The 54,738-nt window shown below is 74.1% G+C and carries 59 protein-coding genes and 3 pseudogenes (1 of these 62 cut by a window edge); 34 read left to right on the forward strand and 28 right to left on the reverse strand.

Annotated features, from left to right (window positions below; all coding sequences use genetic code 11):
- Positions 1-168: 168 nt before the first annotated feature.
- From ACH495_RS04180 to ACH495_RS04190, 3 genes are all read right to left on the reverse strand, one after another.
- Entirely contained in the window at positions 169-1,203 is a 1,035-nt protein-coding gene (locus tag ACH495_RS04180; RefSeq protein WP_396856275.1) for a 2-oxoacid:ferredoxin oxidoreductase subunit beta, read from the reverse strand.
- Positions 1,196-3,043, reverse strand: a complete 1,848-nt coding sequence (locus ACH495_RS04185; protein WP_396856276.1) for a 2-oxoacid:acceptor oxidoreductase subunit alpha — start codon at positions 3,041-3,043, stop codon at positions 1,196-1,198. Before ACH495_RS04185 ends, ACH495_RS04180 begins: the two co-directional genes overlap by 8 nt.
- Before the next feature lie 197 nt (positions 3,044-3,240).
- On the reverse strand, positions 3,241-4,677 hold the full coding sequence (locus ACH495_RS04190; RefSeq protein ID WP_396856277.1) for a hypothetical protein: 1,437 nt from the start codon (positions 4,675-4,677) through the stop codon (positions 3,241-3,243).
- A gap of 127 nt (positions 4,678-4,804) precedes the next feature.
- On the opposite strand from ACH495_RS04190, the gene ndhC reads away from it, so the two are divergent.
- Entirely contained in the window at positions 4,805-5,182 is a 378-nt protein-coding gene (gene ndhC, locus ACH495_RS04195) for an NADH-quinone oxidoreductase subunit A (RefSeq protein WP_396856278.1), read from the forward strand.
- 2 nt (positions 5,183-5,184) lie between these two features.
- On the opposite strand, the gene folP is transcribed toward ndhC, so the two are convergent.
- Positions 5,185-6,054 carry a dihydropteroate synthase gene (gene folP / locus ACH495_RS04200; RefSeq protein ID WP_396856279.1) on the reverse strand — a complete coding sequence of 290 codons (870 nt, stop codon included), beginning with the start codon at positions 6,052-6,054 and terminating at the stop codon, positions 5,185-5,187.
- Positions 6,055-6,519: 465 nt separating this feature from the next.
- On the opposite strand from folP, the gene ACH495_RS04205 reads away from it, so the two are divergent.
- Genes ACH495_RS04205 through ACH495_RS04220 form a run of 4 tightly spaced genes read left to right on the forward strand, consistent with a single transcriptional unit; the run spans position 6,520 to position 9,021 of the window.
- Positions 6,520-7,248 (forward strand): DivIVA domain-containing protein, encoded by a 729-nt coding sequence (locus tag ACH495_RS04205; RefSeq protein WP_396856280.1) that lies wholly within the window; start codon positions 6,520-6,522, stop codon positions 7,246-7,248.
- Positions 7,245-7,742, forward strand: a complete 498-nt coding sequence (locus ACH495_RS04210; RefSeq protein WP_396856281.1) for an SRPBCC family protein — start codon at positions 7,245-7,247, stop codon at positions 7,740-7,742. The genes ACH495_RS04205 and ACH495_RS04210 overlap by 4 nt, the downstream gene beginning before the upstream one ends.
- A 45-nt stretch (positions 7,743-7,787) precedes the next feature.
- Entirely contained in the window at positions 7,788-8,372 is a 585-nt protein-coding gene (locus ACH495_RS04215; protein WP_396856282.1) for a DNA-3-methyladenine glycosylase I, read from the forward strand.
- Positions 8,373-8,397: 25 nt separating this feature from the next.
- Positions 8,398-9,021, forward strand: coding sequence for a hypothetical protein (locus tag ACH495_RS04220; protein WP_396856283.1), 624 nt, complete (start codon positions 8,398-8,400; stop codon positions 9,019-9,021).
- A gap of 3 nt (positions 9,022-9,024) precedes the next feature.
- On the opposite strand, the gene ACH495_RS04225 is transcribed toward ACH495_RS04220, so the two are convergent.
- Positions 9,025-9,816: an enoyl-CoA hydratase/isomerase family protein gene (locus ACH495_RS04225; RefSeq protein WP_396856284.1), complete on the reverse strand. Its 792-nt coding sequence runs from the start codon at positions 9,814-9,816 to the stop codon at positions 9,025-9,027.
- Positions 9,817-9,820: 4 nt separating this feature from the next.
- On the reverse strand, positions 9,821-10,639 hold the full coding sequence (locus tag ACH495_RS04230; RefSeq protein WP_396856285.1) for a PaaX family transcriptional regulator C-terminal domain-containing protein: 819 nt from the start codon (positions 10,637-10,639) through the stop codon (positions 9,821-9,823).
- A 189-nt stretch (positions 10,640-10,828) separates the two neighbouring features.
- Here ACH495_RS04230 and ACH495_RS04235 point away from each other — a divergent pair, with 189 nt between their 5' ends.
- Both ACH495_RS04235 and ACH495_RS04240 read left to right on the forward strand, forming a co-directional pair.
- A complete protein-coding gene (locus tag ACH495_RS04235) occupies positions 10,829-10,996 on the forward strand; it encodes a DUF3117 domain-containing protein (RefSeq protein WP_013283866.1) in 168 nt (55 codons plus the stop codon).
- A 145-nt stretch (positions 10,997-11,141) separates the two neighbouring features.
- Entirely contained in the window at positions 11,142-12,602 is a 1,461-nt protein-coding gene (locus tag ACH495_RS04240; RefSeq protein ID WP_396856286.1) for a leucyl aminopeptidase family protein, read from the forward strand.
- A gap of 10 nt (positions 12,603-12,612) precedes the next feature.
- On the opposite strand, the gene ACH495_RS04245 is transcribed toward ACH495_RS04240, so the two are convergent.
- Positions 12,613-13,185: an O-methyltransferase gene (locus ACH495_RS04245; protein ID WP_396856519.1), complete on the reverse strand. Its 573-nt coding sequence runs from the start codon at positions 13,183-13,185 to the stop codon at positions 12,613-12,615.
- A gap of 292 nt (positions 13,186-13,477) precedes the next feature.
- Here ACH495_RS04245 and ACH495_RS04250 point away from each other — a divergent pair, with 292 nt between their 5' ends.
- Positions 13,478-14,785 (forward strand): S1C family serine protease, encoded by a 1,308-nt coding sequence (locus tag ACH495_RS04250; RefSeq protein ID WP_396856287.1) that lies wholly within the window; start codon positions 13,478-13,480, stop codon positions 14,783-14,785.
- Between the two features lie 72 nt (positions 14,786-14,857).
- Positions 14,858-15,289, forward strand: a complete 432-nt coding sequence (locus tag ACH495_RS04255; protein ID WP_396856288.1) for a preprotein translocase subunit TatB — start codon at positions 14,858-14,860, stop codon at positions 15,287-15,289.
- 115 nt (positions 15,290-15,404) lie between these two features.
- Here ACH495_RS04255 and ACH495_RS04260 read toward each other — a convergent pair whose 3' ends face one another.
- Genes ACH495_RS04260 through ACH495_RS04270 form a run of 3 tightly spaced genes read right to left on the reverse strand, consistent with a single transcriptional unit; the run spans position 15,405 to position 18,463 of the window.
- Complete coding sequence (locus ACH495_RS04260) at positions 15,405-16,550, reverse strand: P-loop NTPase (protein ID WP_396856289.1); 1,146 nt, start codon at positions 16,548-16,550, stop codon at positions 15,405-15,407.
- 10 nt (positions 16,551-16,560) lie between these two features.
- Complete coding sequence (locus tag ACH495_RS04265) at positions 16,561-17,190, reverse strand: DUF1003 domain-containing protein (protein WP_396856290.1); 630 nt, start codon at positions 17,188-17,190, stop codon at positions 16,561-16,563.
- Positions 17,183-18,463 carry a magnesium transporter MgtE N-terminal domain-containing protein gene (locus tag ACH495_RS04270; protein WP_396856291.1) on the reverse strand — a complete coding sequence of 427 codons (1,281 nt, stop codon included), beginning with the start codon at positions 18,461-18,463 and terminating at the stop codon, positions 17,183-17,185. The genes ACH495_RS04265 and ACH495_RS04270 overlap by 8 nt, the downstream gene beginning before the upstream one ends.
- Positions 18,464-18,496: 33 nt before the next feature.
- Here ACH495_RS04270 and ACH495_RS04275 point away from each other — a divergent pair, with 33 nt between their 5' ends.
- Both ACH495_RS04275 and ACH495_RS04280 read left to right on the forward strand, forming a co-directional pair.
- Positions 18,497-19,366, forward strand: a complete 870-nt coding sequence (locus tag ACH495_RS04275) for a PhzF family phenazine biosynthesis protein (protein WP_396856292.1) — start codon at positions 18,497-18,499, stop codon at positions 19,364-19,366.
- Positions 19,367-19,658: 292 nt separating this feature from the next.
- Entirely contained in the window at positions 19,659-20,174 is a 516-nt protein-coding gene (locus ACH495_RS04280; protein WP_396856293.1) for a hypothetical protein, read from the forward strand.
- Between the two features lie 13 nt (positions 20,175-20,187).
- Here ACH495_RS04280 and ACH495_RS04285 read toward each other — a convergent pair.
- Positions 20,188-21,069 (reverse strand): annotated as a pseudogene (locus tag ACH495_RS04285) (DMT family transporter); the annotation flags it as partial.
- A 10-nt stretch (positions 21,070-21,079) separates the two neighbouring features.
- Here ACH495_RS04285 and ACH495_RS04290 point away from each other — a divergent pair.
- Positions 21,080-21,775: an HAD family hydrolase gene (locus ACH495_RS04290; protein WP_396856294.1), complete on the forward strand. Its 696-nt coding sequence runs from the start codon at positions 21,080-21,082 to the stop codon at positions 21,773-21,775.
- Positions 21,776-21,840: 65 nt separating this feature from the next.
- Positions 21,841-24,009, forward strand: coding sequence for an APC family permease (locus ACH495_RS04295; protein WP_396856295.1), 2,169 nt, complete (start codon positions 21,841-21,843; stop codon positions 24,007-24,009).
- A gap of 5 nt (positions 24,010-24,014) precedes the next feature.
- On the opposite strand, the gene ACH495_RS04300 is transcribed toward ACH495_RS04295, so the two are convergent.
- Together ACH495_RS04300 and ACH495_RS04305 are read right to left on the reverse strand one after the other, a co-directional pair.
- Complete coding sequence (locus tag ACH495_RS04300; protein WP_396856296.1) at positions 24,015-24,302, reverse strand: hypothetical protein; 288 nt, start codon at positions 24,300-24,302, stop codon at positions 24,015-24,017.
- Between the two features lie 40 nt (positions 24,303-24,342).
- Complete coding sequence (locus ACH495_RS04305) at positions 24,343-25,167, reverse strand: SDR family NAD(P)-dependent oxidoreductase (protein ID WP_396856297.1); 825 nt, start codon at positions 25,165-25,167, stop codon at positions 24,343-24,345.
- Positions 25,168-25,292: 125 nt separating this feature from the next.
- Between ACH495_RS04305 and ACH495_RS04310 the strand changes: the two genes are divergently transcribed.
- Positions 25,293-26,249: an HpcH/HpaI aldolase/citrate lyase family protein gene (locus ACH495_RS04310; protein ID WP_396856298.1), complete on the forward strand. Its 957-nt coding sequence runs from the start codon at positions 25,293-25,295 to the stop codon at positions 26,247-26,249.
- Between the two features lie 40 nt (positions 26,250-26,289).
- Here ACH495_RS04310 and ACH495_RS04315 read toward each other — a convergent pair whose 3' ends face one another.
- Positions 26,290-26,784, reverse strand: a complete 495-nt coding sequence (locus ACH495_RS04315) for a DUF4190 domain-containing protein (RefSeq protein ID WP_396856299.1) — start codon at positions 26,782-26,784, stop codon at positions 26,290-26,292.
- Positions 26,785-26,899: 115 nt separating this feature from the next.
- On the opposite strand from ACH495_RS04315, the gene ACH495_RS04320 reads away from it, so the two are divergent.
- On the forward strand, positions 26,900-27,790 hold the full coding sequence (locus ACH495_RS04320) for an SDR family NAD(P)-dependent oxidoreductase (RefSeq protein WP_396856300.1): 891 nt from the start codon (positions 26,900-26,902) through the stop codon (positions 27,788-27,790).
- 3 nt (positions 27,791-27,793) lie between these two features.
- On the opposite strand, the gene ACH495_RS04325 is transcribed toward ACH495_RS04320, so the two are convergent.
- Entirely contained in the window at positions 27,794-28,189 is a 396-nt protein-coding gene (locus ACH495_RS04325) for a DUF4190 domain-containing protein (protein ID WP_396856301.1), read from the reverse strand.
- Between the two features lie 174 nt (positions 28,190-28,363).
- Here ACH495_RS04325 and ACH495_RS04330 point away from each other — a divergent pair, with 174 nt between their 5' ends.
- Complete coding sequence (locus ACH495_RS04330; RefSeq protein ID WP_396856302.1) at positions 28,364-29,560, forward strand: acyl-CoA dehydrogenase family protein; 1,197 nt, start codon at positions 28,364-28,366, stop codon at positions 29,558-29,560.
- A 182-nt stretch (positions 29,561-29,742) separates the two neighbouring features.
- On the opposite strand, the gene ACH495_RS04335 is transcribed toward ACH495_RS04330, so the two are convergent.
- Both ACH495_RS04335 and ACH495_RS04340 read right to left on the reverse strand, forming a co-directional pair.
- Positions 29,743-30,150 (reverse strand): CoA-binding protein, encoded by a 408-nt coding sequence (locus ACH495_RS04335; protein WP_396856303.1) that lies wholly within the window; start codon positions 30,148-30,150, stop codon positions 29,743-29,745.
- A 26-nt stretch (positions 30,151-30,176) separates the two neighbouring features.
- Positions 30,177-32,336, reverse strand: a complete 2,160-nt coding sequence (locus ACH495_RS04340; protein ID WP_396856304.1) for an intein-containing Rv2578c family radical SAM protein — start codon at positions 32,334-32,336, stop codon at positions 30,177-30,179.
- On the opposite strand from ACH495_RS04340, the gene ACH495_RS04345 reads away from it, so the two are divergent.
- On the forward strand, positions 32,335-32,754 hold the full coding sequence (locus ACH495_RS04345; RefSeq protein WP_396856305.1) for a thiol-disulfide oxidoreductase DCC family protein: 420 nt from the start codon (positions 32,335-32,337) through the stop codon (positions 32,752-32,754). The two genes, ACH495_RS04340 and ACH495_RS04345, sit on opposite strands and share 2 nt — an antisense overlap.
- Before the next feature lie 47 nt (positions 32,755-32,801).
- On the opposite strand, the gene ACH495_RS04350 is transcribed toward ACH495_RS04345, so the two are convergent.
- The 3 genes from ACH495_RS04350 to trxA all read right to left on the reverse strand — a co-directional run bounded on the left by ACH495_RS04350 (position 32,802) and on the right by trxA (position 34,682).
- The gene (locus ACH495_RS04350; RefSeq protein WP_396856306.1) at positions 32,802-33,734 is read right to left on the reverse strand and encodes an MFS transporter permease; all 933 of its coding nucleotides are present in this window, start codon (positions 33,732-33,734) and stop codon (positions 32,802-32,804) included.
- Positions 33,731-34,171, reverse strand: coding sequence for a hypothetical protein (locus tag ACH495_RS04355; RefSeq protein WP_396856307.1), 441 nt, complete (start codon positions 34,169-34,171; stop codon positions 33,731-33,733). Before ACH495_RS04355 ends, ACH495_RS04350 begins: the two co-directional genes overlap by 4 nt.
- A gap of 148 nt (positions 34,172-34,319) precedes the next feature.
- Entirely contained in the window at positions 34,320-34,682 is a 363-nt protein-coding gene (gene trxA, locus ACH495_RS04360) for a thioredoxin (RefSeq protein ID WP_396856308.1), read from the reverse strand.
- A 545-nt stretch (positions 34,683-35,227) separates the two neighbouring features.
- Between trxA and ACH495_RS04365 the strand changes: the two genes are divergently transcribed.
- From ACH495_RS04365 to ACH495_RS04415, 11 genes are all read left to right on the forward strand, one after another.
- A complete protein-coding gene (locus tag ACH495_RS04365) occupies positions 35,228-35,743 on the forward strand; it encodes a MaoC family dehydratase (RefSeq protein ID WP_396856309.1) in 516 nt (171 codons plus the stop codon).
- A gap of 93 nt (positions 35,744-35,836) precedes the next feature.
- Entirely contained in the window at positions 35,837-36,328 is a 492-nt protein-coding gene (locus ACH495_RS04370) for a hypothetical protein (RefSeq protein ID WP_396856310.1), read from the forward strand.
- A 35-nt stretch (positions 36,329-36,363) separates the two neighbouring features.
- On the forward strand, positions 36,364-36,987 hold the full coding sequence (locus ACH495_RS04375; RefSeq protein ID WP_396856311.1) for a TrmH family RNA methyltransferase: 624 nt from the start codon (positions 36,364-36,366) through the stop codon (positions 36,985-36,987).
- Positions 36,988-37,088: 101 nt separating this feature from the next.
- Complete coding sequence (locus ACH495_RS04380) at positions 37,089-37,775, forward strand: DUF6758 family protein (protein WP_396856520.1); 687 nt, start codon at positions 37,089-37,091, stop codon at positions 37,773-37,775.
- A gap of 118 nt (positions 37,776-37,893) precedes the next feature.
- Positions 37,894-38,052: a hypothetical protein gene (locus tag ACH495_RS04385; protein ID WP_013283898.1), complete on the forward strand. Its 159-nt coding sequence runs from the start codon at positions 37,894-37,896 to the stop codon at positions 38,050-38,052.
- 6 nt (positions 38,053-38,058) lie between these two features.
- The gene (locus ACH495_RS04390) at positions 38,059-38,931 is read left to right on the forward strand and encodes a PH domain-containing protein (RefSeq protein WP_396856312.1); all 873 of its coding nucleotides are present in this window, start codon (positions 38,059-38,061) and stop codon (positions 38,929-38,931) included.
- A gap of 103 nt (positions 38,932-39,034) precedes the next feature.
- Positions 39,035-39,775: a SigE family RNA polymerase sigma factor gene (locus tag ACH495_RS04395; protein ID WP_396856313.1), complete on the forward strand. Its 741-nt coding sequence runs from the start codon at positions 39,035-39,037 to the stop codon at positions 39,773-39,775.
- The gene (locus ACH495_RS04400) at positions 39,772-41,052 is read left to right on the forward strand and encodes a hypothetical protein (protein WP_396856314.1); all 1,281 of its coding nucleotides are present in this window, start codon (positions 39,772-39,774) and stop codon (positions 41,050-41,052) included. The genes ACH495_RS04395 and ACH495_RS04400 overlap by 4 nt, the downstream gene beginning before the upstream one ends.
- A gap of 10 nt (positions 41,053-41,062) precedes the next feature.
- Positions 41,063-41,929 (forward strand): PHP domain-containing protein, encoded by an 867-nt coding sequence (locus tag ACH495_RS04405; RefSeq protein WP_396856315.1) that lies wholly within the window; start codon positions 41,063-41,065, stop codon positions 41,927-41,929.
- Between the two features lie 31 nt (positions 41,930-41,960).
- Positions 41,961-42,575: a MarC family protein gene (locus tag ACH495_RS04410; protein WP_396856316.1), complete on the forward strand. Its 615-nt coding sequence runs from the start codon at positions 41,961-41,963 to the stop codon at positions 42,573-42,575.
- 152 nt (positions 42,576-42,727) lie between these two features.
- Positions 42,728-43,564 carry a RecB family exonuclease gene (locus ACH495_RS04415; RefSeq protein WP_396856521.1) on the forward strand — a complete coding sequence of 279 codons (837 nt, stop codon included), beginning with the start codon at positions 42,728-42,730 and terminating at the stop codon, positions 43,562-43,564.
- Between the two features lie 9 nt (positions 43,565-43,573).
- On the opposite strand, the gene ACH495_RS04420 is transcribed toward ACH495_RS04415, so the two are convergent.
- Positions 43,574-44,425: an oxygenase MpaB family protein gene (locus ACH495_RS04420; RefSeq protein WP_396856317.1), complete on the reverse strand. Its 852-nt coding sequence runs from the start codon at positions 44,423-44,425 to the stop codon at positions 43,574-43,576.
- 44 nt (positions 44,426-44,469) lie between these two features.
- On the reverse strand, positions 44,470-44,898 hold the full coding sequence (locus ACH495_RS04425) for a Fur family transcriptional regulator (RefSeq protein WP_396856318.1): 429 nt from the start codon (positions 44,896-44,898) through the stop codon (positions 44,470-44,472).
- A gap of 166 nt (positions 44,899-45,064) precedes the next feature.
- Here ACH495_RS04425 and ACH495_RS04430 point away from each other — a divergent pair, with 166 nt between their 5' ends.
- Positions 45,065-45,547, forward strand: a complete 483-nt coding sequence (locus ACH495_RS04430; protein WP_396856319.1) for a DUF2231 domain-containing protein — start codon at positions 45,065-45,067, stop codon at positions 45,545-45,547.
- 56 nt (positions 45,548-45,603) lie between these two features.
- Here ACH495_RS04430 and ACH495_RS04435 read toward each other — a convergent pair.
- The 3 genes and pseudogenes from ACH495_RS04435 to ACH495_RS04445 form a co-directional block, all read right to left on the reverse strand.
- Positions 45,604-45,699: pseudogene (locus ACH495_RS04435) on the reverse strand (IS5/IS1182 family transposase); the annotation flags it as partial.
- A gap of 28 nt (positions 45,700-45,727) precedes the next feature.
- On the reverse strand, positions 45,728-46,249 hold the full coding sequence (locus ACH495_RS04440; protein WP_396856320.1) for a GNAT family N-acetyltransferase: 522 nt from the start codon (positions 46,247-46,249) through the stop codon (positions 45,728-45,730).
- A gap of 521 nt (positions 46,250-46,770) precedes the next feature.
- Entirely contained in the window at positions 46,771-47,370 is a 600-nt protein-coding gene (locus ACH495_RS04445; protein WP_396856321.1) for a hypothetical protein, read from the reverse strand.
- A gap of 547 nt (positions 47,371-47,917) precedes the next feature.
- Between ACH495_RS04445 and ACH495_RS04450 the strand changes: the two genes are divergently transcribed.
- A complete protein-coding gene (locus tag ACH495_RS04450; protein WP_396856522.1) occupies positions 47,918-48,097 on the forward strand; it encodes a hypothetical protein in 180 nt (59 codons plus the stop codon).
- Between the two features lie 170 nt (positions 48,098-48,267).
- On the opposite strand, the gene ACH495_RS04455 is transcribed toward ACH495_RS04450, so the two are convergent.
- On the reverse strand, positions 48,268-48,750 hold the full coding sequence (locus ACH495_RS04455; protein WP_396856322.1) for a flagellar biosynthesis protein FlgA: 483 nt from the start codon (positions 48,748-48,750) through the stop codon (positions 48,268-48,270).
- A 549-nt stretch (positions 48,751-49,299) separates the two neighbouring features.
- Between ACH495_RS04455 and ACH495_RS04460 the strand changes: the two genes are divergently transcribed.
- On the forward strand, positions 49,300-49,533 hold the full coding sequence (locus ACH495_RS04460; RefSeq protein ID WP_396856536.1) for a hypothetical protein: 234 nt from the start codon (positions 49,300-49,302) through the stop codon (positions 49,531-49,533).
- A gap of 62 nt (positions 49,534-49,595) precedes the next feature.
- On the opposite strand, the pseudogene ACH495_RS04465 reads toward ACH495_RS04460, so the two are convergent.
- A pseudogene (locus tag ACH495_RS04465) lies at positions 49,596-49,796 on the reverse strand (FmdB family zinc ribbon protein); the annotation flags it as partial.
- Positions 49,753-50,400, reverse strand: coding sequence for a 5-formyltetrahydrofolate cyclo-ligase (locus ACH495_RS04470; RefSeq protein ID WP_396856323.1), 648 nt, complete (start codon positions 50,398-50,400; stop codon positions 49,753-49,755). The pseudogene ACH495_RS04465 and the gene ACH495_RS04470, both read right to left, overlap by 44 nt.
- An 82-nt stretch (positions 50,401-50,482) precedes the next feature.
- Between ACH495_RS04470 and ACH495_RS04475 the strand changes: the two genes are divergently transcribed.
- The 3 genes in view from ACH495_RS04475 to glp are tightly spaced (at most 9 nt apart) and all read left to right on the forward strand, a layout consistent with a single transcriptional unit that may run on beyond the window.
- Entirely contained in the window at positions 50,483-52,669 is a 2,187-nt protein-coding gene (locus ACH495_RS04475; protein ID WP_396856324.1) for a diguanylate cyclase, read from the forward strand.
- A 9-nt stretch (positions 52,670-52,678) separates the two neighbouring features.
- Positions 52,679-53,668 (forward strand): UTP--glucose-1-phosphate uridylyltransferase, encoded by a 990-nt coding sequence (locus ACH495_RS04480; protein WP_396856325.1) that lies wholly within the window; start codon positions 52,679-52,681, stop codon positions 53,666-53,668.
- A protein-coding gene (gene glp / locus ACH495_RS04485) for a gephyrin-like molybdotransferase Glp (protein ID WP_396856326.1) crosses the window boundary here: on the forward strand, positions 53,665-54,738 show its 5' portion. The gene runs 240 nt beyond the window's last position; only the first 1,074 of its 1,314 coding nucleotides appear in the window; the start codon lies at positions 53,665-53,667; its stop codon lies off the right edge, out of view. The genes ACH495_RS04480 and glp overlap by 4 nt, the downstream gene beginning before the upstream one ends.

The raw sequence follows: 54,738 nt of genomic DNA on the forward strand, positions 1-54,738 counted from the left end.
GGGGGGCGTGCGCCCCGGTGCCCGGGGCCCGCGCGGGGGGGGGGCGGGGGGGGGCCCGGGGGGGGGGGGGGGGGGGGGGGGGGGCCGCGGGCCCCCCCCCCCCCGGGGGGGGGGCCCCCCCCCGGGGGCCCCCCCCCCCCCGCTCGAATGCGCGGATCAGGTGCGGAGCTACATGATCGTCCAGGTGTCGCCGCTGCCGAGCAACGCCGAGAGCTGCTGCTCCGGGGTCTGGTCGACGCTCGCCCGCGCGGTGGCGACCTGCTCCTGCACCACGCTGTCGTAGGAGGGCCGGTCCACCGACCGGAACACCCCGAGCGGCGTGTTGCGCAGGTCCGGCCCGGGCAGCCGGGACAGCGCGAACGCGTACGCCGGGTCGGCGACCGTGACGTCGTGCACCACGATCTGCTCCGCCGGCGTGGCAGCGGTCTCCCGCACCTCCAGCCCGAAGCCGCCCGGCGGGTGGACGACGCAGAACTGCCCCTCGGAGCCGAACGTGATCGGCTGCCCGTGCTCCAGCCGGATCAGGAAGTCGTCCCGGGTGGCCGGCTCCTTCAGCGGCTCGAACGCGCCGTCGTTGAAGATGTTGCAGTTCTGGTAGATCTCCACGAACGCCGAGCCCTGGTGCTCGGCGGCGGCCCGCAGCACCGACTGGAGGTGCTTGCGGTCCGAGTCGAGCGTCCGGGCCACGAACGTCGCCTCGGCGCCGAGCGCCAGCGACAGCGGGTTGAACGGGGCGTCCGCGGAGCCGACCGGCGTCGACTTGGTGATCTTGCCGACCTCGGAGGTGGGCGAGTACTGGCCCTTGGTCAGCCCGTAGATGCGGTTGTTGAACAGCAGGATCTTCAGGTTGACGTTGCGGCGCAGCGCGTGGATCAGGTGGTTGCCGCCGATGGAGAGCGCGTCGCCGTCACCGGTGACCACCCAGACCGACAGGTCCGGCCGGGACACCGACAGGCCGGTGGCGATCGCCGGGGCACGGCCGTGGATCGAGTGCATGCCGTACGTGTTCATGTAGTACGGGAAGCGGGACGAACAGCCGATGCCCGAGACGAAGACGATGTTCTCCCGGGGGATGTTCAGCTCCGGCATGAAGCCCTGCACGGCGGCCAGGACGGCGTAGTCGCCGCAGCCGGGGCACCAGCGCACCTCCTGGTCGGACTTGAAGTCCTTGGCGGTGAGCTTCAGGGCGACGGGCTCAGACATTCTTCAGGACCTCTTCCAGCATCGTCTCCAGCTCCGCGGCGGTGAACGGCAGCCCGCGGACCTGGTTGTAGCCGATCGCGTCGACCAGGTACTTCGCCCGGATCACGTGGGCGAGCTGGCCGAGGTTCATCTCGGGCACGACCACCCGGTCGTAGGAGCGCAGCACCTCACCGAGGTTGGCCGGCATCGGGGCCAGGTGCCGCAGGTGCGCCTGGGCCACCGGCAGCCCGCGCTGGCGCAGCCCCCGGCAGGCCGCGCCGATCGGGCCGTACGTCGAGCCCCAGCCGAGCACCAGCACCCGGGCGTCGCCGTCCGGGTCCTCGACCTCGATGTCCGGCACCGGGATGGTCTCGATCCGGGCCGCCCGGGTCCGCACCATGAAGTCGTGGTTCGTCGGGTCGTACGAGATGTCGCCGGTCTTGTCGGCCTTCTCCAGGCCGCCGATCCGGTGCTCCAGCCCCGGCGTGCCGGGCACCGCCCACGGGCGGGCCAGCGTCTGCGGGTCGCGCAGGTAGGGCAGGAACGTGGCGCCGTCCTCGCCGTTGGGCCGGGTGGCGAACTCGACCCGCAGGTCGGGCAGGGACTCCACGTCCGGCAGCAGCCACGGCTCGGAGCCGTTGGCCACGTAGTTGTCGGAGAGCAGGATGACCGGGGTGCGGTAGGTCAGCGCGATCCGCGCCGCCTCCAGCGCGGCGTGGAAGCAGTCCGACGGGGACTTCGGCGCGATCACCGCGACCGGGGCCTCACCGTGCCGGCCGTACAGGGCCATGTTCAGGTCGGCCTGCTCGGTCTTCGTCGGCATCCCGGTGGACGGCCCGGCCCGCTGCACGTCGACGATGACCAGCGGCAGCTCCAGCGCCACCGCCAGGGAGATCGTCTCGCTCTTCAGCGCCACGCCCGGGCCGCTGGTGGTGGTGATGCCGAGCGACCCGCCGTACGAGGCGCCCAGCGCCGCGCCGACCGCGGCGATCTCGTCCTCGGCCTGCATGGTGACCACGCCGAACTTCTTGTGCTTGCTCAGCTCGTGCAGGATGTCCGAGGCCGGGGTGATCGGGTACGCGCCGAGGAACACCGGCAGCCCGGAGCGCACCCCGGCGGCCACCAGGCCCAGCGACAGCGCCGCGTTGCCGGTGATGTTGCGGTAGGTGCCGGGCAGCATCTTCGCCGGCTTGACCTCGTACCGGACGGAGAAGTCCTCGGTGGTCTCACCGAAGTTCCAGCCGGCCCGGAACGCGGCCACGTTCGCCGCCACCAGCTCGGGCCGGCGGGCGAACTTGCGCTCCAGGAACCGCAACGTGGACTCGTACGGGCGGGAGTACATCCAGCTCAGCAGCCCGAGCGCGAACATGTTCTTGGCCCGCTCGGCGTCCTTCTTGGACACCTCCAGCTCGGCCAGCGCGCCGACCGTCATCGAGGTGAGCGCGACCGGGTGCACCGCGTAGCCGGCGAGCGAGTCGTCGTCCAGCGGGCTGGTCGCGTAGCCGACCTTGGCCAGGTTGCGGCGGGTGAACTCGTCGGTGTTGACGATGATGTCCGCCCCGCGGGGCAGGTCGGCCAGGTTGGCCTTGAGCGCGGCCGGGTTCATCGCCACCAGCACGTTCGGCGCGTCGCCGGGGGTGAGGATGTCGTAGTCGGCGAAGTGCACCTGGAAGCTCGACACGCCCGGCAGCGTGCCGGCGGGCGCGCGGATCTCGGCCGGGAAGTTGGGCAACGTGGAGATGTCGTTGCCCAACTGTGCCGTCTCCGAGGTGAACCGGTCGCCGGTGAGCTGCATGCCGTCGCCGGAGTCGCCGGCGAACCGGATGACCACCCGGTCCAGTTGACGGATCTGCTTGGTCACGCCCGCACCTCGCTTCGCTGAGCGCCGTCGCCCTCGCCGACGCGGCCCGCTCCGTTTCTCACCGTCAGAGCCTACGTCGGACGGTTAGGGCCACCTTGGTGCAGGTCCGACGGGTGAGACCCGGCCGGGCCGCTGTATGCCCCGCTTCATGGCGTTTAGTACCGCCGACCGTAATCCAGATCACCGCGCCGGGCGGCTCACCGCTCCGAGGTCGGCCCCGGCACGCTGATGTCGCTGCGGCGCCGCAGCGAACGGGTGGCCAGGGTCAGCGCGAACACGACCAGCAGCGCCGACATGATGATCAGCGCGATCGCGATCCCCCGCGCCGGGCCGTCGTCGGAATCGGACCGGTTGGCGGCGGCCAGCACACCCTGGGAGCCGGTCGGCGTGGGCGCACCGGCCAACGGCGTGGCCTGCGCCGCCGCCGCCCTGATCCGGAAGCTCATCTGCACCTGCCGGTCCCGGCCGCTGCGCGGGTCCAACCGGCCGATCACCGCGCCGGCGAGCGGGGCCATGCGCTGGGCCTCCGCCGACGCGGCCACCGGCAGGCGCAGGGTCGCGGTCCGGCCGGCCGGCAGCGTGCCCAGCTCGCACCGGGTACGGTCCGGGGCCACCGGGGCGCAGCCGGTCCCCGCCTCGCCCACCGTCACCCCGGCCGGGAGGAGCACCTCCACCCGACCGGCGGCGTCCACCTTGCCGGTGTTGCCCAGCCGTACGGTGAGCGTGCTCGGCGCGCCGCTGATGTCGAACAGGATCTCGTCGGCGCGGAGCGAGATGCCGGGCACCGGCGGACCCGGCGGGAAGAGCACCGCGAAGCCCTCGTCGTCGTACGCCGCACCGGTGACCCCCGGCGCGACGGCGGTGACCTGGACCGATCCGCTCAGCGGCATGGTCCGCCAGGCGTCCCCGGCGACCCGGACCCGGATGGTGGCGCTGAACCGGGCGCCGGGCGGGACGGTCCACCCGCCGCAGCGGTGGTTGCCGCCGCCGCCGACGACGCAGCCCGGCGTGCCGCCGTCCACCAGCCCGGCCGGCAACGTGTAGCCGAGGCTGATCTCCTCCTCGCGTCCACCGGTGTTGGTGACCGTCACCCGCAGCGTGGCCACCGTGCTGTCGGCGTTCCAGTAGGCCGGCGTCAGCACCAGGTCGTCCGTGCTGACCTGCACACCCAGCGGCCCGCCGGCCGGCTGGGTGGGCGGCGGCGGCGGGGGCTGGACGGGCGGCACGACCGGCGGCGGGGCCGGCGCGGTGGTGGTGGCCGGTGCGGTGGTGGCCGGCGCCGGCGGCGCCGTGGTGGTGGGCGGGGCCGGTGCGGTGGTGACCGGCGGCGGGGGCGTGGTGGGCGGCGGGGCCTCCTCCGTGGGCGGCGCCGTGGTCGGGGCCGGTGCGGTGGTGGTCGCGTCGCCGGTCGGCGTCGGTTCGGTCGGGTCGCCGTCGGGGTCGCCGCCCGGGTCGCCCGGCGGGCCCGGGGCGGCCACCCGGACCACCCCGGCCGCGGCGGCGGGCGCGATCACGGCCCACCCCGGCGCCACCACGGCGACCGCCGCGACGCCGGCGATCAGCGCGGGCGCGAACAGCGCGAGGGTACGGCGCGGCGTGACCCGCTGGGCAGGCCGGACGCGGGGGCGGGTCATCTGTCCTCCGGGACGTGTCAACGGGGTCTCATTATTCGGGGACGGTTGCCCTCCGGCACTAGTCCCGTCAGGAAACGAATTCGTAACGTGTCCGAGACGTCTCGACGGGACCGGTACGCTCCGGGTCGTGACCGGATATCTCGGCTCGTACGCCACGCTCGGTCTGCTGCTGCTCGCCGCCGTGCTCTTCTTCGTGACGGCGTTCTCGGCGAACCGGATGTTACGTCCGGCCCGACCGGCGGAGCCGTGGGGCAAGCGGGCCACGTACGAGTGCGGTCTCGACCCGGTCGGCGGCGACTGGGCCCAGATGCAGATCCGCTACTACGTCTACGCCTATCTCTACGTCCTCTTCGCGGTGGAGGCGGTCTTCCTCTTCCCGTGGGCGCTGGTCTTCGACCGGCCCGGGTTCGGGGCGACCACGGTGGTGGAGATGGGCGTCTTCGTGGCGATCGTGGCGCTCGGCATCCTCTACGCCTGGCGGCGCGGCGTCCTGCGCTGGGCCTGACCCTAGGCCAGCCCACGCCGGGTCGCCGCCGGCGGCCGGTCCCCCCGGATCGACGCCACCATGTCCAGCACCCGGCGGGTCGCGCGGACCTGGTGGGCGCGGAACACCCGGGCGCCGAGCCAGGCCGAGACCGCGGTGGCGGCCAGCGTCCCCTCCAGCCGTTCGGGCACCGGCAGGTCCAGCGTCTCGCCGATGAAGTCCTTGTTCGACAGCGCCACCAGCAGCGGCCAGCCGGTGCCGGTCAGCTCGGCCAGCCGCCGGGTGATCTCCAGCGAGTGCCGGGTGTTCTTGCCGAAGTCGTGCGCCGGGTCGATCAGGATGCCGTCCCGGCGGACCCCCAGCCCGGCGGCGCGTTCGGCCAGCCCGGTGACGGTGTCGAGCACGTCGGCCACCACGTCGTCGAAGGCCGCCCGGTGCGGCCGGGTACGCGGGGCCAGCCCGCCGGCGTGCGAGCAGACCAGCCCGGCGCCGGTCGCGGCGGCGACCCGGGCCAACGCCGGGTCGGCCCCCGACCAGGTGTCGTTGAGCAGGTCCGCGCCGGCCGCGACCGCCTCCACCGCCACCTCGGCCCGCCAGGTGTCGATCGAGACGACCACGTCGGGAAAGGCGGACCGGACCGCGGCGATGGTGTCCACCGTGCGGCGGATCTCCTCGGTCACGTCCACCTCGTCGCCGGGCCCGGCCTTCACCCCGCCGATGTCGATGATCTCCGCGCCCTCGGTCACCGCCCGCTCGACCGCCCGCAGCGCGCTGTCCTGGGCGAAGGTGGCGCCCCGGTCGAAGAACGAGTCCGGGGTGCGGTTCACGATCGCCATCACCACCAGCTCGTCCGGGGCGAAGGTCCGCCCGCCGAGCCGCAACACCCCGGTCATGCCCGCCTCCTCGCTTCCGCGCCCCTGCCGTCCGGTCACCCCGTACCACCGTCGTACCGCAGCACCGCGCCGCTCCGAGATCTTGGTACGAAACGGCCCCTCCGGGGGCACCTTCCTACCAAGATCTTCGCATTTCCCGAGATCTGGAAGATTGATCTCATCTCGCTGGAAGGGTGTCGGAGCCGGGGCAGCCCGGCGGTGGTGGCTGTCCGAGTGCGGGGCGGGCGGGTCGGAGCGCCTGCCGTTCGAGAGCAGGCCGTCCCGCGACTTCGGCGAGGTGGTGGGGTCCGGATGGCGCTGATGTCGCCACGTCGCCGAGCTGGCGCGGGGTCGGCCGGTCCGGGCCGGCCGAGTGGGTGCGCGGGTCGGTCGACGGGCTACCGGTGCCGCGCGGGCCCGCGGGTTTTGCGGACCGGAGGCCGTGGAGGGCTCGCCCGATCCGGGCCCGCGTGCCACGATCTCTGCATGGGTGAGGTTCTGCTCCTCTTGGTCGTCGCGTTGACCGTCGCGGCAGTGGTGTTCGGAGTGACGGTGCTCGTCTCCGGGCGGGATCCGGGGCTGGTGCCGGCCGAGCCGGACGGGCGGGCCGTGCCGCTGCCGGGCAGCCGTCCGCTCGACGAGTCCGACGTGACCGGCGTCCGGTTCGACACCGCGCTGCGCGGCTACCGGATGGCCCAGGTCGACGTGGCGCTCCGGCGGGCCGCCTACGACATCGGCTACAAGTCCGAGCTGATCGGCGTGCTGGAGGCCGAGAACACCGCGCTGCGGGAGGGGCGGACCGAGGAGGCCGACGCGTTGCGCCGGGCGCGCGAGGAGGCCGTCGAGGCCGGGCTCCGGGCCGACGAGCCGGCCCTCGACCCGTCGAGCGCCGGGCCGGTGACCATCGACCTGTCCGCGCCGGAACCGCCGACCGCCGCCACGCCGGCCCTCGACCGGCCCGCCGCCGAACAGCTCGCGGACGACCGGCCCGCCGCCGAGCAGCGGTTCGCGGCCGACCGGCCCGCCGGAGACCGACCGGGCGTCGGCTCGGGGGCGCCCGAGGCGGGCGTGGCGGAGGCGCCGGCCGCCGCCGCGGTCGAGGACACCACGTCCCCGGCCGGCGGGATCACCGTCGGGCCGGCCGGTGCGGGCGCGGAGGCGACGGACGCGGACGACCGGGAGCGCGGGCCGGTGGCCCGCTCGGAGCCGGCGTGACCGGCGCGGAGGGTTCCGCCGGCTTCGCCGAGGCGGCCCAGCCGGGTGCCGCCGAGGTCACCGCCACGGTGATCGTCGACGCGCCGGCGGAGCGCGTCTTCGCGGCGCTGACCGCGTGGGAACGGCAGTCGGACTGGATCCCGTTCACCACGGTCCGGGTGGTCGAGGGGGACGGCGGCGAGGGCAGCCTGGTCGAGGCCGTCACCGCGGTCGGTCCGGCCGTGCTGCGCGACGAGATGCGGGTGGTGCGCGTCGACGCGCCGTACGAGGTCGGGGTGGTGCACTGCGGCAAGCTGCTGCGCGGCCCGGGCGTGCTGCGGTGCACGCCGATGGACCGGGACCGCACCCAGGTGGTCTGGCACGAGTGGTTCCACCTGCCGGGCGGGGCGGCGGGCCGGGTGGCCTGGCCGGTGCTCTGGCCCGGCTCGAAGTTCGGCCTGACCCAGGCGCTGAAGAAGTTCGCCCGGCTGGTCGAGCAGGGCCGCCTGCCCTGACCGGCGCGCGCTGGCGTGTCGGTGGGCGGAACTACCGTGTGCGGTGTGACTGACCTGGTGACCGGCGCGGACGGGCTGCCCCGCTGCGCCTGGGGAGCGAGCACCCCCGACTACGCCGCCTACCACGACGAGGAGTGGGGCCGGCCGCTGCGCGGCGACGACGCGCTCTACGAGCGGCTCACCCTGGAGGCGTTCCAGTCCGGCCTGTCCTGGCTGACGATCCTGCGCAAGCGGCCGGCGTTCCGGCGCGCCTTCGACGGGTTCCGGATCGAGACGGTCGCCGGCTACGGCGAGGCCGAGGCGGCCCGGCTGCTGGCCGACGTCGGGATCGTCCGCAACCGGGCCAAGATCGAGGCGGCGATCGCCAACGCGCGTGCCGCACTGGAGCTGTCCGAGGGCCTCTCCGCGCTGCTCTGGTCCTACGCGCCACCACCCCGGCCGGCGCCCCCTCGCTCATTCGCCGACGTGCCGGCGCTCACCCCGGAGTCCACCGCGATGGCCAAGGCGCTCAAGAAGCGGGGCTTCCGCTTCGTCGGCCCGACCACCGCCTATGCGTTGATGCAGGCCACCGGCATGGTGGACGATCACCTCGCCGGATGCCACGCCGGCGGTGACCGGGCCGGGGTGTGACCGAGCGGCGTGATGGGATTGCGGCATGACCGACACCGAGTCACGGACGAGCGGGACGACCGACGGCGACCTCACGCCGGGTGCCTGGGCGGTGCTGCTGCCCGCCGAGCGCTACCAGGCCGAGCGGTTGGTGCACCACGACGTGCTGGAGCTGACCGGGTTGCCGGGGGCGGCCCGACCGCGCCCGGGTGACCGGGTGGCGGTGCTGATCGAGGAGCCGTTGCGGCTGGTGGCGCTCGGCCGGGTGACGCGCGCCGGCGCCGGGGGCCGGGAGGATCCGGACGACCCGCAGTCCGATGCGGCGGCCGGCGCGTTCGTGGTGACGTACACCCGGCGGGTGCTCGACGAGCCGGTGCCGGTCGACGGCCCGGCCCCGGACGGCCCGGTCGCCGCGCTCGACCCGGCGCGCTGGCGGGCGCTTGCCGACCGGATCGGTCCGCCGCCGGCCCGACGCACCTGGCTGGTCAGCCTCGACCTGCCGATCGAGGCGGCCACGCGGGCCGAGGCGGTCCGGATCTTCTGGTCCTACGTGCAGGAGCTGGGCCCGCGTGAGTTGCCGGCGTTCGTCTCGCCCTCCGGTGACGAGCTGGCCATGCAGGCGTTCGTGCTCGGCGTGGCGGCCAACCAGGACCCGGAGGAGGACGACTGAGCCTCAGCGCCCCTCGAAGACCGGCTTCTGCTTGTTGACGAAGGCCATCGTGGCGGCCCGGTGGTCGGCGGTGCCGCCGCAGATCGCCTGCGCCTGCGCCTCGGCGGCCAGCGCGTCGGCGAGCGTGCCGGCGTCCGCGATGGAGAGCTGGCGCTTGATCGCCCCGTACGCGACGGTCGGGCCGGCGGCGAGCCGGGCGGCCAGCTCCTGCGCGGCCGGGAGCACCTGCTCGTCGTCGTCCACCAGCCGGGTGAGCAGGCCCAGCCGGCAGGCGTCCTCGGCGCCGACCGGCTCGGCGAGCATCAGCAGCTCGACCGCCTTGGCGTGGCCGACCAGCCGGGGCAGCGTCCAGGAGGCGCCGGTGTCGGCGGCCAGCCCGACCCCGGCGAACGCCATCAGGAACCGGGTCTTTGGGCCGCCGATGCGGAAGTCGGCCAGGAACGCCAGCGAGGCGCCGGCCCCGGCGGCCATCCCGCGCACCGCGGCGACGACCGGCTTGGGCAGGTTGGCCAGCCGGGCGGCGATCGGGTTGTAGTGCGCCCGCACGGTGGCGAGCGGGTCGGCGTCCGCCGACTCCAGCGTCTGCACGTGCTCCCGCAGGTCCTGCCCGGCGCTGAACGAGCCGCCCGCGCCGGCCAGCACGACCGCCCGGCAGGAGCGGTCGGTCTCCAGCTCGGCCAGGGCCTCCCGGAGCGCCTCCTTGAGCGCCACGTCGAGCGAGTTCATCGCCGTCGGGCGGTTCAGCGTCAGGGTGACGACGGCGTCGGTGCGGTCGACGAGCAGCGGCTCGGTCACGAATCTAACGACCCTTCTGTCGGGCGAGGCGGTGGCTGGCGTCGAGGCACTGCTCGACGTACCGGTCGGCGGCCGGCCGGAGCCGGGCCGCGTGCCGGTCGAAGAACCCGGCCGCGCTGGTGCCCGGCCAGCGCTCGGGGAGCAGCGCCGGGGGCAACTGCGGGTCCCGGAACAGGAAGGTACGCCATGCGTGCACGAGCCGGAACCGGGCCGCGTACGCCTCCTCGTCGCTGCTGCGGACCGTCACGCCGGACAGCAGCGGCTTCTGTTCGGCGACGAAGCGCTCGTACGCCCGGCCGATCTCGGCCAGGTCCCAGGCCCGGCGGACCACGCCCATGGCGCCCGGGGTGCCGGCGGCGTGCGCGGCGGTGAACCGTTCGAAGCGCACGCCCGCCTCGGCGAGCAGCAGGTCGACGTCCTCACCCGGGCGGGTGGCCACCCAGGTGCAGTCGTCGAGCGTGCCGTAGCCGAGGAAGGTGAGGTTGGCGGCGATCCGCTGCCGGTCCCGTCGGGAGGCGGGCGCCGTGAGGACGAGAAGATCGAACCGTCCGTCCCAACTGTGCCGACCGGTCCGGTAGATCCGGGAGGCCGCCTCGTCCAGTCGACGGCCCGCTTTCGGGGTGATCGAATATCCCGGCCCGGAGGCGAGCCGGAGTGGTTCGAGCCAGCCCTGGCGGACCATCCGGGACACTGCGGTGCGTACCGCAGGTGGGGCGATCCCGAGCGGCGCCAGCAGCTTGACCAGGGCGGCGACCGGTGCACGGCCACCCCGGACGCGGAGGTGGTCGCCGTACAGGTCGAAGAGTGCCGACCGTGCCTGCATGACCGCACATTGTGACAGGCCTATCCAAGATAAGCTAGATGCTGTTACATCAATGCTGCTTCGGTTTGGGTCCGGCGGTGTTCATCAGGGAAAATCGTCTGTCGACGCCTCCGCGACGGTTGCGGGTGCGATGGCGAAGTGGCTGTGGGGAAACCCACCGACCCTGGTGTAGGTCTGAGGGGAGACAACATGGCGGCGATGAAGCCGCGGACGGGCGACGGTCCGCTGGAAGTCACCAAGGAGGGCCGGGGCATCGTCATGCGGGTCCCGCTGGAGGGTGGTGGCCGGCTCGTCGTCGAGATGACTCCCGACGAGGCCACCGCGCTCGGTGACGCGTTGAAGGCGGCCGCCGGCTGATGCGAGGAGCGGTCCGCGTGGTGATCCGCCGCGCGGGCGGTTCGTCCTACCCTGAGCCACCGGCTTGCCCGGTGGCTCAGGGCCTTCATCGGCCGGCAAGCGGCAATGCGTCCCGCTCAGAGCGTTTTCGGAGGTACGGTCCAGCGTGCTGGCCATTCGTCTGGTGAGCGGGTCCACGCGACCCGACACCCTTGTCCTGCCCGTGCGTCCCGGTGGGCCGGACGCACCGCCGGCGCTGGTCCCGACCGCCGTCGGGCCCGGTGACGACGTCCGGGCCGAGGTGGCCGCGCTGCTGCCCGCCGCCCGCCTCACCGGCGCGGCCGGCGAGGTCCGCGAACACCTGCGTCCCGGTGCCGCCCCGAGCCGCCTCTGGCTGCTCGGTGTCGGCGACGGCGACGAGGCCGGCTGGCGGTCCGCCGGGGCCGCGCTGGCCCGCGCCGCCCAGGATGAGACACAGATCACGATCTCGCTTCCCGGCGAGGCCGACGCGGCGCTGCGCGGCCTGACCGAGGGGCTGCTGCTCGGCTCCTACCGGTTCCGGCTCACCGAGGCCGGCGCGCGGCCCGCCCTGGCCCGGGTGGACGTGCTGGTGGCCGACCCGGACGCGCTCGCCGGCACGCTGGCCGCGGCCCGGGTCACCGCCGAGATGACCGGGCTGGCCCGCGACCTGACCAACACCCCGTCCTCGACCAAGCACCCGGCGTGGTTCGCCGACCAGGTGACCGACGCCGCCTCCGGCCGGCCCGACCTGCACCTGCGCGTCCGCGGCCCGGAGGAGCTGTCGGCCGAGGGCTTCGGCGGCCTCCTGGCCGTCGGCGGCGGCTCCGCCCAGGGCCCGCGCCTGGTCGAGCTGGACTGGCGGCCGGCCGGCGCGCGTACCCACGTGGTGCTGGTCGGCAAGGGCATCACGTTCGACACCGGCGGCATCTCGATCAAGCCGGTGCCGGCCATGAAGCTGATGCGCAAGGACATGGCCGGCGCCGCCGCCGTGGTCGCCGCGACGCTGGGCGCCGCCGCGCTCCGCCTCCCGGTCCGGGTCACCACGCTGGCCCCGCTGGCCGAGAACATGGTCAGCGGCTCCGCGTTCCGCCCCGGCGACGTGATCCGGCACTACGGCGGGCTGACCAGCGAGAGCACCAACTCCGACGCCGAGGGGCGGCTGGTGCTCGCCGACGCGATGGCGTACGCGGTCCGGGAGCTGCGGCCCGACCTGCTGGTCGACCTGGCCACCCTGACCGGGGCGAACGCGGTCGCCCTGGGCAAGCGGCACGCCGCGCTCTACAGCGAGAACGACGACCTGGCCGCCGACCTGCTGGCCGCGATCACCGCGGCCGGCGAGGGGGCCTGGCGGATGCCGCTCCCCGACGACTACCTGGAATACCTGGCCAGCGACATCGCCGACCTGCACAGCTCACCGGCCCGGGGCGCCGGCTCGGTGGTGGCCGCGCTCTTCCTCCGCGAGTTCACCGGCGAGCTGCGGGACCGCTGGGCGCACCTGGACATGTCCGCCCCGTCCTGGTCCGACGACGTGCACGGCGAGCTGGTCAAGGGCGCCACCGGCTGGGGCGTACGCGGGTTGCTGCGCTGGCTGGCGACGCTGGGCTGACCGGGCGGCGTCAGTTCTTCACGGCGGCGAGCAGCCCGTGGCCGACCGGCAGCAGCGCGGGCACCCAGTGCTCCGACTCGCGGATCGCCTTGATGGTCTCCCGCACCGTCACCGTCTCCACGTCCCGCGCGGCCGGATCACCGATCCGGCCGGCGGCCAGCGCGCCGTTGAGGGCGAGCACCCCGCCGGGGCGCAGCAGCCGCAGCGCCGCGTCCACGTACGCCGCGAAGCCGGTCCCCGCCGCGTCCGCGAAGACCAGGTCGTAGACGCCGTCCGCGAGACGTGGCAGCACGTCGAGCGCCCGACCGGTGATGATCCGGGTACGCCCCGGCGGGAAGCCCGCCTCCAGGAACAGCCGCCGGGCGATGCGCTGGTATTCCACCTCCACGTCGATCGTGGTGAGCACACCGTCGGGGCGCATGCCGCGCAGCAGCCACACGCCGCTGACCCCGGTGCCGGTGCCGATCTCCACCACCGCGCGGGCGTTGCCGGCGGCGGCGAGCAGCCGCAGCGCGGCACCGGCGCCGGGCGTCACCGCCTCCACGCCCACCTCGTGGGCGAGGGCGCGGGCCGTGCGCAGCACGATGTCCTCGGTGACGTACGACTCGGCGAACTGCAGCGCCTGGGCCGTCGAACCGCCGGGACCGGCGACCGTGGCGATGGGGCACCTCCTGGGGACGGGCTGGTACGAGGGGTCGGTTGGCACTGTGAGCGTAGAGCCGAGCCGGTACGCGCGCAGCCGCGAGTCGGCCGTCGGACGATCACGGGCGGCAACCCCTGACTCCACCCGGGGCATCCGTGCAATCCTGGATGGGTCCCGCGCGTCTCGGTCGTCCGGCTCCGCCGGCGTCCGGCGTGGGGCGCGTGGGACGAATGTGGGAGGCACGGACGTGACCGACGGCTGGGACTGGCGCCGGCCCGGTGGGTCCGGCGCACCGGCGGGAGGGCCGGTGCCCGGGCAGCCGCCGACGAGCGCCGGGGGTGGCACGACGTCGCTCTGGTGGTCCGACGCGCTGGCCGACCCGTGGCGGGACCCGTACGCGCCCGCGGCCGTGGTGGTCCCGGCCGCCGCGCCGACCGGGGCGGGCGAGCCCGAGCCGGTCACCGACCCGGACGTGCCGACCCGGCCGGGGCTGCGCCAGGTGGTGCTGATCTCGCTGATCACCGCGCTGCTGGCCGGCTCACTGGGCAGCGCGTTGACCTACGCCTTCCTGCGCGGCGGCGACGTGCCGACGCTGGGCGCGCAGGCCGGGCAGGCCCCGGCGCTCGCCCAGCGCAAGCCGGAGTCGCTGGCCGGCGTCGCCGAGCGGGTCCTGCCCAGCGTGGTCACCATCCGCGTGGCCAGCCTCGGCGGCACCAGCGAGGGTTCCGGCTTCGTGGTGAGCACCGACGGGCACATCGTCACCAACGACCACGTGGTCGCGGACGGCCCGGGCAAGGCCACTGTGGTCTTCCATGACGGCAGCACCGCCGCCGGCACCGTGGTCGGGCAGGATCCGGAGTCGGACATCGCGGTCATCAAGGTCGCCCGGAGCGGGCTGACGCCGGTGCAGTTCGGCGACTCGGACGCGCTCGCGGTGGGCGATCCGGTGCTCGCCATGGGCTCGCCGCTGTCGCTGGCCAACACCGTCACCGCCGGCATCGTCAGCGCGCTGGACCGCACCATGCAGGCGGGCGAGCCGGGCGGGCCGACCCGCTACTACGCAGCCATCCAGACCGACGCCGCGGTCAACCACGGCAACTCGGGCGGCCCACTGGTGGACGGGGCGGGCCGGGTGGTCGGCGTGAACTCGACGATCAAGTCGTTGGTGGCCGACGGGCAGGAGGCCGGCAACATCGGGCTCGCCTTCGCCATCCCGATCAACCAGGCCAAGCGCGTCACCGAGGAGATCATCGGCACCGGCAAGGCCCGGCGTACGGTGATCGGGGCCCAGGTCGGCGGCACCGGCGCCACCGGCGGCGGGGTGCGGCTCAACGCCGTCGAGCCGGCCGGCCCGGCGGCGGCGGCCGGATTGCGCACCGGGGACGTGGTGCTCCGGCTGGACAACCACCCGATGACCGACCCGACCGACCTGGTGGCGCTGGTGCGCAAGTACGCGCCGGGTTCGGTGGTGACGGTGGAGTACCGGCGCGGGTCGGCCCGGCAGAACACCTCGGTGACGCTCGCCGCGGATGCCAAGTGAGGACCGGCGACCCCCTCCCCGGGAGCCGCCTCTCGTGCGTAGTCTTGCCCTGGCACGGATGAGGAGGCCGGAGTGTTCGAGAACCTGAACTGGTGGGAGATCGGCGCCCTGCTGCTCCTGGCGCTGTTGATCTTCGGGGACCGGCTGCCCAACGTGATCAACGACGGCCTGCGGATGGTGCGCAACCTGCGGAACATGGCGCGGAACGCGACCGGTGACCTGAGCCGCGAGCTGGGCACCGACATTCAGCTCGAGGATCTGCATCCGAAGGCGTTCATCCGCAAGCACCTGCTCAGCGAGGAGGACGAGCAGGCGATCCGGAAGCCGTTGCAGAGCATGTACGACAACCTGCGCTCGGACGTCACCGGCGTGCACGACGAGCTGAAGGACGTGGCCAAGGCGGCGGACCTGCGCACCCCCACCCCCCGCCCGGCGGTGGCGACCCCCACCGCCACGCCCACCACCCCGCCCGCCCCCCGCCCCTCCTACGACGACGCCACCTGACCCCCGCGCACCCCAAGATCCGCGCTGATGCACGGAAAGAGTGCTCATTCCGCGCGCGATAGCCACGCTTTCCGTGAATCAGCGGGCGAAGGGGTGAGGGCGAGGGAAGAGCGGGTCAGCGGGCGGCGGGCTTGAGGCCCAGCGGCTTGCCGAGCAGGGACTCGCGGCGCACCGCGAGCCGGTCGGCCACCTCGAACATGGCCTTCGCGGCCGGCGCGTCCGGCTGGGTCAGCACGATCGGCTCGCCGGCGTCGCCGCCCTCGCGGACCCGGGTGTCCATCGGGATCTGCCCCAGCACCGGCACCTGCGCGCCGATGGTCCGGGTCAGGGACTCGGCCACCGCCGCGCCACCGCCGGCGCCGAAGACCTCCATCCGGGAGCCGTCCGGCAGTTCGAGCCAGGACATGTTCTCGATCACGCCGACCACCCGCTGGTGGGTCTGCAGCGCGATGGCACCGGCCCGCTCGGCCACCTCGGCGGCGGCCGCCTGCGGGGTGGTGACGACCAGGATCTCCGCGTTCGGCAGCAGTTGGGCCACCGAGATCGCGATGTCGCCGGTGCCCGGCGGCAGGTCGAGCAGGAGGACGTCCAGGTCGCCCCAGTAGACGTCGGCGAGGAACTGCTGGAGCGCGCGGTGCAGCATCGGGCCGCGCCAGACCACTGCGGCGTTGCCGGGGGTGAACATGCCGATCGAGATGACCTTCACGCCGTGCGACTGCGGCGGCATGATCATGTCCTCGACCCGGGTCGGCGCGCCGTCGGCGCCGAGCATCCGGGGCACCGAGTGGCCGTAGATGTCGGCGTCCACCACGCCGACCGACAGGCCGCGGGCGGCCAGCGCGGCGGCCAGGTTGACCGTGACGCTGGACTTGCCGACGCCGCCCTTGCCGCTGGCCACCGCGTAGACGCGGGTCCGCGAGCCGGGCTGGGCGAACGGGATCACCGGCTCGGCGGTGCCGCCGCCGCGCAGCTTCGACTGCAACTCCTGGCGCTGCTCCGGGCTCATCACCCCGAAGATGATCTCGACGCGGCTCACGCCGGGCACGGCCCCGACCGCAGCGGTGATGTCGGTACGCAGCTTGTCCTTCAGCGGGCAGCCGGCCACGGTGAGCAGCAGCTCCACCCGCACCACGCCGTCGTCGTCCCGCTCCGCGGAGCGGACCATGCCGAGTTCGGTGATCGGCCGGCGGATCTCCGGGTCGTTGACGGTGGCCAGCGCGGCCTGGATCGCGTCGGAGACGGTGCTGACGGGTGCTGACATGCCCGTAATGCTACGTCGGGCTCTGGTGGCGGGCGTCGTGGGCGTAGTCACCGTCGAGCTCGTCGCGCGGCTCGTCGAGCGGGTGGCCCCCGGCCGGCCGCCGCGTCCCTCGGTCCTGCTGTCCCCGCCCCTGCTGCCGCCGTTCCAGCTTGCGCCGCCGCTCGGCCGCCTCGTCCAGCTCCTCGGCCAGCCGGGTCAGCTCGGAGCGGAGGAAGTCCCGGGTCGCCACGTCCCCCATCGCGATCCGCAACGCGGCGATCTCCCGGGCCAGGTATTCCGTGTCGGCCTTCTGCATGGTGGCCCGCCGCCGGTCCTCGTCCAGCGAGACCCGGTCCCGGTCCGCCTGCCGGTTCTGCGCGAGCAGGATCAGCGGGGCCGCGTACGAGGCCTGGAGGGAGAGCACCAGCGTCAGGAACGTGAAGGTGTACGGGTCGAACCGCAGGTGCGCCGGGGCGAGCGTGTTCCACAGGAACCAGGCGGCCAGGATCAGCGTCATGTAGACGAGGAAGTTCGCCGTACCCATGCCCCGGGCGATGCCCTCGGCCCACCGACCGAAGGAATCCGCGTCGATCCGGGGCAGGTGCAGGCCCCGGGGGGCGCGCGGCTGGTCCAGCCGCTCGCCGCGTCGCTGCTCACTCATCGTCAACGGTCCCGTCGTCGGTGGCGGACGGGGTCGGTGCCGCGTCCCGGTCCCGCCAGTCACGCGGCAGGGAATGGTCCAGCACGTCGTCCACGGTGACCGCGCCGACCAACCGGTTGTTCCGGTCCACCACCGGCATGCCCACCATGTCGTAGGTGGCCATCCGGCGGGTGATCTCGGTCAGCGGGGTGGACGTCCGGAGCGGGTCGATGTCGTTGACCACGATCCCGCCGAGCAGGTCGGCCGGGGGCTCGCGGAGCAACCGCTGGAAGTGCACCATACCGAGGTAGCGCCCGGTCGGCGTGGTCAGCGGGGCGCGGGTCACGAAGACCTGCGCGGCCACCGCGGGCGAGAGCTGCACCTCCCGGATCCGGGCCAGGGCCTCGGCGACCGTGGCGTCCGGCGGCAGGATCACCGGCTCGGAGGTCATCACGCTGCCGGCGGTGCCCGAGGCGTAGCGCAGCAGCTGGCGTACCGGGTCGGCCTCGTTCGGCTCCATCAGGTCGAGCAGCACGTCCTGCTCCGGCGGCGGCAGCTCGTTGAGCAGGTCGGCGGCGTCGTCCGGGTCCATCTCCTCGAGCACGTCAGCGGCCCGCTCCCGGTCCAGCGCGGCCAGGATCTCCACCTGGTCGCGCTCGGGCAGTTCGCTGAGCACGTCGGCGAGGCGCTCGTCGTCCAGCGCGGCGGCCACCTCGTTGCGCCGGGCGTCGGGCAGGTCCTGGAGCGCGTTCGCCAGGTCGGCCGGGCGCATGTCCTCCAGCACGGCGAGCAGGTTCGCCGTACCCCGGTTGTCGCCGACGGCGCCGAGGCCCCGGACCCGGTCCCACTCGACCTGGTGCAGGTGGCCGCGGCGGGTGAGCCGGCCGGTCTGCTCGCGGACGGCGACCCGGGTCAGCGCCCACTCGCCGCCGCGACTGCACTCCATGGCCACGTCCACCACCGAGCCGGCCTGCCCGCTCTCCAACTGGACCCGCCGGTCGAGCAGCTCCTGGAGGACCAGCAGCTCGTTCGGGCGCTTCTCGAACCGGCGCAGGTTGAGCGTGCCGCTGCCGAGCACGACGGCGTCCGGGTCGATCGAGGTGATCCGGTTGATGGACAGGAAGATGCGCCGGCGCATCGGCATCTCGGCGACCAGCCCCACCACCTCGGGCGGTCGTTGGGTCGGGCGCATCCGGGCGACCGCGTCCCGGACGCGGCCGACCTGGTCGCCGTTCGGGTCGAAGACGGCGACTCCGGCGAGTCGAGCGATGTAGACCCGGTTCGGCGTGCTCACGGGCACCAGCCTAAGGGCCTACTCTCTAACAGCATGTCGACCTTGGCCTACGAGATCGTGGACGTCTTCACCGACCGCCCGTTCGCCGGCAACCCGCTGGCCGTGGTGTTCGGCGCGGAAGGGCTGGCCACCGAGCAGATGCAGGCGCTCGCGCTGGAGTTCAACCTGTCCGAGACGGTCTTCGTGCTGGCACCCACCCAGGCCGGCGCCACCTACCGGGCCCGCATCTTCACGCCGACCGACGAGCTGCCGTTCGCCGGGCACCCGAGCGTGGGCGCCGCGGTGACCGCGGGCCGGCGCGGCCTCTTCGATGTGGGCAGGGTCACCCAGGAATGTGGGGCCGGCGTGCTGCCGATCGAGGTGACCGCGACCGGCGCGACGCTGACCGGGGGCACCCCGACGCTCGGCCCGGAACTCGACCCGGAGCCGCTGCTGGAGATCGCCGGCCTCACCGCGGCGGACCACGCCGGCCCGCCGCCGCGGGTCGCCGGGTGCGGCCTGGAGTTCCCCTACCTTCCGGTACGCCCCGACGCGGTGGCCCGGGCCCGGCTGAACACGGTGGCGGCGGAACGGTACGGCGTCGAGCACGTCAGCCTCTTCTCCTGGGACCCGGAGTCGCAAACCGCACACGCCCGGGTCTTCGTGCCCGGGATGGGGGTCCCGGAGGATCCGGCCACCGGCTCGGCGGCCCTGGGCCTGGGCGTCTGGCTGGTCGCCAGCGGCCTGCTGCCGGGCGAGGGCCGGACGTCGTACGCGGTGCGCCAGGGCATCGAGATCCACCGGCCCTCGTCGCTGGCCTGCACCGTGACCGCGGCGGGGGGAACGGCGGTCGGCGCGACCGTCTCCGGTCAGGTCATGCCGGTGGCCCGCGGTGAGATCGCCGTCCCGCCGTTCATCGGCTGAGTTCCCGGTTCGCGGTTCGCCGGCTGGGCGGTGCGGGCGGGAGCGGGTGGGGTGCCGCGCGCCTTTCGAGCTGAGTCGTCGGTGATATCGCCGGCCGCGTCGTCGGTACGGCCGGCGCCTGCGGTCCCGCTGAGTCGTTTCCGCTATCAGCTCGAAAGGCGCTCACCACCCGTCGTCGAGCCCCCGGGCCGCCATGCCGTCCGGGCTGTCGGACGGGACCCGGCCGGCGCCTCTCCGGGCCCGGTCGGTGGTCGAGCCACCACCGTCCCGGCCGGTGCGGGAGGATGGTCGGGTGAGCGACGAGGTGGACGAGCGGGTGACCCCGCCGCTGGTGGACGAGGCGGTGAAGAAGGCCGCCGTCTGCTGGGTGAGCGTCGGCGACGGCCCGGCGTACGCGTTGTGGTGCCTGCCGCTGGAGGGCGCGTTGCTGGTGGTGACCGGTCCCGGCGAGCAGGACGCGCCTGGGCTGGCCGACACCGACGCGGCCGAGGTGACGCTGCGGGGGGACCACGGCGGCCGGATCGTGAGCTGGCCGGCGCGGGTGAGTCGGCTCCGACCGGCCACCGAGGAGTGGGACACCGTCGCGCCGCTGGTCGCGGCGAAGCGGCTCAACGCGTCCGGCGCGGCCGCGGAGCTGGTGGCCCGCTGGGCGGCCGAGGGCTGCGCGCTCAACCGGCTCACGCCGGCCGGCACGGCGGTGACCGGCGCCGGCCTGCCGAATGACGCGTTGACCGAGCAGCCCCGCCCGGCGTCCGTGGTCCGCGCCGTCCGTAAGCCGTTCCGCCTGCACCGGGTCCGCCGCCGCTGACCGCGCCGCCGAGCACGACCACGGCGACGCCGGCCAGCAGCAGCGCCAGCCCGGGCAGGGCGAGCGGTCGGGGCAGCTGGCCCAGCCAGACCCAGCCGATCAGCGCCGCGCCGGGCGCTTCCAGCAGGATCAGCACGCTGACCGTGGTGGCGGAGACCCGGTGCAGCGCGTAGGTGAACATCGAGTGCCCGAGGAGCTGGGCGCCGGCCACCAGGCCGAGGATGGCCAGCCACGTCCCGCCGTCGTAGCCGTGCAGGCGTACCCCGCCGACCAGGCAGACCACCAGCAGGATCAGCGCGCAGACGCCGTAGCAGATGGTGGTGTAGCCGGTGGTGCTGATGCTGGCCCGGACGCGCTCGCCCAGGGCGGTGTAGACGGCCGCGAACATGCCGCCGGTCACGGCCAGCAGGTCGCCGGCGAACGCCCGGCCGGAGACCGCGAAGTCGGCGCCGGTGGCGAGCACCGCGCCGAGCACCGCGACCGTGATGCCGGCCCAGACCGCGGCTGGCAGCCGCCGCCCCTGCCAGCGGGCGATCAGCCCCTGCCACACCGGCTGCGTCGCGCCCAACGCGGTCGCGGCCGCGACAGTGGTGAGCTTCGCGCTCGGCATCCAGGTGGCGAAGTGGGCGGCCAGCGCCACCCCGGAGAGTACGCAGTACAGCCCCTCCCGACGGCCCGGCCCGAACGCGAGCGCCCGGAGTTCGGCCCGTCGACGGGCCACCGCGACCGGTCCGAGTACCGCCACCGACAGCATGTTGCGCCAGAACGCGATGGCCAGGGCCGGCGCGGCGGCGAACGCCACCAGTGGGGCGGAGGACGAGACGGCGGCGACGGCCAGCGCGAGCGCGCCGAGGGTCGGCGCGTCGAGCGGCGGGCGGTGGGGAGCGGTGTGCACGGCTACGATCATGCGCGTGTTCCGTGCGGTGCTGTTCGACTTCTTCGGCACCCTGACCCACAGCGTCCGGCGCGGAGCGGCCCACCACGCCATCGCGGAGCAGCTCGGCTGCTCCACCGAGGCGCTGGTCGAGGTGCTCGACGGCAGCTACTACGAGCGCGCCAGCGGGTTCTTCGGCGACGCCGAGTCGACCATGCGGTGGGTCTGTGCCCAGGTCGGCGTGCGCCCCTCGGACGCGGCGGTACGTGCCGCCGTCGCCTCGCGGCACCGGGCCGTCCGGGCCGACACCCGGCTGCGCGCGGAGGCGGTGCCGGTGCTGGCCGCGCTGCGCGGGCGGGGCGTACGCACCGGGCTGGTCAGCGACTGCACCCACGAGCTGCCGGCGTTCCTGCCCCAGCTCGCGGTCGCGCCGCTGCTCGACACCGGGGTCTTCTCGGTGCGGCTCGGTCGCTGCAAACCGGATCCGGCGCTCTATCTGGCCGCCTGCCACCGGCTCGGCCGCGCCCCGGCCGACTGCCTCTACGTCGGCGACGGCGGCAGCCAGGAACTCAGCGGCGCGGAGCGGGTGGGCCTGTGCGCGGTCCGGCTCGCCGCCCCCGACCTCGCCGGCCACCTGGTCTTCAACGCCGACCACGGTTGGGACGGACCGGTGCTGACCTCGCTCACCGGCGTGCTCGACCTGCTCGGTCCGGTCGCCGCGCGTTGATGCCGGTCGGCCGAACTGTGGCCGAACCGGTCACCCGAAGGGCCGCCGTGCACGACAGTGCGGGAGTGGAGGCAGAGCGGGACGGTGGGACGGAGCCGGGCAGCGTGGTCACGCCGTCGGCCGAGTTCCCGCCGCTCGGCGCCGAGGAGCGGGCCGCGCTCGGCCGGATCGGCGCGCGCTGGCACGGCCCGCGCCGCGCCGACGACCTGCCGGTCGACCCGACGCTCGGCCGGCACGACCGCCGCCCCCGGCCGACCCGGTTCGGTCGGCTGACACCGATCGACCTGTTCACCGTGGCGCAGCCGGACGAGCTGATCGCCACCCGGCCGGCGTACCTGCCCGGCAACCGGGCCGGCCGGGCGGTCGCCCGGCTGCGCCGGACCCTGGTCGGGCCGCCGCTGGCCAGCAGCTCCGTGCTCTACGAGCGGATGCGCAAGCTGGTCGCGCTGCCGGTGCTCTCCTCGGACCTGCTCAGCTCCGTCGCGTACGGGCCGGAGGCGATGCTCGCCGTGCTGGTGCTGGCCGGCGGCGCTGCGCTCGGGCTGGCGCTGCCGCTGGCCGCGCTGCTGGCAGTCCTGATGATCGCGGTCGGGCTCTCCTACCGGCAGACCATCCCGGCCTATCCGCACGGCGCCGGGTCGTACCTGGTGGCCGGCGACAACCTCGGTCGTACGGCGGGACTGGCCGCCGCGGCCGGGCTGATGCTCGACTACGTGCTGACCGTGTCGGTGTCGGTGGCCGCCGGGGTGCACGCGGTCACCTCGGCGCTGCCCGGGCTCACCCGGTGGACCGTGCCGCTCGGGGTGCTGGTGATCGCCGTGGTGCTCGCCGGCAACCTGCGCGGCGTACGCACCGCCGGCAACATCTTCGTGCTGCCCACGTACGCGTTCGTGGTGGTGGTCCTCGCGGTGCTGGCGGTCGGTTACGCGAAGGCCGCAGGGCGGGGTTTCGCGCCGGTGCCGCCGCCGGCGGTGCCGGCCGCGGAGGGGCTGGGGCTGCTGCTGGTGCTGCGCGCGTTCTCCTCCGGCGCGGTGTCGATGACCGGCATCGAGGCGGTCTCCAACGCGGTGCCGGCGTTCCGCCCGACCGAGTGGCGCAACGCCCGCACCACGCTGGGCTGGATGGTCGCCATGCTGGTCATGCTCTTCGCCGGCCTGGTCGGGCTGATCCACCTCGACGGCCTGGTGCCCCGGGCGGACGAGACGGTGCTGTCCCAGCTCGGCCGCGTCACGTTCCCCACCGGCCCGTGGTACGCGTTCCTCCAGACCACCACCGCGCTGATCCTGCTGCTGGCCGCGAACACCGCGTTCAACGACTTCCCCCGGCTGCTGTTCTTCATGGCCCGGGACGGCCACGCGCCGCGCCGCTTCCTGCACATGGGCGACCGGCTGGCGTTCAGCAACGGGCTGGTCGCGTTGGCGCTCGCCGCCACCGGGGTGTTCGTCGCGTTCGGCGGGCACACCCAGACGTTGATCCCGCTCTACGCGGTCGGTGTCTTCCTCGCGTTCACGCTGTCGCAGACCGGGATGGTGGTGCACTGGCGACGTCGGCGGGGGCGGGGCTGGCGTCGCCGGCTCGCGGTGAACGCGGTCGGCGCCACGCTCTCCGGCCTGGTGCTGCTGACCGCCGCGGTCGCCAAGTTCACCGAGGGCGCCTGGGTGGTGGTGGTCGCGGTGCCGCTGCTGGTGCTGCTGTTCCGCCGGATCCACCGGCACTACGCCACGCTGCACCGGGCCCTCGCGCTGCACCCGCCCCCGCCGGGTCCGTCCGGCCCCGCCGGGTCCGTCGGGTCCGCCGGGTCCGCCGAGGGCGAGGAACTGCCCCAGCAGGTACGCCACCTGGTGATCGTGCCGGTGGCCCGGCTGAACCGGGCCTCGCTGCGTGCGCTGGCGTACGCGGCCTCCCTCGGCCGGCCGACGCTGGCCGTGCACATCGCACCGGAGGAGGTCGAGGCGGACCGGTTCCGGGACCAGTGGCGGGCCTGGGGCGACCACCTGCGGCTGGAGACCATCGTGTCGCCGTACCGGTCGGTGATCGGGCCGCTGGCGCACTATCTGGAGGCGTTGCACGCCACCCGCCCGGAGCTGACGCTCACCGTGATCGTGCCGGAGGTGGTGCTGCGCCGACGCCGGCACCGGCTGCTGCACAGCCGCGCCGAGCAGCGGCTGCGGGCCGCGCTGCGGGCGTTGCCCGGGGTGGTGGTGACCAGCGTCCCGGTGCACGTGTCGCACTGAACGCCTCAGACGTCGTGGACCTCCAGCACCCGGGTGGTGGGGGCGGCGTCGCCCAGCTCGGCCCGCAGCGCGGCGCGCTCCGGGTCGGCCAGGAACGCGTCCAGCCCGGCGCGCGCGGCGAACCGGATCACGTGCACCTCGGTCTCGCCGTCGCCGGTGCGCAACCGTCGCTCCAGCCGCCCGCCGTGCCTACCGAGCAGCGCCAGCACCGCGTCCTCGTAGCGCCGGCCGGCGTCGGCGTCGGCGCTCAGGTCGACCAGCGCGACCAGCAGGACCTCGTTCCCCGTCGTCATGGCGTCGAGTGTCCCAGCCGACCGGTCGTCGCGGTGCCCCTCAACCCTCGATGCCGACCGCCTTCGCGCTGGCCGTCCAGAGCCGGGCGGCCAGCGCCGGGTCGGCCGCCTTGGGGCGCGGCCGGTGCGGCTTGCGATCGGTGTAGTAGCCGCCGTCGATCAGCCGGGACGGGTCCTGGCCGGCGAGCCAGACCAGTGTCTCCGCGCCCTTCTCCGGGCTGCGCAGCGGCAGCAGCCGCATGCCGAGCGCCACCAGCCGGCTGTCGTTGGCGAAGCGGGTGCGCACCACGCCGGGGTGGAACGCGTACGCCGGCAGCTCCGGCCAGCGTCGGGCCGCCTCGGCGGTGAACAGGATGTTCGCCTGCTTGCTGGTGCCGTACGCGCGGAACGGTCGGTAGTGCCGCAGCGCGGCGTTGAGGTCGTCCGGGTCGAGCGCGCCGCTGCGGTGCGCGTCGGACGCGGTCACCACGATCCGGCGCACCCGGTCGGCCAGCAGGTTGCTGAGCAGGAACGGGGCGAGGTGGTTGGCCTGCATGCTCAGCTCGAAGCCGTCGACCGTGGTGATGGGTTCGAGCACGATCGCGCCGGCGTTGTTGGCCAGCACGTCGATCCGGTCGTAGCGGGCGCGCAGCCGCTCGGCGAGCCCGCGGACGTCGTCGAGCACGGCGAAGTCGGAGCGGAACAGCTCCGGCTGCTCGCCGCTGGACTCGCGTACCCGTTCGCCCGCGGCGCGCAGCCGCGCCGGGTCCCGGCCGACCAGCACCACCTGGTCACCGCGGCGGGCCAGCTCGACGGCGGCGGCCAGCCCGATGCCCGAACTGGCCCCGGTCAGCACCACGATCCGACGCTCAGTGAGATCTTCCACAGGTCCATTCACCCCGGTCACGGCACGAGGTTACCGTGACGTAGCCCCGTCCTTTGGGATCGTTAAGTTCTCGACATCACCGCCGCGTCGGCGCGCTGCCGCCGGACGCTGATAGGAGCGCATCCATGGCCGCTGTCGGTCGCCCCCGCCGGTCCTGCCTGGCGGTACCCGGATCCAGCGTCAAGATGCTCGGCAAGGCCCAGGGCCTCGCCGCCGACCAGGTCTTCCTGGACCTGGAGGACGCGGTCGCCCCGCTGGCCAAGCCGGACGCGCGCAAGAACATCGTGGCCGCGCTGAACGAGGGGGACTGGGCCGGCAAGACCCGCGTGGTCCGGGTGAACGACCTGACCACGCCGTGGACCTACCGGGACGTCATCGAGGTGGTCGAGGGCGCCGGGGCGAACCTGGACTGCATCATGCTGCCGAAGGCGCAGAACGCCGAGCAGGTGCACTGGCTCGACCTGTTGCTCACCCAGATCGAGCGGACGCTGGGCCTGGAGGTCGGCCGGATCGGCATCGAGGCGCAGATCGAGAACGCCGCCGGGCTGGTCAACGTGGACGCCATCGCCGCCGCCTCGCCCCGGGTCGAGACGATCATCTTCGGCCCGGCCGACTTCATGGCCTCGATCAACATGAAGTCGCTGGTGGTCGGCGCGCTGATCCCGGACTACCCGGGCGATCCCTACCACTACATCCTGATGCGCATCCTGATGGCCGCCCGGATGCACGACAAGCAGGCCATCGACGGCCCGTTCCTCCAGATCCGCGACGTCGACGCGTTCCGCGAGGTGGCGAAGCGCTCGGCGGCGCTGGGCTTCGACGGCAAATGGGTGCTGCACCCGGGCCAGATCGACGCGGCCAACGAGGTCTACTCGCCGGCGCAGGCCGACTACGACCACGCCGAGCTGATCCTCGACGCGTACGACTTCGCCACGTCCGAGGCGGGCGGGAAGCTGGGCGCGGTGATGCTCGGCGACGAGATGATCGACGAGGCGTCCCGCAAGATGGCGCTGGTGATCGCCGCCAAGGGCCGGGCCGCCGGGATGACGCGTACCTCCTCGTTCACCCCGCCCTCGGCGTGACCGCGCGCCGGGCCGCCCCGCACGGGGCGGCCCGGTCGGGTCAGTAGGTGGTGCCGGAGCTGTCCGAGTTGATGGCGATCGCGATCATCACGATGTAGAAGATGATGCCAGCGACCAGCAGGGCGGTGAGGATCCAGCCGACGATGATGGCCGCCTTCGCCATGCCCTCGCCCTGCTCACCGGTCTCCCGGATCTGCCGGCGGGCCACGTGGCCCATGATCGCGCCGATCGGCGCGGTGATGCAGGAGGTGAAGCCGACCAGCGAGAGCACCAGCGCCACGATGGCCAGCGTGTTCGTCCGGCTCGCCGGCGGCGCGTAGCCGGGGTACGCGCCGGGCGGCGGATACGCGCCGGGCGGCGGGTACCCGGCCGGCGGGTACCCGGCCACCGCGTAGGGATCGCCGGGCGGGGGAGCGTAGGGCGACTTCGCGACCGCGTACGGGTCCTCGGGCGCGTAGGGATCGACCGGCGGGCTCGAGTGCGGCCCGGCCGCCGAGGGATCGTGCCAACCACCGGGCGGTGGGGGATAGCTCATCTGATCATCTCCAGGTACGTGGTCGGGTCAGGGTAGCCACCACGCCGAAACCCGGAGGACCCCCTTTCCGGGTGCCGCATTGCCCGGAAGGTCCACAGCGGGCAGGATCCTCGGCATGGCACTTGACGCACGTGGGGGTCGGTCGCGACGGGACATGAGCCGGCCGGGGTCGGTGCGCCGCCCCCGTGCCGGCGAGCCGGCGGGCGCCGCCGACCAGGAACGGGCCGCGCCGCTCCCGGAGCCGGCCACCATGCGGCTGGACGGCCGGGTCGCGCTGGTCACCGGCGCGGGCAGCGCGGACGGCATCGGGTACGCGACCGCGCGCCGACTGGCCGACCTGGGCGCCCGGGTGGCGATCGTGTCGACCACCCGGCGGATCCACGACCGCGCCGAGGAGCTGGGCGTCACCGGCTTCGTCGCCGACCTCACCGACGAGTCGGAGGTGGGCGCGCTCGCCGACGCGGTGGCCGAGCAGCTCGGCGACGTCGAGGTGCTGGTCAACAACGCGGGCCTGGCCAGCCGGGCCAGCCCGGAGGTGCTGCGGCCGGTGGCCCAGCTGACCTACGACGAGTGGCGCGGCGAGATCGACCGCAACCTGACCACCGCGTTCCTGTGCAGCCGCGCGTTCATCAACGGGATGTCCGAACGCGGCTGGGGGCGGATCGTCAACCTGGCCGCCACCGCCGGGCCGGTCAACGCGCTGCCCACCGAGGCGGCCTACGCGGCGGCGAAGGCGGGCGTGGTGGGGCTGACCCGGGCGCTGGCGATGGAGATGATCGCCGACGGGGTGACCGTCAACGCGGTGGCGCCGGGGATCATCCACACCGCCGCGTCCACCATGGCCGAGATCAAGCAGGGGCTCGGCACGCCGGTGGGTCGTCCCGGCCTGCCGGACGAGGTGGCCGCCGCGATCGCGTTCCTCTGCTCGCCGGCCGCGTCGTACATCACCGGGCAGATGCTGGTGGTCGACGGCGGCAACAGCGTGCGGGAGGCGCAGTTCCGCTGAGCGTCAGTAGCCGTTGTTGTCCGCGTTGGCCCAGATCGCCAGCCCGATCCAGCCGCAGCAGGCCAGCAGGCCGAGCGCGGTGAAGACGTAGCTGAGGATCAGCCCCCAGGTGGCGAGCTGGTCACCCTCCTCGCCGGTCTGCCGGATCTGCCGTTTCGCCAGGTGGCCGCAGACGATGCCGGCGGGCGCGAAGACGAACGCGAAGACCAGCGACAGGATGGCGAGCACGTTGGGGCCGCCACGCGGGCGCGGCCCCTCGCCGGGCGGGCCGTACTGGCCGTAGGGCGGCTGCGGGGCGTACGGCGGCTGCTGCCCCCACTGCGGCTGCTGCGGCCCGTGGCCGTACGGCTGGCCGCGGTCCGGCGGCTCGTACGGCGACGGTGGCTGCTCGTCGGTCACGCCGGCCCCCTCGTTCGCGCCTGTCAACCGCCCTCTCTTGCGGACGCTACCCGCAGCGGTGAACCTTTTCACAGCGGTTGTGTGGACTGGTCACCTTGGCGCGGCCGGTTGCGGGGCCGATACTGACCGAGCGTTCAGTTACCCATGAGTAATGCGCCGACCCCGGAGGCTGAGATGGCCCGACTCGCCCAGACGCCCGGCCTGACCGACGTACAGCGGTCGATCCTGGAAACGGTCCGGGAGTTCGCCGACAAGGAGATCATTCCGCACGCCCAGCGGCTGGAACACGCCGACGAGTACCCCACCGACATCCTCGACGGGATGCGCGAGATGGGGCTGTTCGGCCTCACCATCGACGAGGAGTACGGCGGCCTCGGTGAGTCGCTGCTCACCTACGCGCTCGTCGTCGAGGAGCTGTCCCGGGGCTGGATGTCGATCTCCGGCATCGTCAACACGCACTTCATCGTGGCGTACCTGATCTCCCAGCACGGCTCGGCGGACCAGAAGGCGCGGCTGCTGCCCCGGATGGCCACCGGCGAGGTGCGCGGCGCGTTCTCCATGTCCGAGCCCGAGTGCGGTTCGGACGTCTCGGCGATCACGTCGAAGGCGGTCCGCGACGGCGACACCTACGTGCTCAACGGCCAGAAGATGTGGCTGACCAACGGGGCGTACTCCTCGGTGGTGGCCACCCTGGTCAAGACCGACACCGGGGCCGACTCGGTCTACGGCAACATGAGCACCTTCCTGCTGGAGAAGGAGCCCGGCTTCGGCGAGACCGCGCCCGGCCTGACCATTCCCGGCAAGATCGACAAGATGGGCTACAAGGGCGTCGAGACCACCGAGATGGTGCTCGACGGCGTCACCGTCCCGGCCTCCGCCGTGCTCGGCGGCGAGGAGAAGGTCGGTCGCGGTTTCTATCAGATGATGGACGGCATCGAGGTGGGCCGGGTCAACGTGGCGGCGCGCGCCTGCGGCATCTCGATCCGCGCGTTCGAGCTGGCCGTCGCGTACGCCCAGCAGCGGAAGACGTTCGGCCAGCCGCTCGCCCGGCACCAGGCCATCGCGTTCAAGCTGGCCGAGATGGGCACGAAGATCGAGGCCGCGCACGCGCTGATGGTCAACGCCGCCCGGCTCAAGGACGCCGGCCAGCGCAACGACGTCGAGGCCGGCATGGCCAAGCTGCTCGCCTCGGAATACTGCGCCGAGGTGGTCCAGGAGGCGTTCCGGATCCACGGCGGCTACGGCTACTCCAAGGAGTACGAGATCGAGCGCCTGATGCGGGAGGCCCCGTTCCTGCTGATCGGTGAGGGCACCTCGGAGATCCAGAAGACCATCATCTCCCGCGGTCTGCTCAAGGAGTACAAGCTGTAAGGAGGGGCCCCTTCTTAACGTTTCCGGTAGAGGAGGGGCCCCCTTTTAACGCTTCGGCCGGCGCGCGGCGTGATCGCCGGTCGGGAGGTGCCGGCGGGCGTGGTCGACGAGCGCCGCCGGGGCGTCCGCGCTCGACGCCCAGCCCCACCTGCTCTTCGGGGCCGAGCCGCCGGCCGAGGCGGTCAGCCGCGCCGGGTCAGGCCGGCCGCGGCCCGCTCGACGATGAGGCACCGGTCCTCGACGTAGTCGATGCCGGCCGCCTCGGCGATGCGGCGGGCCTCGGCGGAGACGATCCCGAGCTGCAACCAGACCGCCGGCGCGCCGATCGCGACCGCCTGCCGGACCACCTCGACCGCGTCCCGCGCCGGCCGGAACACGTCCACCAGGTCGACCGGGTGCGGGATGTCGGCAAGCGTCGGGTACGCCGTCTCGCCGAACAGCTCGTCCACGGTCGGGTTCACCGGGATGATGCGCCAGCCGTGCCGCTGCATCTCCAGCGGTACGCGGTGCGCGGCCTTGCCCGGGTCGCGGGAGGCCCCGACGACGGCGATCACGGCGGAGTCGGCGAGAAGCTGCTGGGCGGAACGCATCAGCCGAGCCTAGCGCCGCCGCCGCGTCAGAGCAGGGAGAGCTGCTCGGCGGCCGGCACCGGCGGTGCGCTGTCGGGCCGCCGGCGGTTGTCGCCGATCTCGCCGCGGTGCAGCCCGTGCCGGCGTGCCGCCATCCGGACCCGCGCGACCACCTCCCGCTGGTATGCCTGCGGCGCGTACGCCCCGGCCTGGTAGAGCTGCCGGTAGCGGGGCACCAGGTGGGGGAACTCGCGGGCCAGCCAGCGCGCGTACCACTCCCGGGCGCCGGGGCGCAGGTGCAGCGCCAGCGGGGTCACGTCGACGGCCCCGGCGGCCGCGATCGCCGCGACGGTGGCGTCGATCGACTCCTCGTCGTCGCTGAGGCCGGGCAGGATCGGAGCCATCAGCACCCCGACCGGGAAGCCGGCGTCGGTGAGCCGGCGGACCGCGTCCAGCCGGCGGCGCGGGCTCGGGGTGCCCGGCTCGGCCAGGCGCCAGAGCGCCTCGTCCACGAAACCCACCGAGTAGGACAGCCCGACCCGGGTCACGTCGGCGGCTTGGCGGAGCAGGGGGAGGTCGCGCAGCAGCAGGGTGCCCTTGGTCAGGATGGAGAAGGGGTTGGCGAAGTCGCGCAGCGCCTCGAGGATCGGCGGCATCAGCCGGTAGCGCCCCTCGGCCCGCTGGTAGCAGTCCACGTTGGTGCCCATGGCGACGTGCGCGCCCCGCCACCGTGGCGCGGCCAGCTCGCGCCGGACCAGCTCGCCGGCGTTGACCTTGACGATCACCCGACTGTCGAAGTCGACCCCGGCGTCCAGGTCGAGGTAGGTGTGGGTGTTGCGGGCGAAGCAGTTGTGGCTGACCACCCCGTTGGCGATGAAGTCGCCGGTGCCGGTGGTGATGTCCCACAGCGGCAGCTCCAGCCCCAGATCCTCGATGGTGGCCACCTGGAGCCGCGCCGCGCACTTGAGCGCCGTGCCCTCGATCGAACGCCGGCGGGTCACTGCCGGATCGGTCAGGTGGAAGAAGCGCAGCCGCTCCGGCAGGCCACCGGTCAGCCGGAGCTGGCGGCTCCCGTTGCGGTTGCCCGGATCGTCGAGTGCCCACCGGAAGGCGAGCCGGTCGAGGGCGTCGACCGCGCGGTGCCGGCTCTCGTCGTCGGCGACGCCGATCCGGAACACGCCCCGGCGGCAACTGCCGGCGGCGTCGAACATGCCGGCCAGGAAGCCGCGCCGCCACTCGTCGGTCGGTTCGTCCGGCGGGCGGACCAGCGCGGCGACGACCTGGGCGCGGACCGGCCCGACCGTGCGCAGGGTCGTCAAGCGCCGGGCCGGCCGCCCGGTCATCCGCTCGACGCCGACCCCGGCGTCGGAGAGGAACCGCTCGGCCCGCTCCAGCGCCTCCGCCTCGACGGTGCGCAGCCGGAAACGGAGGCGCGGGCCGTCGGCCTCCGCCTCGTCGAGCGGCAGCCGCCGTCGGTCGGCGTCCCGGACCAGCGCGTGCAGGTAGCCCCGGTGGTAGTCGGCGGAACGCTTCGGCGCGACCGCGAACCGGCCGGTGCCGAGCAGGCGGTTGCGGGTGGTCAGGTGCGGACGCCGACCGGCACCGCGCATGCCGCCGGTGACGTGCTTCCAGCCGCGTTCGGTGAGGAAGCGGTGGTCGCCGCTGGCCACCAGCGTGGTGCCGTCGGCCAGGGTGACCCGGTAGGCCCGCTTCACCGTCGACCAGGTGTCGAGCACGGTGGTCACCACGTAGTGCCGATAGGCGCCGCGCCGCTGGGTGCCGTAGATCCGGTCGCCGGGAGCCAGCTCGCTGATCGGCCGGGTGCGCCCGTCGGCCATCAGGATCGGCGTGTCGCCGGCGAGGCAGTAGGTGCACGCGTGGGAACAGCCGCGGTAGGGGTTGACGGTCCACTCGAACGGCACGCGCGACTGGCCGGGCACCCGGTTGATGATCGACTTGGCCTGCACCTCGTAGAAGGTCATGCCGGCGAAGTCGGGGGTGTCGAACGTGCGGGTGACCGCGCCGGGCAACGCCAGCGGCAGGGGTGGAGCCGCCGGCGTTGCCCGATCGGGAGTCCCGTCGTCCGGGGGAGCGGAGAGGTTGTCCCAGCGCATGGACCTCATTCGAACACGTGTACGAACGAAGTGCAAGTGACGCGCCGGACACCACGTGCCGTCGCGATCGGCGCGGGTGCAGGATGGACGCATGGAGACGTCGACCTTCGTCTACGACGGCGACTGCGCCTTCTGCACCCGGTGCGCGCAGTTCATCGAGCGTCGTATCCCCACCGGCGCACACGTGGTCCCGTGGCAGTTCGCCGACCTGGCGGCGCTGGGCCTGACCGAGGCCGAGTGCGAGGAGGCGGTCCAGTGGGTGGGCGCCGACGGCTCCCGGGCCGCCGGACCGGACGCCATCGCCCGGCTGCTCGGCGACAGCGGACCGCTCTGGCGCGTCGCCGGTGGCGGGCTGCGACTCCCACCGGTACGCGCCGCGGCCTGGCCCGCGTACCGCTGGGTGGCCCGTAACCGGCACCGGCTGCCCGGCGGCACCGCCGCGTGCGCGCTGCCCCAGGAGGCCCGCGAACGCCTATACGGCCCCTCGGGCCGCCCCGACCCCACCCCCTGACCGCCCACTCCCACTCCCACCCCGCCGGCCCGGCCAGCGTGGCGTGATCAAGGGGTTTGTGTCGGCGTCGATCTCTGCGGAGACGCGAAGTCCTTGATCACCGCGGCGGGAGGCGGGGGAGGCGGTGCGGACGGGGGAGACGGCGGGGGAGACGCGGGGCGGTGGCGCAGGCGGCGGGCGAACGCCACCGGGCGGACCTTCTCCAGGGGCAGGAACGCGGTCATCGCCACCAGGTGCGGCGCGAACGAGATGGTGATGGTCGCGATGGTCGCCAGATGGAACGAGTAGAAGAAGCCGATGACTGCCGTCCGCCACCGGGCCGGCACCACGAACACCAGCGGGCTGAGCAGCTCGAACGCCAGGATGCCGAACTGGGCCACGATCAGCAGGTGCGGCACCTGCGCGATCAGGTCGGCGAGGTCGGTGCCGCGACGGATGATCGCCCGGGCCAGCACCGAACCGGTCGCCCAGTCGAGGCCGCCGAAGCGGAACTTCGCCCAGGCCGCGAGGAAGTAGGTGCAGATCACCGCGATCTGGGTGACCCGCAGTGCCCAGCCGCCCGCCTCGGTGCGGGTCGGGTCGCCGTGCCGGGCCCGGCCGGCGGTGGGCAGCGCGGCCAGCGCCACCAGGAGCCCGAACCGGTCGTGGTCGACCTTGCCGTAGCTCATCGCCACGATCATCCACTCGACGTAGAGCGCGAAGACCGTCCAGCCGAGCAGCCGTGGCGCCCGACCCGTCGCGGCGAGCAGCGCGGCCACCAGCAGCACCCAGAAGACCACGCCGACCAGGGCGGGGGTGGGCGTGGGCAGCGGGAGCAGCCGACCGACGAGCAGCGGCTGGTAGAGGTCGCCGGGGACGTCGACGCGGGTGCGCACCCAGGGGGTGAAGACGACCAGGTCGGCGGCGACGAAGAGGTAGACGAGGGTGCGGAACGCGGCCACCCGGCCGCGCGGCACCGCCTCGGTGAGCCAGCCGGTCATCCGGCGGTCTCCCAGCGTACGGCCGTGCGGTCGGTCCACTTGCCGGTCGGGCGCCCGCCCCTGATGTCGTGCAGGCGGACCACGATGCGCACCTCCACCAGCCCCGGCGCGCCGGGGTGGCGTTCCGCATACGCCTCGGCGACGGTGCGCAGCAGGCTCGGGTCGGCGGCGTACCGAGCCTGCTGGCCCTCGATCTCGGCGCGGCGGATGCCGGTGGCGTCCTGGCCGAGCGACACGACCGCGCCGGTCCGGTCGACGCCCTCGACCCGGGTGTCGGGGGCGGGCGCGTCCGGCGGGTCGGAGGTGGAGTACATCCGGAACGGCCCGAACGGGAAGTCGTCGTCGGTGCCGTGCACGGTGCCGAGCAGGAGCAGCGCCAGCCCGAGCAGGGTGGCGCCCAGCCGGACGGCACGCCCGCGCGCGGTCAAGGTCTCCATCAGGTCGTGACGATACGGGAGTGAACCGGCCGGAAGTGTCCCTCAGTCGGCCATTTCCCGCTGCCCGTCCCGCCCGTCACCGGGTACGCGGACGCCGCCGGCCGGACCCCGTGAACGGGCCCGGCCGGCGGCGGAACGCGTGCCGTGCTCAGTGCTTGTGCTCGGCCAGCTTCTTGCGGACGTCGTCCATGTCCAGCTGCTCGACCTGCTCGATGAGGTTCTCCAGCGCCGACTCGGGCAGCGCGCCCGGCTGGGCGTACACGATGACGCCGTCGCGGATCGCCATCACGGTCGGGATGGAGCTGATGTTGAACTTGGCGCCCAGCTCCTGCTGCGCCTCCGTGTCGACCTTGCCGAAGACGATCTCCGGGTGCTTCTCCGAGGAGCGCTCGTAGACGGGGGCGAAGCGCTTGCACGGACCGCACCAGTCCGCCCAGAAGTCGAGCAGGACGATGCCGTCCTGGCCCGTCACCTCGTCGAAGTTGGCCGTGGTCAGCTCAACCGTTGCCATGTGCTCTCTCCGATCACCGCGGATTGCCGTACGTCCGGTGGAACCAAGGTCGATCCGTGGGAATTCCCGTGACCTGCGCGACGAAACGCCGGCCCGCCGGGGCGTGACCTGCGGCACATCGAACTTCATCTGTTCGTAACGTCGTGCGGAACGCAAGTGCAGGACGCATTTGCGTGACGGGACGTGATGGGAGCGTTTCCAACGAGATCACGCTCCGTTCCCGCTACGAATCAGTAACTTGCGTGCTGACAAGCGGTGATCCGGCCTGCGGAGATCGCTTACCGGGATGCTTCCGGTAACTCTGAGTATTGTTACGAAAAGATAAATGTGACGCCGGTCTCTGTTGGACCGGGGCCCGGTACGGCAGAATCTTTCACATCAGAGCGTGGGCGGCGGGTGCCGGGGAGGGCCCCGCCGCTCATTGCGTCTCCCCCCAGGTGGCGCCCGGTGTGACATTTCCGCCGCGCGAGCGCCCCGCCCCTTGCCTTAACCAGCGGTAAGGCATGCTGTGCCGAACTCCATCGCCGCCCGTCGAAGGGACCAGGATGCAGTTCGGCCGCTACTACGAGGAGTTCGAGGTCGGCGCGGTCTACCGGCACTGGCCGGGCAAGACCGTCACCGAGTACGACGACCACCTCTTCTGCCTGCTGACCATGAACCACCACCCGCTCCACCTGGACGCGCACTACGCGGAGTCCGCCTCCCAGTTCAAGCGCAACGTGGTGGTCGGCAACTACGTCTACTCGCTGCTGCTGGGCATGTCGGTGCCCGACGTCAGCGGCAAAGCGATCGCCAACCTGGAGATCGAGTCCCTGCGGCACGTCGCCCCGACCTTCCACGGCGACACGATCTACGGCGAGACAACGGTGCTGGACAAGCGCGAGTCGGCCTCCAAGCCGGACCGTGGCGTGGTCGCGGTGGAGACCCGCGGCTACAACCAGGACGGCACGCTGGTCTGCGTCTTCCGCCGCAAGGTCATGGTCCCGAAACAGGAGTACGCGGCCGCCGCCGTGCCGGACGGCGTCGACCCGGAGCGCCCGAGCTTCCCCGAGCCGCGCTGAGCCGGGCACCCGCCGCCCGGGTCCCGTTCCCCGTTCCGCGGGGACGGGACCCGGACCCTCCTGGCGGGGCATATGCTCTGGCTGGAGGTCCCCATGAGCCACTCCGTCGCCGGAGAGCCGCCCTCTGCCGGTCGCCGCGCCGCACCGCTCACCACCGCCGCCTACTCCGCGGCGGAGTGGGACCTGCTGACCGACCTGCCCGGCCGGGTCCTCGTCGCCGCCGCCTCGCCCGGCCCCGGCCGCCCGCCGCGCGGGGTCGCCGCCGGGCTGGCCGGCCTGGACGCGGTGGCCGCCGGCCGGGCCTTCGACAGTGATCTCATCCGCGCGGTGGTCACCGCCATCTACGCGCGTCACGACGGTGCCGGCGTCCGGCTCGAGCGCCTCACCGACCTGGTCGACCTGCTCGCCGCCGCCCGGGCCGCGGTGCGGGTGCTGCGCCGCCGCGCCGATCCGGCCGACTCCGCCGCGTACCGGCAGTGGGTGGAGTCGGTGGCCGCCCGGGTGTGCCGGGCCGGCGAGGCGTCGTCCAGCCCCGCCGACCGGCGCTTCCTGGACCGGCTGGCCGGCGCGCTCGACCTGCGCTGACGGCGCGCCCCGCCGGATGCGTACCCTCGGCAACCGTGACCGACGACCAGCTCGACGTGGGGGTGGGGCCGTGGCCCGGTGACCCGCCGGACGACCCGCGACTCGACCCGGAGCTGCTCGCCGCCGGCGACCGGCGCAACGTGGTGGACCGCTACCGCTACTGGCGGCGCGAGGCGGTGGTGGCCGACCTGGACCGGCGGCGGCACGACTTCCACGTGGCGATCGAGAACTGGCAGCACGACTTCAACATCGGCACCGTGGTCCGCAACGCCAACGCGTTCCTCGCCGCCGAGGTGCACATCGTCGGGCATCGGCGGTGGAACCGCCGGGGCGCCATGGTGACCGACCGCTACCAGCACGTCCGGCACCATCCGACGATCGAGGAGTTCGTCGTGTGGGCGGCCGGGGAGCGGCTGCCGGTGGTCGGCATCGACAACCTGCCCGGCTCCCGGCCGCTGGAGACCGCCGTCCTGCCGCGCCGCTGCGTGCTGCTCTTCGGCCAGGAGGGGCCGGGGCTGTCGCCGGTGGCCCGGACGGCCTGCGACGCGCTGTTCTCGATCGCCCAGTACGGCTCGACCCGCTCGATCAACGCGGGGGTGGCCAGCGGCATCGCCATGCACGCCTGGGTCCGGTCGTACGCCGGTCCGCCGCCCGGCTGACGCTCGGCGGATGTCTCGCCGGACGGAAATCCCATGTTCGTCGGCCCGCCCCGCTTGACGGCCGGGCGGCCCGGCGAGACGGTGAAGACGTGACTGTCGCGGTGAGTTGTCCGAGATGCGCGGGCCCGGTGCGCGAGCCGGACCTGATGCACGGCGAGTCCCGGTGCCTGCGCTGCGGCCCGGTCCCGCCCCTGCACGTGCCGGAGCACATCGGCGCCGAGATCATGGCGAGCGTGGTCGAGCGGGTGGCCGCCGACGGCGACACGCCCGACCGGCCCGGGATGCCGCTGTGGTGCCCGTGGCCGCTTCCACCGGGTTGGACGCTGACCGGCGTGGCCTGGGCCGGCGACGACCGGGCCGGCATCCGCGCCACGGTGGTCGCCTGCGCCGGCCCGGCGCCGCTCGACGGTGGACCGGCGGACCTGATCTTCGTCGCCGAGGAACCCGGGGTGGGGCTGGGTTCCCGCTTCGCGGGACTGCCCGGCCCCGATCCCGGGCCCCAGGTCGAGGCGGCGCTGACCGATCCCGGCCCTGGTCACCCGCAGCGTGTGCCGCACGCGAAGATCCGGGTGGCCGGCCATCCCACTCCACTGTGGCTCGTCCGGTCCGAAACGGATCGAAGCGCGTACGCCGGCGAGGCTCGGGGAATGTGGCTCCATGCGATAGCCTGGCCGGCGAGCGCGGGTTACCTCCTCGCGGAAGAAGTCGTCCTGCACGACCTCACCGAGTGGACACCGCCCGAGCTCGTGTACGGCGCACCGTCCCCGTACTTGCACGGGCAGGCCTGACCGGCCGGCACCGACGAGTCGGGGAACGGACGCAGATATTCACGGTAAGACACCATGCTGATACTCTGGGTGCCGCTGCGGTACTTGGACCCGGCTCCGCGCGAGAGGATGGCCCGCTATGGTCAAGAAGGTCCTCACCTGGGCCGGCATCGCATTCTTGATCTTCTTCGTCGCCTACCGACCCAACTCGGCAGCCGACGTGTTCAAGTCTCTCGGTGGCGGCATCATGGACATCGCGCAGGGCTTCGGTGATTTCTTCACCAACCTGGTCGCCTAGCCGGCCATGGGAAGCCCTTCCGGTCCCCCCTTCGACCCGGATGATCCCGACCGGGCACGCCGGGAGCGCGACACCGAGCCGATCCCCCGGATCGACCCGGACGACGGTCCCGGCTACGGCGCCGGCCCTGGCTACGGGGCCGGCCCCTCCCTCTCGGACGGTGCCGCGTTCGGCGACGGACCCGGCTTCGCCGGTGAGGGTCGTGCCGGCCGGGCCTGGGCGCGCGATCCGGAGGGCTACCCGGACCAGCCGATCTCCGAGGAGGAGTTGGCCGGTCTCCGGGTCGACGCCTCCGGCATGGCCCCGCGCCGGGTGCTGCCGTTGGAGGACGAGCCCAGTTCGCTGGTCGCGCGCTACCTCTTCCCCACCGAGCGCTACCGGGGCGAGTGGAAACGGCACTGGATCCACCTCAGCACACCGATCATCGTCGGCATCGCGGCCACGTTCGTGCTCGGCTACCTCTCCGGCTTCCTCGCCGGGCGGGACGTCGGCGCGCTGACCACGGTCGCGGTGCTGCTCTGGTTCGCGGTGATGGGCTGGGTCGCCTGGCGGGTCGCCGACTGGTGGTACGACCGGTTCATCCTGACCAACAAGCGGGTGATGGTGGTCAACGGCATCATCACCCGCCGGGTCGCGATGATGCCGCTGGTCCGGGTCACCGACATGAAGTACGAGCAGACCCCGACCGGCCGGGCCCTCAACTACGGCACGTTCGTGCTGGAGTCGGCGGGTCAGGAGCAGGCGCTCCGCGAGGTCAAGAACCTGCCCAACCCCAACGAGCTCTACCTGCGCGTGGTCGAGGAGATGTACGAGCCGCAGGCCGTCGAGGCGCGGCTGGGCAAGGAGGCCGACGAGGCCAAGGCCGACGACGGCGCCTGAAACTTTTCGTCCGAACATCGGAAGGACTGCGCACCTTTCGCCGTCGACCCGACCCACTCGGTCGTGGGAGCCTGCCAGGCAGGACGGGGGCGCGGAGGTGAGCGTGGCGAGCAGGGATCCGCTGGAGGAGGAGTTCCGCGAGTTCGTCGCGGCCCGGTCCGGCGCCCTGCTGCGCACCGCGTACCTGCTGGCCGGTGACTGGGCGACCGCCGAGGACCTGCTCCAGACCGCGCTGACCAAGACCTACCTGGCCTGGAAGCGACTCGGCGGGATCGACGCCATCGAGCCGTACACCCGCCGGGTCCTGGTCAACACGTCGACGAGCTGGTGGCGTCGCCGCTGGCACGGGGAACGGCCCACCGAGGTGCTGCCCGAGCGGGCCGGCGTCGACGAGATCGAGCACCAGCTCAACCGGGACGCGCTCTGGCGGCACCTGCAGGCGTTGCCCGCCCGGCAGCGGGCCGTGCTGGTGCTCCGCTTCTACGAGGACATGTCGGAGGCGCAGACGGCCGCCCTGCTGGAGATCTCCCCGGGGACGGTCAAGAGCCAGACCTCCCGGGCATTGAACACACTGCGCCGCCGCCTCGGCTCGGAAGCCGCCCTGGGCCTGCCGGGCGAGCCGGCCCCCACGCCCGCCCCGGCTCCCGCGACACCCCGGGTCTCGCCGGCCCCGACCGGTCCGCGGGTCGGGCGCGCCGCGACGGCACGGCAGCCCGCCACGCCACCGGCGTCCCACCTCCCGGGGCAGCCCGCCGCCCCCGCGCCACGCCCGGCCACGCCGCCGGCGGCGACCGTGCCGGCCCCGCCCCGCCCCGCCGCCCCGATCCCGGCGGAGACCCGATGAGTGGCACCCGGCCCTCCGGTGACAACCGAACCAGCAGCCCGGAGCGTCCACTCCCCGTGGGCGAGGACGAGCTGGAACGCGCGCTGCGGGAGACCCTGTCCCGCCGCGTCGACACGCCCGCGCCGCGCCGCGCCGACCCGGCGGGCGAGGTGCTGCGCCGGGCCCGCCGCGCCGGCCGTCGCCGGGCGCTCACCGGCCTGGCGCTGGCCGGCGTGGCGACCGTGCTGGTCACCACCGGCATGGCGCAGCTCAGCGGGCCGGGCGGGCGCGACGGCACGCCGACCGTGGTGCTCGGCGACCCGCCCGGGCTGTCCGTGTCCCCGCTGCCCACCGCGCCCACCCCGGTCTACCGGCCGGGCCCGGTCCGCGCCGAACTCGACCTGCTCGTCGGTGACAAACTGGACACCAGCGGCGGCCAGCGCCGGGAGCTGACCGGGGTGGGCGGCGTCGAACGGGCGCAGCGGATCCACGACGGGGAGGGCTGGCTGCTCACCTCCACGGCCACCGCCGCCGGCCGTACCCTCTGGTGGGTGTCGGCCGACGGCGGCGCGCCGCAGGTGATGCTCGCCGTCGCGGACGCGGTCGCGGTCTCGGCGGACGGCCGGCAGGTGGCCTGGCGGGACGGTACGGACCTGGTCGCCGCCGGCGTGGTCGCCGGCCAGCTCATCGCGCCCAGCCGGGTGGCCGCCCCACCCGGTGTCGTGCCGGTCGGCTTCACCGGCGACGACGTGCTCATCAGCCAGCCCGACCGGGGCGGCATGAGCATCTGGCGGCGGGCGATGGGCGGCGTGCCGGGCACCGCGAACCCGGACGTCCGCGCCGTCTACGGCACCCGGCCGGACGGCCGGCTCGTCGGCCTGGTCACCACCGGGTCGGCGCGGCAGCCCTGCGTGGCGCTGCTCGACGCGGCCCGCGGTCTCACCCCGACGCGGACCGGCTGTGTCGCCGGGCTGGCCGCCGACGGGCTCGGCGGCGTCTCACCCGACGGGCGGTGGCTGCTGGCGAACGGCACCGGCCGCACCGCCCTGCTGATCGACCTCGCCGACCCGGCCGCCTCCCCGGCGGCCCACCCGGCCGGCCCGCCGCTGGCCGGCGCGGTGGCCTGGACCCGGGCCGGCGTCGCGCTGCACGTGGACGCCGCGGGCGGGCTGGTCCGGGTCAAGCCCAGCCGCGTGCTGGCCGGCGAACGACCGACCCCGTCCACGCTCGACGGGATGGCGCCGGGGCAACGGCCGGTGGTGGTGGCCGACACCCCCGCACTGCCCGACGGGGCGTAGCGTCGGGCCGGTGAGCGTTCCCGCCCGCATCGACCTGCACAGCCACTCCACCGCGAGCGACGGCACGCTCGGCCCGGCCGAGCTGGTCCGGGCCGCCGCCGACGCCGGGCTCGACGTGGTGGCACTGACCGACCACGACACCACGGCGGGCTGGGCGGACGCCGTCGCCGCCCTGCCGCCCGGCCTCACCCTGATCCGCGGCGCCGAGCTGTCCTGCCGCTGGTCCGGCGCCGAGCCGGCGGTCCCGCTGCACCTGCTCGCGTACCTCTTCGACCCGGCCGAGCCGGAGCTGGCCGCGGAGCTGGCCCGGGTCCGGCAGGCCCGGGAGGAGCGCGGCGAGCGGATCGTCCGGCTGCTCCAGGCCGACGGCATCCCGGTGAGCTGGACGGCGATCCTGGCCGGGGCGGCCGGCGGGACGGTCGGCCGGCCGCACATCGCGCAGGCACTGATCCGGGCCGGCCTGGTCGCCACCACCACCGAGGCGTTCGGCCCGGACTGGCTGGGGGAGCGCTACCGGCTGCCCAAGGACGACATCGACGTGTTCCGCGCGGTCGCGCTGGTGCGGGCCGCCGGCGGGGTGCCCGTCTTCGCCCACCCGAGGGCCAGCCGGCGCGGCCGGATCGTGCCCGACGAGCTGATCGCGGCGTTGGCGGCAGCCGGCCTGGCCGGCCTGGAGGCCGACCACGAGGACCACAGCCCGGCCGAGCGGGAGCACGTCCGCCGGCTCGCCGCCGAGCTGGGGCTGCTGGTCACCGGCGCGTCGGACTTCCACGGCACGCACAAGACCGTCCGGCTCGGCGCGTACACCACCGCCCCCGAGGCGTACGAGCGGATCGTCGCACTGGCCCGGGGGGTGACCCCGGTCGCTTCAGGCTGAAGCGTTCCGGCGGCACGGCTACCGTGTCCGCGTGGATCTCAAGCTCTTCGGCGAGGTCTTCGTGACCCTGCTGGTGATCGTCGACCCGCCCGGAATGATGCCCATCTTCCTCGCGCTCACCGGGCCGCTGCCCGCCCGCGACCGGAACCGGGCCGCCTGGCAGGCCGTGGCCCTGGCGCTCGGGGTCATCGTGATCTTCGCGGTGGCGGGGCAGACCCTCCTGGCCTACCTGCACGTCGACCTGCCCGCGTTGCAGGCCGCCGGTGGCCTGCTGCTGGTGCTGGTCGCGCTGGAACTGCTGACCGGCAAGGCGGACGACCCGAGCCAGCAGGTCACCTCCAACATCGCGCTGGTGCCGCTGGGCACCCCGCTGCTCGCCGGTCCCGGCGCCATCGTGGCCACCATGCTGTTCGTGCAGCGGGCCGGTGGGGTCACCGACTACGTCGCCATCGCGCTCGCCATCGTCGCGGTGATGGTCGCGGTCTGGGTGGTGCTGCGCTTCTCCGGCGGGATCGTCAAGGTGCTCCGCCCGGGCGGCATCGAGGTGCTGACCCGGATCGCCGGCCTGCTGCTGGCCGCCATCGCGGTGCAGCTCATCGCGGACGCGATCGCCGCGTTCGTGACCGAGTACGTCAACAACGCCTGAGCGCCTGTCGTCCGCTGTCGGACCCGGATGGCAGGATCTGCGGTGTGCGACGACCCTCATCGACCGGCCGCCCCTCGCCGAGCAGCCGCCCCGCCAGCGGCCGGGCACCCCGACCCCGCACCGAGCAGGCCGAGCAGCTCGGCTTCGAGGGCATGCCGGAACGGCTCTTCGTCTGCACACCCAGCAAGCTCGGCGCCTACGCCGACTGCCCCCGGCGCTACCGCTACGCATACGTCGACCGGCCCGCCCCGCCGAAGGGGCCGCCGTGGGCGCACAACTCGCTCGGCGCCAGCGTCCACACCGCGCTCAAGAACTGGTATGCGCTGGCCGCCGACCGCCGCCGCCCCGAGGCGCTCGGCACGCTGCTCAAGGGCACCTGGGTGCGCGAGGGCTACCGCGACGACGAGCAGGAACGCGACGCCTTCCGGCGCGCGCTGACCTGGCTCGAGTCCTACGTGGCGGGCCTGGACCCGGCCGACGAGCCGGTCGGCGTGGAACGGGTGGTCGCGGTGAAGACAGCGGTGCTCGCCTTCAACGGCCGCACCGACCGGATCGACTCCCGCCCCGGCCCCGACGGCCGGCCCGAACTGGTCATCGTCGACTACAAGACCGGCCGCACCGGCCTCGACGCCGACGACGCGCGCGGCTCACAGGCACTCGCGCTCTACGCGTACGCCGCCGAGCGGGTGTTCCGGCGGCCGTGCCGCCGGGTCGAGCTGCACCACCTGCCCACCGGCACGGTCGCCGCGCACGAGCACACCCCGGAGTCGCTGGACCGCCAGCTCACCCGCGCGGAGCACACCGCCCGCGACATCATGGCCGCCGAGCGGGCGGTGGCCGACGGGACCGACCCCGACGAGGCGTTCCCCACCGAGGCGGGGCCGCGCTGCGGCTGGTGCGACTATCGGCGCACCTGCCCCACCGGCGCGCAGGTCCCCGGCAAGGAGCCGTGGTCGGCCGTCGAGCGCCTCACCGACGCCACCGACTGACCGCCTGTCTCAGGCCGCCGCGAGGCGGTCGGCACGTTCCATCGCGGCCTGCCGCAACGGCCCCTCGCGGTAGCGACGCGGCACCGCCGCCAGCGCGAGCCGCAACGCCCGCACGCCCACCTCCGCCGACAGCGCGGTGGTGGGCAGGCCCAACCCGCCGTAGAGCCGCAGCGCCCAAGGCGGCAGCAGACCCAGCGCGGTGCCGGCCACCCCGAGGTACGCCCAGCGCGGCGGGCCGAGACTCAGACCGAGCCGGGCCGGCCGGCTGAGTTTCCAGGGAATCGGCGGAGCGGTCAGGAACAGCGCGGTCTCGGCCGCCTCCCGGGTCATCCGCAGCTCCGGGCGTACGCCCCGGTAGTAGGCCTCGACCTCGGCGGCGGTGCCCGGCACCCCCGCCGGGTCCAGCCCGACCAGGGCCGCCGCCCGGCGCTGCTCGGTGTAGTAGCCGTCCACCTCGTCGTCGGTCAGCGCGAGGCCGGCCCGGCGGGCGGTGGTCACGAACGACTCGACCTCGGTGACGTGCACCCACCGCAGCAGGTCCGGCTCGTCGACGCGGAACTCCGCACCGGTGCCCGGGTCGGTGGCGCGCATCCGGGCGTGCAGCGTACGCAGCCGCCGGCCGGCCGCCTCCGCCTCGGCGGTGGTGCCGTAGATCGTCGTCTCCACGTAGGTCGCGGTCCGGAGCAGCCGGCCCCACGCGTCGGCGCGGTAGTTGCTGTTCTGCGCGACCCCGGCCATCGCGCGCGGGTGCAACGCCTGCAGGTAGAGCGAGCGCAGGCCGGCGACGATCAGGACCGGCTCCGCGTGCACCTTCCAGGTGACCGATCCCGGACCGAACAGGCCGATGTCGTCGGTGTCCACCGATCAAGAGTGCCACGCCGAGCGGGCACGCCCGGTCGGGCCGCTCAGTCGTCGACCGAACGACGGGACTGGCAGGCCGGGCAGAGACCCCAGAACGTCACTTCGGCCTCGTCGAGCTGGAAGCCGTGGGCCACGTTCGGGTCCAGGCACGGTGCGCTGCCGACCGCACAGTCGACATCGGCGATCGCGCCGCAGCCCCGGCACACCACGTGGTGGTGGTTGTCGCCCACGCGGGCCTCGTACCGGGCAGGACTGCCGGCCGGCTCGATCCGACGGGACAGGCCGGCGCGGGACAGCGCGCCCAGCACGTCGTAGACCGCCTGCGTGGAGACCGAGTCGAGCCGCTCCCGGACCCGCCGGGTGATCTCGTCGACCTCCAGGTGACCGCCGTCGGCGAGCACGGCCAGCACGGCGAGGCGCGGTCGGGTGACCCGCAGACCCCGCGACCGAAGCAGTTCCTCACCCGTGGCCATGCGTTCATGACAGCATGGAGTCGGCCGGGCCGACAAGTGAGCGGTCCTCGCGGGTGGTTGCGGCCACCGGGTGAACCGGCGCGGCGACCTGTGCGTGGATGCCGGTGTGGGGCAGCGCCGCGTCGTACGCTGACCGCGCCAATCCGTCCACTCGCCGGAGGTGTCGGTGTTCAGGGAAATCAACGGCCTCCCGGGCCACGTTCTGGTCATCCACGCCGTGGTGGTGCTGGTGCCACTGCTGGCCGTGCTCACCGTCGCGTACGGCGTGCTGCCCCGCTGGCGGTCCCGACTGGACTGGGCGGTGGCGGCGCTGGCCGTCGTCACCCCGATCACGGCCTGGGTGGCGACCCAGTCGGGCGAGGCGCTGGAGGAGGCGCTGCGGTCCCGGGGCTACCCGCCCGAGGGGCTTCAGAAGATCCACGAACACGCCGACTACGGCGAGACGCTGCTCTGGTTCACGCTCGGCCTGGCCGTGGCGGCGCTCCTGCTGCTGCTGTCCACCGCGGGCTTCGCCCGTACCCGGAACCTGCCCCGCTGGCTGCCGCTGGCGCTCACCGCCGTGGCCGCCGTGCTCGCCGTGTTCGCGCTGGTCTACGTCTACCTGACCGGCGACAGCGGCGCCAAGATGGTGTGGGACGGCATCGTCTGAGAGCGACCGGCAGTAGGTGTGGTGGGGCGAGCGTCGCGAGTTGGTGCGCTCCACCACCAACGCCTGCCGACCTGGATCGGTGCGGGCACGCCCTTGCGGGCGATCTCGCCGTGTAGTTGGAGTTCGTCGCTCCGCGCATAACAAGGTGCCCCTCTTGACCTCCGACGGCTGGTGGGCAGGTCAGTGGCTGAGCGTGATCCAGTAGCGGCGGACCCGGACGTGCCCGGTGTCGAGGATCCCCTGGAGCACGCCGCCCTGGCTCTCGATCGTGCGCGCCGAGGCGAGGTTGTCCTCCAGACAGGGAATGAGCACCCGGTGCAGACCCAGCACGGTGTGGGCCTCGCGGAGCATCTCACCCAGGGCCCACTTCGCCAGGCCGCGGCGGCGTGCGGAGGGACGTACGCCGTAGCCGATCTGGCCCAGGTCGTCGTCCTGCCAGTGCCGCATCGCGATCCCCCCGAGCACCTGCCCGTCCTCGACGATCCACCGGCAGGAGGCGTGCCGCTCGTCGGGGCATGGCGTCCCGGCCCCGTGGTCGAGCCGGACACATCGCCGCACCCAGTCGGCGAAGCCGTCGGGCGAGTCCAGGTCGTCTTCGGGGCCGATGCCGAAGCCGTCCTCGTGCAGACCGGGTCCCCAGTCTTCGCGGCAGTCCTGGAAGGCGGCATACAGGCTGGTGGTGGGCGATATCAGAGTTGGCATGCGAGCCACCGTAGCCACGGTCCGGGCCTCCGGCGATCCCCTCGAATCCGCTGTGGATCATGCCCACAGGCCGTCTCTGTCTTCGGCGAGGCCGCTTGCTTGGGGGAGTACGTGTGCGCTCTCCCGGGCGGTCCTCGGGGGTCTCAGGGTGAGTAAGTGACTACTTGCGAGGCGGGGCATCCCCGCGCGCGAGGGTTGAGCAGGGGTGAAGTGGGTGATCTGCGTCACAAGGTGGTCGCGGCACCGTCGGCGGGGGCGGCAACCACCGTCTTGACCTTGAGTGTTCGGCGCTCTCCACCGAGGGACCACCGGCGGAGAGCGGCTGGATCGCCAGGCGCGCAGTTCTGCGGCCCGGTCGGGCGAGCCGGGAATGCGCAGCAGCGAGCAGGCCGTCGCCGATGACGTGCCGGACGTGCTCGGCGGCGCTGCACCGACCGCGACGCAAAGATCGTGGACTTCTACCTGTACCTGCTGTACCTGGCAGTCGCCCTCGTTACCGTGCTGCCGGTCGTTCTGAGGGCTTAGAACAGCAACCGCGAGCAGAACAGGCACATCAGCAGCACCAGCACCACGCCGACGACCGCGCCGATGCCGTAGGTGAGCTGCTGAGCACGCTGTTCCGCGCGATCCATGGCGGCCATGTCCTGCGGCGGGAGCTGCCGGGGCGGGGGTGCCTGCACGTGCACCGGCGGCCGCCACCCGGGAGGCGGCGGCGTGCTCGGCGGCGGCCCCGCATACCCGCCGGCTGCCGGTCCGACCGAGTACGCGCCGGTAGGCGGTCCGCCGGCGTACCCGCCGGTTGCCGGCCAGCCCGTGTTGCCGGCGTTCTCCGGCCAGCCCGCGTACCTGCCGGTCGTCGGATCGACGCCGTTCCCGGCCGGGCCGGGCCACTCGCCGCCGGTCGCGGTCCAACCGCCGGCCGGTGCGGCCGGGGCCGGCCGGGCCCAGGGACTCTCCGCCGCGCCCAGGCGCGACCACGGGCTGGCACCCTCGACCACGCCGGTCCCGCCCGCAGAGGGCTCAGTCGTGCGCGACTCTTTCGTGTTGGCCTCGGTGGTGGGGCGCTCGGCCGGGTCCGTCGCGGTGGTGGACCACGTGGCCGTGTCGGCCGTGTCGGTCATGTCGGCCGTGCTGGTGTGCCGGTCCGCCGATCCGGTGTCCGGTCCCGGGTCGGTGTCGGTCGGCGGGTGGCCGATGCCGGGTGGAAGGTCCGCGCCCGTTCTCTCGCGGCGATCGGCTTCGGCGGGGCCGGCGTCGACGGTGGGACCTGTTTCCGCGGGCGTTTCGCCGTGGAGGTGGCTCACCCCCGTCGACCGATGATCAGCGGGCTGGTCCTCGGACGGTGTCCCGTCCGGGGCGGCCGGCTGCTCGGGGCGTCGCCAGGTCTCGTCGTCGGTGCTGCCACCGCTCGGCGTCGTCACGCCGACCGACGCTACCAACGCCGCGGCCGGTCGGCCGCCCGACGCGGCGAAGGCTGACCACGCACGCTCTCACGTTCGTAGCCACTCCGACCACCCACCCCACCGCGCCCGCCCGCCTCACCCCCCCGCCTAGCCCCCGCTGATTCACGGAAAGCGTGGCTATTGGGAGCGTAATAACCCCTCCTTCCGTGAATCAGCGGGCCGGGGCACCGAGGGTCGAGGTGGCTGCCTGGCGGCGGTATCGTTGCTGCTCGTGACCGAACCCGGCATCCGGGTCCCGCGCGGCGACGACGACCGCGTGGTCGACCTCAGCGACGATCTCGTGGTGCTGCCCGAGCAGACCACCGACGACACCGACCACGGTTGGGGCGAGCGCCCCGGCGACGACGACTGGCTGCTCGCCGAGCGGCCACCGCACTGGGGCTGACGAACACCACGGCTGCCCACGCCACGGCTGCCCACGCCACGGCTGCCCACGCCACGGCTGCCCACGCCACGGCTGCCCACGCCACGGCTGCCCACGCCACGGTTGACCTGCGCCTTGGTTGACCCACGCCATGGCTGATCTATGCCTTGGCTGACCCGGGCGCGCCGTGGTCAGCCGCGGACCACCACGGCGAAGCGGCTGCCCTCGGGCAGCCCGACCGCGCGCCGGGCCTGCTCGGGCGGGAGCGCCAGGTAGAGCGCGGATGAGCCGTCCACCGCCCCGCCGGCCCCCACCACGTCGAGCACCAGCGCGCGCGGTGCGAGCAGGGTGGGGTCCGGCGCCCCGCCGGCTGGCACGACCAGCAGATCTACGCGGGCACCCGGACGCAGCACCGCGAGGGCGGCCGGCTCGGCCAGCCGGATCGGCACGCCGACCGCCCCGTCGGGCAGCGGCGGAGCTCCCGAGGGCGAAGGATCGGCGGACGCCGTGGCCCCGGTGCGCGGAGGCGAGCCGGGCGGACAACCGGCCGGCGTCCTGAGCACCACGGCGGCCAACCCCAGCAGTACCGCGACCAGAGTCACCCGCACCAGCGTGCGGCGTCGGGGCAGACCGCGCCAGTGCACCGGCCGTAACGTCGGCTCCCGACCTGTCACCGCTGCCTCCCCGCCCGCCCGATCGACCCTCCGGCAGCAGGCTAGGCGGGCCCGGTGCCTCCGCGTCGGCCCGCCGGTCCCTCCTGTGGATAACCCGCCGCCCTGTGGACAACCTCGGCGGCGTCGGCGCACCCGCGTGCTCGGCGCACCCGGCAGCCATCTCGACGCCGGGTACCCCGCCCGCTGATTCACGGAAAGAGGGGTTAAAACGCGCCCGATAGCCACGCTTTCCGTGAATCAGCGCGCGGGGCGGAGGCGCGCGGGGCGGAGGCGCGCGGGGCGGAGGCGCGCGGGGCGGAGGCGCGCGGGGCGGAGGCGCGCGGAGCGGAGGCGCGAAGGGCGGAGGCGCGCGGAGCGGACGGAGCGGGCGGAGCGGAGGCGCGCGGGGAGGCGAGTGGAGCGGGCCGGACCGGGCCGGCGAGTTGGCCGGACCGGGCCGGCGAGTGGCGGCACGGGACGCGAAGACGTGCGCGGAAGTGGCCGCCCCCGGGCGGGGACGGCCACTGTCGGGCAGCGCGCGATCAGGAGGAGCTGGACGCCGCCGGCGCCTTGCTGGGAGTCGACCCGGAGCCCGAGCCGGACGAGCCTGAACCGGACGAGCCCGACCCCGAGGACGAGCCTGAACCGGACGAGCCCGACCCCGAGGACGAGCCCGACCCCGAGGACGAGGACGAACCGGACGACGACGAGTCGGACGAGGACGAGGACGAGTCGGACTTCCCCGGCTTGTTCGCGGTGCCCGGGGCGCTGTCGGAACCGGACGAACGGGAATCCGTCCGGTAGAAGCCGGAGCCCTTGAACACGATGCCGACCGAGTTGAAGAGCTTGCGCAGCCGCCCCTCACACGCGGGGCACTCGGTCAGCGGCTCGTCCGAGAAGGACTGCACCGCCTCGAGCTGGTGGCCGCACGCGGTGCAGGCGTACTGGTACGTGGGCACGTTCTCCTCCGGATCTCTGGCACGGCCGGTCTGGCACTCGTGGTCTTCGAGTGCCAATGGTGCGTCATGGCACCCGGATTCGTCCAGCGGAAGCGCCCGGCCCCACACCCGGCACCGCCACCAGCCGGTCCCCGGGCGTGATCACGTGGTGCACCGGCCGGTCGTGCGGGTCGGCGGGCACCGCGGTGACCAGCTCGCCGTCGTGCAGCAGCGCCACGGTGGGCACGGTGGCGGGCACCCGGGCCAGCGCGCGGTCGTACGAGCCGCCGCCCCGGCCCAGCCGGACGCCCCGGCGGTCCACCGCCAGCGCGGGCACCACCACCAGGCCCGCGCCGGCCACGGCGGCCAGGCCCCGCGGTGGGCCGGTCGGTTCGCGCAGTCCCCGGCCGGCGGCACGCAGCGACTCCCGACCGGCGTAGGCGGCCCAGTCCAGGTCCAGGTCGCCCCGCAGCACCGGCAGCAGCAGCTCCGCCTCGGGCGGCAGCGCGGCCCGCAGCACGTCCGGCAGGTCGTCCCCGCCGGGCTCGGAGGCGACCGGCGCGTACGCGGTCATCCGGGCCGGGCGCAGCCGGCGTACCAGGGCCACCAGCTCGGCCTGGACGGACGCCGCCGCGGCGGCGCGACGCGGCGCGGACAGCGACCGGCGGGCGGCGAGCAGCGCGACGCGCAGTTCCCGCTTCGCCTCGTGCACCTCATCCGAAAAATCCGGCACGCAACACTCCTGACGCAACGCTTGCCTACCGGTCGCTCTGTGTCAGCATCGCACCAAGGGCGCGGAACTTCCGGGGGGAAGCTTGACGCTACGCGGGCGGTTGACGGTGGCCTTCCTCGTGGTGGTCCTCGGCCCCGTCCTGCTCGGCGCGTTCTTCGTCGGCGCCACGCTCAGCACCGTCGACCGCAGCCGCGCCACCGAGCGGCTGGGCCTGGCCGCGGCCGGCGTGCGTACCTCGGTCGACGCGCTCTGCCAGCAACTACGCGCGGCGGCCGACGCGGTCGCGCTGGTGGCCGACCCGGCCGCCCGGCCGCGCGCCGCCGACCAGGTGGTCGGCCGGGGGTTGGCCGCGGCCGTGGTGATCGCCGACCCCGCCGGCCGGACCAGTTACGCCACCGCCGGTGGGCCGGCCGGCCCGTGGCAGGACTGCGTCGGCGTGCCGGCCGGCCGGGTGGGGGCGCTCGCCGTCCAGGTCCGGCTCCGCGACCCGGCCGGCGTCGACCTGGGTGCGGTCGCCGCCGCGCAGCCCGTCGACCCGGCCTTCGTGGCGCGGCTCGCGGCCGTGACCGGCGTCGGGGTCACCCTCCTCGACGCTCCCGGGCGGATCACCCACACGACCGAGAATCCCGGGGTACGCGCAGCGGTGCTGGCCGCCGCCCGCAAGGCGGCCGGGGACCGGGTGGCCGGCACCGGCGACGGGCGGTACGTGCGCCGGGTCGGGCCGTCCCCCGGGCAGCCGCTGCCGTTGGTGCTCTCGGTGCCGGCCCAGCGCCCGCCCGGCCTGTACGGCGCGCTGGTCGCCGCGGTGGCGCTGGCCGCGCTGCTGGCCGTGCTGGCCGCCTGGCGGCTGGCCCGGGTGACCACCCGGCCGCTGGTCGAGCTGGCCGCCGCGGTGGACCGGGTGGCGCACGGCGACCTGACCACGCGGGTACCGGTGCGCAGCCGCGACGAGATCGGGCGGCTGGCCGGCGCGTTCAACCGGATGACCCGGGAGACCGGCAGCTACGTGGCGGCGCTGACCAGCAGCCGGGACCAGCTCCGCAACCATCTCGTGGTGCTCGGCGACACGCTGGCCAGCACGCACGACCTGCAGCGCATCCTGCGGGTGATCCTGGACAGCGCGCTCGCCGGGACCGGGGCCCGGGCCGGCGCGGTACTGCTGCTCGACGGCCACGGCGTGCTGGTCGGCCAGTGCGTCGAGGGGCTGGCCGGGCGCTGGCCGACCGACGACCCGGCGGACCCGGCGACGCTGCGGGTGCCGGTCGGCACCGGTGTGGTCGGCGCGGTGGCGGCCACCGGCGAGCCGGTGCGGGGCCGGTGGACCGCACCGGAGACGCCGACCGGGGAGCCGACCTGCGAGACGTACGTGGCGGTGCCGTTCGCGGCCCCCGACCCGCGCGGCCCGGAGCGTCCCGGGCACCCGCCGGCCGACGGCGACCCGGCCGGCCCGCCCAGCGCCGCGCTCGGCGTGCTGGCCCTCTACGACCGGCTCGGCGGGCACGAGTTCGACGACGACGACCTGGTCACGCTGCGGACCTTCGCCGGCCACGCGGCGGTGGCGGTGGAGAACGTCCGGGTGCACGAGGAGGCGCAGCGGCTCTCCCTCACCGACCCGCTCACCGGGCTGTGGAACTACCGCTACCTGCGCGAGTCGATCCGGCGGGAGGTGGAACGGGCGAGCCGGTTCGGCCGGATGCTCAGTGTGCTCGCGCTCGACCTGGACCGGTTCAAGGACGTCAACGACACCTGGGGGCACGCCGCCGGGGACGCCGTGCTTGTCGAGTTCGCCCGCCGGGTACGCGGCGTGATCCGCGAGGTGGACCTCGCGTTCCGGCAGGGCGGTGAGGAGTTCGTGGTGCTGCTGCCGGAGACCGACGCCCGGGGCGCCACCATCGTCGCCGAGCGTCTCGGCGCGGTGGTGCGGGACCAGCCGGTGGTGGTCGACGGCCACGGCGACGAGCCGCTCCGGGTGCCGGTGACGGTGTCCGTCGGCATCGCCGTCTATCCCGACCACGCCGCCGGCGGCCAGCAGGTGCTCGACGCGGCCGACGACGCGCTCTACGCGGCGAAGGCGGCCGGGCGGGACGGCTTCCGGCTGGCGCCCGCAGCCGTCCCCGATCCGGTTCGCACCCAGGAGATTCCGGTGGTGGCCGTCACGGTCAGCCCGCCCGACGGGCTGCCCCGGGCCGGCGCGGCGGACCCGGCGGGCGCCGCACAGGGCGGCGCGTCTTCCGGTCCTCACCCGCCGCGGCAGAGCCGTGGCCGATAGTCTCGCGGCATGTCGGAGCACTCAGCGAACCCCTCAGCGACCCCCGGTCGCTCCCGTGCGGTCAAGGCCGTCATCCCGGCCGCCGGCCTGGCCACCCGGTTCCTGCCGGCCACCAAGGCGGTCCCGAAGGAGCTGCTGCCGGTCGTCGACCGGCCGGTTCTGCAGTACATCGTCGAGGAGGCCACCCAGGCCGGCATCACCGACGTGCTGCTGATCACCGGGCGCGGCAAGACCTCGATGGTCGACCACTTCGACCGGCGGCCCGACCTGGAGGAACGGCTCGCCAAGAAGCCCGAGCTGCTGGCCGCCGTCAAGCGCACCGAGGAACTGGCCGCCATCTACACCTGCCGCCAGCCGGAGCAGCTCGGCCTGGGCCACGCCGTCGGGTTCGCCGAGTCGCACGTCGGCGACGACGCCTTCGCGGTGCTGCTCGGCGACGAGTTCGTCAAGCCCTCCGAGCCGCTGCTGCCGGCCATGCTGGAGCTCCAGGCCCGCACCGGCGGCGTGGTGCTCGCGTTCTTCGAGGTCGACCCCGCCGAGACCAGCCGCTACGGCATCGCCTCGGTCGAGCCGGCCGAATCGGAGTACGCCGACATCGCCGAGGTCGTGAAGGTCACCGGCATGGTGGAGAAGCCCAGCCCGGAGGAGGCGCCCAGCAACCTGGCCGTCCTCGGCCGGTACGTGCTGCCGGGGCGGATCTTCGACGCGATCCGGCGCACCAAGCCGGGCAGCGGCGGCGAGATCCAGCTCACCGACGCGATGGAGCTGCTGCGGACCGAGGGGGTGCCGGTGCACGCCATCGTCTACCGGGGCACCCGCTACGACACCGGCATGCCGCTGGGCTACCTCCAGACCGTGGTCCAGATCGCCGCCGAGCGCGACGACCTGGGCGCCGAGTTCCGCAAGTGGCTCGCCGAGTTCGTCAACAAGGGCGACGAGACCGTCACCGACGCGGTCCTCAACGGCCTGCGCGACGCGTCCGGCGGTGCCAATACATGACCGCGACGGCCGACGCCGAGGCGGCCGCGAACGAGTTGACGCCGCTCGCCGACTACCTGGGCAGTGTGCTGCGCAGGTTACGCGCGCTGCCTCCGCTCGACCTCGACCTGACCCAGGCGTACGGCAACGTGCTCGCCGAGGACGTGGTCGCCCCGCACTCGTTCCCCGCCTTCGACCAGGCGGCGGTGGACGGGTACGCCGCGCGCTGGGAGGACATCTCCGGAGGGAGCCGGGGGCCGGGCTACGTCCCGGCCCCCTCCGGTATCCGCGGCGGGCGCAGCATCCGGCTGAACGTGGTCGGTGACCTGGGCGCGGCGAGTTGGCGCCCGGTCCGGCTCACCCCCGGCGCCTGCTTCTCGGTGGCGGCCGGGGCGCCGCTGCCGGTGGGCGCCGACGTGGTGGTGCCGGTGGAGTGGACCGACCAGGGCATGGCCGCGGTGGAGATCTTCCGCGCCCCCAAGCGCGGGTACGGCCTCCGCCGCGCCGGCGAGGAACTGGTCGCCGGCACGCTGCTCGCCCGCGCCGGCGCGTACGTCTCGCCGGCCCTGGTCGCGGTGTTCGCCGCCACCGGCATCGGGCACGTGGTGGTGCGGCCCAGCCCCCGCGTGGTCATCGTGGCCACCGGCGACGAACTGGTCGACGTGGGGCGGGGCAGCCAACCCGGCCAGGTGGTGGACACCAACTCGCACGCGTTGACCGCGGCGGCGGCCGAGGCGGGCGGGCTCGCGTACCGGGTCGGGATCTGCGACGACGACCCGGAGGCGCTGCGCGGCCTGCTGGAGGACCAGACGCTGCGGGCCGACCTGATCATCACCACCGGCGGCACCGGCACCGGGCCGGGCGACATGGTCCGCCGCATCCTGTCCCGCCGCGACGGCGGCCGGGCCGGGCCGGTGGCCTTCACCGAGGTGGCCCTCTATCCCGGCACGGCGCTGGGGTTCGGTACGGTCGGCGCCGAGGAGGTGCCGGTGGTGTGTCTTCCCGGTGAGCCCGGCGCGGCGCTGATCGGTTTCGAGGTGCTGGCCCGTCCGGCCATCCAACTGCTGGCCGGCGCCGAGCCGGTGTTCCGG

This window comes from Micromonospora sp. NPDC018662, assembly GCF_044391475.1.
Classification (GTDB): Bacteria; Actinomycetota; Actinomycetes; order Mycobacteriales; family Micromonosporaceae; genus Micromonospora.

Bases quoted from the DNA above. Each gene is read 5' to 3' on its own strand.
- ACH495_RS04345 (WP_396856305.1), top strand. From the start codon at position 32,335: ATGGAGACGTCGACCTTCGTCTACGACGGCGACTGCGCCTTCTGCACC.
- ACH495_RS04290 (WP_396856294.1), top strand. From the start codon at position 21,080: ATGCGCGTGTTCCGTGCGGTGCTGTTCGACTTCTTCGGCACCCTGACC.
- ACH495_RS04415 (WP_396856521.1), top strand. From the start codon at position 42,728: ATGCCGGAACGGCTCTTCGTCTGCACACCCAGCAAGCTCGGCGCCTAC.
- ACH495_RS04315 (WP_396856299.1), bottom strand. From the start codon at position 26,784: ATGAGCTATCCCCCACCGCCCGGTGGTTGGCACGATCCCTCGGCGGCC.
- ACH495_RS04235 (WP_013283866.1), top strand. From the start codon at position 10,829: ATGGCGGCGATGAAGCCGCGGACGGGCGACGGTCCGCTGGAAGTCACC.
- folP (WP_396856279.1), bottom strand. From the start codon at position 6,054: ATGACCGGGGTGTTGCGGCTCGGCGGGCGGACCTTCGCCCCGGACGAG.
- ACH495_RS04265 (WP_396856290.1), bottom strand. From the start codon at position 17,190: ATGAGTGAGCAGCGACGCGGCGAGCGGCTGGACCAGCCGCGCGCCCCC.
- ACH495_RS04220 (WP_396856283.1), top strand. From the start codon at position 8,398: ATGACCGACACCGAGTCACGGACGAGCGGGACGACCGACGGCGACCTC.
- ACH495_RS04445 (WP_396856321.1), bottom strand. From the start codon at position 47,370: ATGACCGACACGGCCGACACGGCCACGTGGTCCACCACCGCGACGGAC.
- ACH495_RS04230 (WP_396856285.1), bottom strand. From the start codon at position 10,639: ATGCAGGCACGGTCGGCACTCTTCGACCTGTACGGCGACCACCTCCGC.
- ACH495_RS04320 (WP_396856300.1), top strand. From the start codon at position 26,900: ATGGCACTTGACGCACGTGGGGGTCGGTCGCGACGGGACATGAGCCGG.
- ACH495_RS04340 (WP_396856304.1), bottom strand. From the start codon at position 32,336: ATGCGTCCATCCTGCACCCGCGCCGATCGCGACGGCACGTGGTGTCCG.
- trxA (WP_396856308.1), bottom strand. From the start codon at position 34,682: ATGGCAACGGTTGAGCTGACCACGGCCAACTTCGACGAGGTGACGGGC.
- ACH495_RS04390 (WP_396856312.1), top strand. From the start codon at position 38,059: ATGGGAAGCCCTTCCGGTCCCCCCTTCGACCCGGATGATCCCGACCGG.
- ACH495_RS04260 (WP_396856289.1), bottom strand. From the start codon at position 16,550: ATGTCAGCACCCGTCAGCACCGTCTCCGACGCGATCCAGGCCGCGCTG.
- ACH495_RS04350 (WP_396856306.1), bottom strand. From the start codon at position 33,734: ATGACCGGCTGGCTCACCGAGGCGGTGCCGCGCGGCCGGGTGGCCGCG.
- ACH495_RS04440 (WP_396856320.1), bottom strand. From the start codon at position 46,249: ATGCCAACTCTGATATCGCCCACCACCAGCCTGTATGCCGCCTTCCAG.
- ACH495_RS04385 (WP_013283898.1), top strand. From the start codon at position 37,894: ATGGTCAAGAAGGTCCTCACCTGGGCCGGCATCGCATTCTTGATCTTC.
- ACH495_RS04205 (WP_396856280.1), top strand. From the start codon at position 6,520: ATGGGTGAGGTTCTGCTCCTCTTGGTCGTCGCGTTGACCGTCGCGGCA.
- ACH495_RS04370 (WP_396856310.1), top strand. From the start codon at position 35,837: ATGAGCCACTCCGTCGCCGGAGAGCCGCCCTCTGCCGGTCGCCGCGCC.
- ACH495_RS04310 (WP_396856298.1), top strand. From the start codon at position 25,293: ATGGCCGCTGTCGGTCGCCCCCGCCGGTCCTGCCTGGCGGTACCCGGA.
- ACH495_RS04275 (WP_396856292.1), top strand. From the start codon at position 18,497: ATGTCGACCTTGGCCTACGAGATCGTGGACGTCTTCACCGACCGCCCG.
- ACH495_RS04400 (WP_396856314.1), top strand. From the start codon at position 39,772: ATGAGTGGCACCCGGCCCTCCGGTGACAACCGAACCAGCAGCCCGGAG.
- ACH495_RS04300 (WP_396856296.1), bottom strand. From the start codon at position 24,302: ATGACGACGGGGAACGAGGTCCTGCTGGTCGCGCTGGTCGACCTGAGC.
- ACH495_RS04190 (WP_396856277.1), bottom strand. From the start codon at position 4,677: ATGACCCGCCCCCGCGTCCGGCCTGCCCAGCGGGTCACGCCGCGCCGT.
- ACH495_RS04480 (WP_396856325.1), top strand. From the start codon at position 52,679: ATGTCGGAGCACTCAGCGAACCCCTCAGCGACCCCCGGTCGCTCCCGT.
- ACH495_RS04365 (WP_396856309.1), top strand. From the start codon at position 35,228: ATGCAGTTCGGCCGCTACTACGAGGAGTTCGAGGTCGGCGCGGTCTAC.
- ACH495_RS04425 (WP_396856318.1), bottom strand. From the start codon at position 44,898: ATGGCCACGGGTGAGGAACTGCTTCGGTCGCGGGGTCTGCGGGTCACC.
- ACH495_RS04180 (WP_396856275.1), bottom strand. From the start codon at position 1,203: ATGTCTGAGCCCGTCGCCCTGAAGCTCACCGCCAAGGACTTCAAGTCC.
- ACH495_RS04355 (WP_396856307.1), bottom strand. From the start codon at position 34,171: ATGGAGACCTTGACCGCGCGCGGGCGTGCCGTCCGGCTGGGCGCCACC.
- ACH495_RS04335 (WP_396856303.1), bottom strand. From the start codon at position 30,150: ATGCGTTCCGCCCAGCAGCTTCTCGCCGACTCCGCCGTGATCGCCGTC.
- ACH495_RS04330 (WP_396856302.1), top strand. From the start codon at position 28,364: ATGGCCCGACTCGCCCAGACGCCCGGCCTGACCGACGTACAGCGGTCG.